The organism is Mesorhizobium sp. M7A.F.Ca.CA.001.08.2.1 (assembly GCF_003998455.1).
Classification (GTDB): Bacteria; Pseudomonadota; Alphaproteobacteria; order Rhizobiales; family Rhizobiaceae; genus Mesorhizobium; species Mesorhizobium ciceri.
Window position 1 is genome coordinate 1 of sequence record NZ_RZPW01000002.1, and the last position, 41,903, is coordinate 41,903.

30 protein-coding genes and 6 pseudogenes are annotated in these 41,903 nt (G+C 58.1%); 13 read left to right on the top strand and 23 right to left on the bottom strand.

Annotated features, from left to right (window positions below):
• The first annotated feature begins 61 nt into the window (after positions 1 to 61).
• From EN914_RS39810 to EN914_RS38225, 4 genes and pseudogenes are all read left to right on the top strand, one after another.
• The gene (locus EN914_RS39810; protein WP_081714461.1) at positions 62 to 3,211 is read left to right on the top strand and encodes an autotransporter domain-containing protein; all 3,150 of its coding nucleotides are present in this window, start codon (positions 62 to 64) and stop codon (positions 3,209 to 3,211) included.
• Entirely contained in the window at positions 3,208 to 3,594 is a 387-nt protein-coding gene (locus tag EN914_RS39815; protein ID WP_024505681.1) for an autotransporter outer membrane beta-barrel domain-containing protein, read from the top strand. The genes EN914_RS39810 and EN914_RS39815 overlap by 4 nt, the downstream gene beginning before the upstream one ends.
• Positions 3,595 to 3,738: 144 nt before the next feature.
• Positions 3,739 to 4,521, top strand: a pseudogene (locus EN914_RS38940) (integrase); the annotation flags it as partial.
• A gap of 115 nt (positions 4,522 to 4,636) precedes the next feature.
• A complete protein-coding gene (locus EN914_RS38225; protein ID WP_024505684.1) occupies positions 4,637 to 4,873 on the top strand; it encodes a hypothetical protein in 237 nt (78 codons plus the stop codon).
• Positions 4,874 to 5,034: 161 nt separating this feature from the next.
• Here the strand turns inward: EN914_RS38225 and EN914_RS00260 are convergent.
• Positions 5,035 to 5,235: pseudogene (locus tag EN914_RS00260) on the bottom strand (SMC-Scp complex subunit ScpB); the annotation flags it as partial.
• A gap of 33 nt (positions 5,236 to 5,268) precedes the next feature.
• Positions 5,269 to 5,745, bottom strand: a complete 477-nt coding sequence (locus EN914_RS40080) for a transcriptional regulator domain-containing protein (RefSeq protein WP_407067767.1) — start codon at positions 5,743 to 5,745, stop codon at positions 5,269 to 5,271.
• Positions 5,746 to 7,099: 1,354 nt separating this feature from the next.
• Here EN914_RS40080 and EN914_RS00270 point away from each other — a divergent pair.
• Entirely contained in the window at positions 7,100 to 9,259 is a 2,160-nt protein-coding gene (locus EN914_RS00270) for a prolyl oligopeptidase family protein (RefSeq protein ID WP_024505686.1), read from the top strand.
• Positions 9,260 to 9,297: 38 nt separating this feature from the next.
• Complete coding sequence (locus tag EN914_RS00275; protein WP_024505687.1) at positions 9,298 to 9,996, top strand: OmpW family protein; 699 nt, start codon at positions 9,298 to 9,300, stop codon at positions 9,994 to 9,996.
• Positions 9,997 to 10,734: 738 nt separating this feature from the next.
• Here EN914_RS00275 and EN914_RS00280 read toward each other — a convergent pair.
• Entirely contained in the window at positions 10,735 to 10,950 is a 216-nt protein-coding gene (locus EN914_RS00280; protein WP_024505688.1) for a helix-turn-helix transcriptional regulator, read from the bottom strand.
• Between the two features lie 102 nt (positions 10,951 to 11,052).
• On the opposite strand from EN914_RS00280, the pseudogene EN914_RS38945 reads away from it, so the two are divergent.
• A pseudogene (locus tag EN914_RS38945) lies at positions 11,053 to 11,324 on the top strand (hypothetical protein).
• 1,168 nt (positions 11,325 to 12,492) lie between these two features.
• On the opposite strand, the gene EN914_RS00290 reads toward EN914_RS38945, so the two are convergent.
• The gene (locus tag EN914_RS00290) at positions 12,493 to 12,726 is read right to left on the bottom strand and encodes a helix-turn-helix domain-containing protein (RefSeq protein ID WP_024505690.1); all 234 of its coding nucleotides are present in this window, start codon (positions 12,724 to 12,726) and stop codon (positions 12,493 to 12,495) included.
• A 116-nt stretch (positions 12,727 to 12,842) separates the two neighbouring features.
• On the opposite strand from EN914_RS00290, the gene EN914_RS00295 reads away from it, so the two are divergent.
• Positions 12,843 to 13,151 (top strand): DNA -binding domain-containing protein, encoded by a 309-nt coding sequence (locus EN914_RS00295; protein ID WP_024505691.1) that lies wholly within the window; start codon positions 12,843 to 12,845, stop codon positions 13,149 to 13,151.
• 615 nt (positions 13,152 to 13,766) lie between these two features.
• Complete coding sequence (gene proB / locus EN914_RS00300) at positions 13,767 to 14,735, top strand: glutamate 5-kinase (RefSeq protein WP_245265427.1); 969 nt, start codon at positions 13,767 to 13,769, stop codon at positions 14,733 to 14,735.
• A gap of 148 nt (positions 14,736 to 14,883) precedes the next feature.
• Here proB and EN914_RS00305 read toward each other — a convergent pair whose 3' ends face one another.
• Positions 14,884 to 15,618 (bottom strand): LuxR family transcriptional regulator, encoded by a 735-nt coding sequence (locus EN914_RS00305; protein ID WP_032899801.1) that lies wholly within the window; start codon positions 15,616 to 15,618, stop codon positions 14,884 to 14,886.
• 961 nt (positions 15,619 to 16,579) lie between these two features.
• On the opposite strand from EN914_RS00305, the gene EN914_RS00310 reads away from it, so the two are divergent.
• Positions 16,580 to 17,491, top strand: coding sequence for a LysR substrate-binding domain-containing protein (locus tag EN914_RS00310; RefSeq protein ID WP_024505695.1), 912 nt, complete (start codon positions 16,580 to 16,582; stop codon positions 17,489 to 17,491).
• Here EN914_RS00310 and EN914_RS00315 read toward each other — a convergent pair.
• The 4 genes and pseudogenes from EN914_RS00315 to EN914_RS00330 all read right to left on the bottom strand — a co-directional run bounded on the left by EN914_RS00315 (position 17,488) and on the right by EN914_RS00330 (position 21,252).
• Positions 17,488 to 17,937: an FAD-dependent oxidoreductase gene (locus tag EN914_RS00315; RefSeq protein ID WP_050580554.1), complete on the bottom strand. Its 450-nt coding sequence runs from the start codon at positions 17,935 to 17,937 to the stop codon at positions 17,488 to 17,490. The two genes, EN914_RS00310 and EN914_RS00315, sit on opposite strands and share 4 nt — an antisense overlap.
• 14 nt (positions 17,938 to 17,951) lie before the next feature.
• Entirely contained in the window at positions 17,952 to 18,800 is an 849-nt protein-coding gene (locus tag EN914_RS00320; RefSeq protein WP_050580555.1) for an FAD-binding oxidoreductase, read from the bottom strand.
• Positions 18,801 to 18,812: 12 nt separating this feature from the next.
• Positions 18,813 to 20,331, bottom strand: a pseudogene (locus tag EN914_RS00325) (aldehyde dehydrogenase).
• Positions 20,309 to 21,252, bottom strand: a pseudogene (locus EN914_RS00330) (dihydrodipicolinate synthase family protein). Before EN914_RS00330 ends, EN914_RS00325 begins: the two co-directional pseudogenes overlap by 23 nt.
• A 220-nt stretch (positions 21,253 to 21,472) precedes the next feature.
• On the opposite strand from EN914_RS00330, the gene EN914_RS00335 reads away from it, so the two are divergent.
• Positions 21,473 to 22,468, top strand: coding sequence for an isopenicillin N synthase family oxygenase (locus EN914_RS00335; protein ID WP_127218540.1), 996 nt, complete (start codon positions 21,473 to 21,475; stop codon positions 22,466 to 22,468).
• A gap of 869 nt (positions 22,469 to 23,337) precedes the next feature.
• Here EN914_RS00335 and EN914_RS00345 read toward each other — a convergent pair.
• The 5 genes and pseudogenes from EN914_RS00345 to EN914_RS00365 all read right to left on the bottom strand — a co-directional run.
• Positions 23,338 to 24,825, bottom strand: coding sequence for an aldehyde dehydrogenase family protein (locus EN914_RS00345; protein WP_024505868.1), 1,488 nt, complete (start codon positions 24,823 to 24,825; stop codon positions 23,338 to 23,340).
• Positions 24,818 to 26,194: an aminotransferase gene (locus EN914_RS00350; protein ID WP_024505867.1), complete on the bottom strand. Its 1,377-nt coding sequence runs from the start codon at positions 26,192 to 26,194 to the stop codon at positions 24,818 to 24,820. Before EN914_RS00350 ends, EN914_RS00345 begins: the two co-directional genes overlap by 8 nt.
• 64 nt (positions 26,195 to 26,258) lie before the next feature.
• A complete protein-coding gene (locus EN914_RS00355; RefSeq protein WP_024505866.1) occupies positions 26,259 to 27,926 on the bottom strand; it encodes a hydantoinase B/oxoprolinase family protein in 1,668 nt (555 codons plus the stop codon).
• A gap of 1,012 nt (positions 27,927 to 28,938) precedes the next feature.
• Positions 28,939 to 29,214 (bottom strand): ABC transporter permease subunit, encoded by a 276-nt coding sequence (locus EN914_RS40085; RefSeq protein ID WP_024505865.1) that lies wholly within the window; start codon positions 29,212 to 29,214, stop codon positions 28,939 to 28,941.
• A gap of 410 nt (positions 29,215 to 29,624) precedes the next feature.
• Positions 29,625 to 29,916: pseudogene (locus EN914_RS00365) on the bottom strand (hydroxymethylglutaryl-CoA lyase); the annotation flags it as partial.
• 376 nt (positions 29,917 to 30,292) lie between these two features.
• Between EN914_RS00365 and EN914_RS38675 the strand changes: the two are divergent.
• Together EN914_RS38675 and EN914_RS38680 are read left to right on the top strand one after the other, a co-directional pair.
• Positions 30,293 to 30,733 (top strand): 2-oxoglutarate and iron-dependent oxygenase domain-containing protein, encoded by a 441-nt coding sequence (locus EN914_RS38675; RefSeq protein ID WP_206521635.1) that lies wholly within the window; start codon positions 30,293 to 30,295, stop codon positions 30,731 to 30,733.
• Entirely contained in the window at positions 30,681 to 31,115 is a 435-nt protein-coding gene (locus tag EN914_RS38680) for an isopenicillin N synthase family oxygenase (RefSeq protein WP_164782112.1), read from the top strand. Before EN914_RS38675 ends, EN914_RS38680 begins: the two co-directional genes overlap by 53 nt.
• Positions 31,116 to 31,660: 545 nt before the next feature.
• Here the strand turns inward: EN914_RS38680 and EN914_RS00380 are convergent.
• The 9 genes from EN914_RS00380 to EN914_RS00420 all read right to left on the bottom strand — a co-directional run.
• Positions 31,661 to 32,590 (bottom strand): polysaccharide deacetylase, encoded by a 930-nt coding sequence (locus EN914_RS00380; RefSeq protein ID WP_024505804.1) that lies wholly within the window; start codon positions 32,588 to 32,590, stop codon positions 31,661 to 31,663.
• Positions 32,591 to 32,860: 270 nt separating this feature from the next.
• Positions 32,861 to 34,648, bottom strand: coding sequence for a CocE/NonD family hydrolase (locus EN914_RS00385; protein ID WP_032899849.1), 1,788 nt, complete (start codon positions 34,646 to 34,648; stop codon positions 32,861 to 32,863).
• A gap of 242 nt (positions 34,649 to 34,890) precedes the next feature.
• The gene (locus EN914_RS00390; protein WP_032899848.1) at positions 34,891 to 35,907 is read right to left on the bottom strand and encodes a serine hydrolase; all 1,017 of its coding nucleotides are present in this window, start codon (positions 35,905 to 35,907) and stop codon (positions 34,891 to 34,893) included.
• 115 nt (positions 35,908 to 36,022) lie between these two features.
• On the bottom strand, positions 36,023 to 37,006 hold the full coding sequence (locus EN914_RS00395; RefSeq protein ID WP_024505806.1) for an ABC transporter ATP-binding protein: 984 nt from the start codon (positions 37,004 to 37,006) through the stop codon (positions 36,023 to 36,025).
• A complete protein-coding gene (locus EN914_RS00400; RefSeq protein WP_024505807.1) occupies positions 37,003 to 37,992 on the bottom strand; it encodes an ABC transporter ATP-binding protein in 990 nt (329 codons plus the stop codon). Before EN914_RS00400 ends, EN914_RS00395 begins: the two co-directional genes overlap by 4 nt.
• A complete protein-coding gene (locus EN914_RS00405; RefSeq protein WP_245265432.1) occupies positions 37,989 to 38,870 on the bottom strand; it encodes an ABC transporter permease in 882 nt (293 codons plus the stop codon). The genes EN914_RS00400 and EN914_RS00405 overlap by 4 nt, the downstream gene beginning before the upstream one ends.
• Positions 38,870 to 39,886, bottom strand: coding sequence for an ABC transporter permease (locus EN914_RS00410; RefSeq protein WP_024505809.1), 1,017 nt, complete (start codon positions 39,884 to 39,886; stop codon positions 38,870 to 38,872). The genes EN914_RS00405 and EN914_RS00410 overlap by 1 nt, the downstream gene beginning before the upstream one ends.
• 42 nt (positions 39,887 to 39,928) lie before the next feature.
• Positions 39,929 to 41,482, bottom strand: a complete 1,554-nt coding sequence (locus EN914_RS00415; RefSeq protein WP_245265433.1) for an ABC transporter substrate-binding protein — start codon at positions 41,480 to 41,482, stop codon at positions 39,929 to 39,931.
• Between the two features lie 68 nt (positions 41,483 to 41,550).
• On the bottom strand, positions 41,551 to 41,903 hold a 353-nt coding region (locus EN914_RS00420; protein WP_164752741.1), incomplete at its 5' end, for a serine hydrolase.

The following is a 41,903-nucleotide window of genomic DNA, read 5'->3' on the forward strand; positions in this document are numbered from 1 at the left end:
CTGTTGTCAGCCAGGGCCGCCATAAAGGGTCTCGTTAAACAACATTCAGGAGGCCGTTCCAATGATCAATCAGTTTGCGAGACTTTTTCGAGGACCAGGTATGCAGGCTTGTTTCAGGACAAAGAACTTTCTGGCGGCAACCACCGCGATGACGACGGTATTCCTGCCGGCTGTGTCTCTCGGGGTGGGTCTGGTAGCATTTCCAACTGGAGAAGCGTTGGCCGACGACCCGATTTCGATCCCGCTGGAGTATGTCGGGGAAGGCCATGACCGCCTGGGCATCTGGGCCAAGATCAACAATGGCAACGCGCAGCGATACGTATTCGACACGGGCTCGGACCAGCTCAACACGCAGATCGGGTCAGAGGTGACCGGGGTCCGCCCGATTGCCGACACGCCTTACGTATATACGTACGGGGACGGAACGTATGGTAATAAGCTTCAGAACGTGGAAATTGATAAATTTACATATGTCGATCCAGATCAAAAGATAACAATCGACGGGCCGTCTGTAAGCGATAAGAAATACCGGGCTGCTCGCATTCTCGATTTTGTCTATACCCATGCGTATTGCAAGGACAACAATCTTAAGTGCACGCCGGGATCCGTGACGGATGGACTTAAAGATATGTATGGTCAGGATCTCCAAGAACCTTATCACGCCGATAAGGAGCAGCGGGCGAAAATGACCGCTGGCAAGATGGCAGACGAAGGCGGCGATTTCGCAGGTACATTCGGGGCCGGCGATTTTCTTGGCAAGACAAGTGTCTGGGGCATGATGGGCAGTGTCACCAGGTCTGGCTACGTGGTCTCCGCCAATGTGAATCCGGATTCCGAGAGCGACCAAACGCCTGGCTGTTCCCCCTGCACGATTGTCAACCTCAATCCAAGCCTCCGGGCCCAATATACTAATGCCATGCCATGGGGAGAACCCGAGGAAAAAGATCAGGATTCTTATCAGAATTTTCCTGGCTCTGGCGCCAATGCCTCGACCGAATACGAAGGCAGCTACAATCTGCAGTACACGGTTAAGGATGGAGCCCCACCAATCACCGACCCCAACAAGACCGCGGTATTGCTCGACACCGGCACACCGGGCGGTGGCAGTCTGGAGATCAGTGATGCGATGCTGAAGCAATTTCAGGATGCGGGCGTCGAACTTAAAAATGTTCGGAGAAATGAGCAACGCGAGATCGTAAGCGCATCGGGCAACATCCCGAGCGTTACAATCGCAGGAACGGATGGCGATCCGGTAAGGCTGGACAATATCGACTTCACCTACACCAGCGGCACGACGGAACAACCCAACGACCAGACCAGTTTTGTTGCCGGTCTTGACTTCTTCAAAAACAGATCGGTCATTTTCGATCTGGAGAAGAAGTATACCGCTTATACGTCACATTTCGTCACTGCCAGCAACTTCTCTACCGATTCATCCGCACCCGAAGGGACCGGTCTGAGCAGGATCACGACGAGCATGGGGAATGAGGGCGGGGTCGGCATAGCGGGTGTCGTCTCCGGCTCCGGATCGCTGACGCTTGATACAAAGACGGTGGTCCGGATGACGAATGTCAACACCTACACCGGCGAGACGAATATTGCTCAGGATGCCTATCTCTCGCTTGCGGGGCTCGGCAACATCCAACGGTCAGCGAAAGTCGTTGCAGACGGCACGCTCGATATCTCCGAACATGGAAATGGCAGCGACTATTGGGGAATCTCCGACGCCTACAACGATGCCCGTATTCGTAGCCTGAGTGGCAGCGGAACGGTCGAACTGGGCAAGCGTACCCTGGTGCTAACGGCTTCGAACGACACTTTCGCCGGCAGCATCAACGACCTCGACGTTGATAACAATAATATGGGCGGCAAACTATTCGTTGCCGGTGGCGTGCAAACGCTGAGCGGAAAGAACAATTTTTCCGGCATGACGACGGTCGGTTCCGGCGCGGGATTGCTGCTTGCCGATACAGGTGTGCTTTCCCATGATGCGACCACGTCCGGCTTTCTCGGGAATGACGGGCAGATCGGGGGCACGGCTATCGCAAACAGCGGCGGTGTCGTCGCAGGCGGCGGCACCTACGGTGCGGTCACCATTTCCGAGGGCGGCACGGTCGCTCCTGGCAGTGCGACCGATCCGAGCAGGATCGTCACCACAATGACTGTCACGGGCGATTTCGCGCAGCAGTCCGGATCGATCTATCAGGTCAACCTCGCAAGGTCGTCCGATCTCATCGATGTTGGCGGAGCAGCGGCGATCGACAGCGGCGCGCAGATCGAGCTCCTGCGGCAGGGAACGCTATTGGTCGATGCCCGATATACTCTGCTCTCCGCAGCAGGCGGCGTAAGCGGCACCTATGGCGGGCTGACGGGGGCTCTGGCGACAGACGCGACGCCCTTCGTCGATTTCCAGCTCGTCTACGATGCCAACAATGTCTATCTCGATATCAGCCGCACATCGACGGCGTTTGCCGATGTAGCCAGCACCTTCAATCAACGCTCGGTCGCCGCAGCGGCTCAGGCGCTTGGAAGCGGTAATCCGATCCAGGACAACATCCTGTTCCTGACGGCGCCGGAAGCCCGCAACGCTTTCGATATGCTATCAGGCGAGGTTCATGCTTCCATTCATAGCGGCCTCATCGAGGACAGTCATTCTGTACGCGATGCCGCGAGCGAACGGATCCGTGCGGCGTTCGACGGCGTCGGTGCCTCCAGCGTTCCGGTGATGACTTATGGGCTGGGTGGTCTGGAACTGGCCCCGGCAACGAGTGAGAATTTCGCCGTATGGGGCCGTGGCTTCGGCGCCTGGGGTCATCTCGACAGCGACGGCAATGCCGCCGGTCTCGAGCACTCGACCGGCGGCTTTCTGGCTGGCGGTGACGCGGCTGTCGGCGAAAGCTGGCGGCTCGGCCTCATCAGCGGCTACAGCCATACCTCCTTGGAGGCGGACGATCGCGCGTCGTCGGGCTCGAGCGAGAATTACCATCTCGGTCTTTTTGCCGGCACGCAGAACGGCAATCTCGGTTTTCGTTCCGGCCTTGCCTATGCCTGGCACAGCATCGAGACCGGCAGGTCCGTGGTCTTTCCAGGCTTCGCCGACAGCCTTTCGGCCGATTACGACGCCGGCACGTTCCAGGCCTTTGGCGAGCTCGGCTACCGTATCAATACGGCTTCGGCTTCTTCGAGCCCTACGCTAATCTCGCTTATGTGAATTTTGACGCCGATGGCTTCACCGAGAATGGCGGCGCAGCCGCCTTGTCGAGCGGGGATCGCTCGAGCGACACGGCGTTTACCACGCTAGGTCTGCGTGCGTCGACGGTACTGACCCTCGGCACCGTGACTGCTACCGCGCGCGGCGGTCTTGGCTGGCGCCACGCCTTCGGCGACGTCAGGCCGGATACCGCTCTTGCCTTTGCTGGCGGTTCGTCCTTCGCCATCAAGGGCGTGCCGATCGCAAAGAACGCAGCTCTGCTCGAAGCTGGGCTGGACGTAAACATCACCGAGAACGCGACGTTCGGCATCGCCTATCAGGGACAGATCGCCTCGGATGCCCAGACACACGTGTTCAGCGCCAAGCTCGGCGTCCGTTTCTAAATCACCCGCAAAAGAGATTGGTTATGAAGTCAGTGAGTGCATTTTCTTTTACCGTCGTTCTCGGCTCAGCGACGGTGATGTCTGTGTCCGCCGCGCGAACGGACGATGCCTGCTACAACAAGGCACAAAGCCTATGAGGACGCAATGTTCAATCGACGACCTGAAGCCAGTCGATGGCGAGCTCGACAAGCTCTACAAGGAGATGGAGACCCGGCTCAAAGAGTCCCGGCGCATGTCCAGGAACTGGTCGAGACCGCGAGGGACTACAACGCCACCTCGGAGAACACGCGCGACGCCTACCCCAAGGATTGGCGGCATTTTTCCTCCTGGTGCCGGCGCGCTGGCTTCGATCCCCTGGCTCCGGGCTCGAAGGTGATCGGGCTCAATATCAGCGCCTGTGCCTCGGGCACCGCCGCCGGCGATCCGAAGCGTGGCGCCCCTGCCCTTTTGGTTGCGACCATCGAGCGGCGGCTTTCCGGCCTCGCCTGGAACTTTACCCAGCGCGGCCGGCCGTTGGACCGCGCGGAGCGGCATATCTATACGGTTCTTGCCGGCATTCGCCGCAAGCACGCAAAGCCACCGCGGCAGAAAGAGGCGGTCCTGGCGACGATCTGCTGGCGATGATCGCCACGCTCGGCCACGACCTCAGGGCCTGCGCGACCGCGCTATTTTGCTCCTGGGCTGTGGCGGCGGCCTGCGGCGCTCCGAGATCGTCGGTCTCGACGTCATGCGCGACGACAACAGCGATGGCGCCGGCTGGATCGAGATTTTTGACGGCAAGGGCTGCTGGTCACCCTACGCGGCAAGACCGGCTGGCGCGAGGTCGAGGTCGGCCGCGGCTCCAGCGACCACACCTGCCCCGTAGTCGCGCTCGAGAGCTGGATCCGCTTTGGCCGCATCGCATGTGGACCCCTGTTCCGCCGCATCTTGTCGATCAGGTCGATATAATACGAAAAAGCCGCCGCCATTCGGACGGGCCTCGGCTATCATGTCCAGCCATTACGCGGCGAGCGGATAGCTTTCGCCGGACCAGGCAGAGAACTTGGCGGCAAAAGCCTTCATCTCGTCGACCGCGAATGTGGTGCGCGGTTGCGAACTCGACTTGCTGGGCGAGAGGGACCTCGCCGAGAAAGGCGCTGACATGAGCGGGATGCTGCTTGGCCAAATCGAGATCCGCAAAGCAATCGGCCAGCGCCGCGTCGTCCAGCTGTACGCTGCAGGGCGCGTTCACGGTCGTCAAGACGGATGCAAATGCTTGCTCATAATGGCCGCAAGGTAATCGTTTCGGGTCGGAGACACAAGTTGCCGCCTCCTTCGCCGTAGAGTGGCCCGATACAATCACGATCGATATTGCCACCTCTTATCGATAGTGATCGCATAGTTCCCTGATTCGACTCTCAACCGCTCATATCAAGCGATTACTTCCATGTATCTGCTGCGCTAGCCCGTCCTGGCCTTGGAGTGTCGCTCCTCACCTCCTCCACCACTCACCAGCCCGATGGGAGTATCGCCCGCCAGCAGCTTCTCCTTGCTGAGCAGCGCGGCAACCTCAATCGCCTCGAAATCGGGCAAATCCCGCAGTGTGTCGAGGCCGAAGTGCAACAGGAAGGTCTTGGTCGTGACGTAGGTGTAAGGCGTGCCAAATTCAGCGGGCAGGCAGACGTTGACCCACACTTAGAGCATTGAGGCACTCGAGCCGCCCTCAGGCGGTGCCTCAAAAGCTCGCGGGCCAGATCGCCTCGGTTCGGAGACAGACAGGCTCAAGATATCCACGCCAGAGACGGCGAGCTGGAGCGTATGCTCGGCATTGCGAAGAAGAACATGTTGGCCTTTGCCGGGCGCCAGGCAGGACCGTCGCACGACATGGCAATGCCAAGAGTTCGCACGGCGTTGTCTCCGACGATGCTGGCAGATGTTCTGCAATGACTGGCAACACATGGACGCACCAGAGCGGAACCAGAAACGATCGAAATTCGCCCATAAGACTCGGCGAAACAGAACACCCCAGCGTAACAGGTCGCCGGCCGACGCGACCAGGTCAAGCAAGGGTTGGTAAGACCAGCTATTGGCCTGCTGGCTTGCAGCGGTCACCTCACGCTGGAATGCTGGATTGCGGCGCAAAAACTCCCATGCCCTTTCGCGCGGCGTCATACCAGCGGTGCAGTCATATGATCGTTCATCCCGCCAATCAGCCTCGACCGCGCCAGTCACGAGAACTGCAGGCACGACTGTGCCCCCTTGCCCGCCCCCACGGACGTCCAAACATCATGCAATTTTGCAAAGCACCGGCGCCGAAGCCACCCGACCTCGATGACGCCATTTCGTCGAAGCATGTGTCGTCGGCACTGTGCAGGGCAGAAGCAGGCTGTCGGTCCCGCGCAGCGACAGCAAGCGCGGCCTGAGCATGCGAAGGGAGTCGCTTTGATAGGAGTGCCCGGCTGGGTTCCGTTCAGGACGTTCCCTGAAGACCTGGTGGCGTGGCGGTGGCTTCGACGCTGGTTGTGGGCAGGTTGTCGTAGCCCGGGTGCTATAAGCTTAGTCATCTAGGTCTCCTGGGGGAAATTTCCGCCATTGGAGGCTAAGTTTCACGCTATGCCAGCCCGTATTGTACAGGTGAAGCCGACTGGTCAGTGGACCGCAAAACGAACGGCGCGCCGCTTCTCTTTGGTGATGCTCGCGCCGCGCTTTCTTCGCGGACGGTATGGAGATGAAGCGCTGCATGCCCCTGTAGCAGCCGATTTCACGACCAGACTTGCGCCCGCACTGCCCCTGTTGCCGCGGCATACCAATGCGTGGCGTCAGGAAGACTTCGTCGACCATTGCCGTCTCGCTGAGATACTACCGAGCCCGAGCTCCCCTATCCTAGACCCTCGTATCGCATATCGGACGGCCCCACATCAGCCCAAGTTGCCATGGGGACCAGCGCCATGCGTTCGCCCGAATGCAGCTTCCTGGCTTGATCGACAGCAATCAAGGGGACGGTGCAGGCCAAGATTGCGGCAGGGCTTGGGCCCCCCACCCTTCTCCTCAGAACTCCGCTGCTTCCAGCTGGCGGCTGAAACTCACAGGCGCAGCCAGCTTGGTCTCTAACCGCATCGATCGCATCATGGTGTCTGCCATAAATCCGTGTGCGTGAAGCGCTCCAGAGCGAAGATGTTGGGCGTCAACCAGGTTCACTCCAATGAGCTTCACTTCTCGAGTTCTGCACAGTGTCCACGACTGGCGCCGGAGGTTGATCCGGTGATTAGGAGGAGCACTCGTTGTCGGATTCTCGACGATGTCGGACATGTGACACAACGCTTCCAGGGCGATCGCATTGTTCCGAAACGATTTTCCCAGTTGGCACGAAGGTTGCGGCCCTATGCGCAAAAGCACTGCGATGCCGCACCGACTGGAAGAACTCATCAATGATCACGCTTTTCGAACATGTGGGCGCCGCTACCGACACTGAGCGTTCCCGAGCCGACGGAAGCCTCTATCCCTTCTTTTTGAAGGCTGTCCGGACATGAACGCATTTGATGTCCGTCCAACGCTTGATGCTCCCGACGACGATCCCTATGTCTGGCTTGAAGTAGAGGGCGAGCGGGCACTTGCCTGGGCCGCCGGCCAATCGGCAAGGACTCTGAAGCACTTCGGTGGAACGCAGTTCGAGCGCGACCGCGCGGCTCTGACAGCCATTTTCGACAATCGCGACAATCTTCCCCTGATCGCGCGCCGTAGTCAGTACCTCTACAATTACTGGCGAGATGACGGTAATCCACGCGGACTGTGGCGCCGGACCACCCTTGCCTCCTACATGAAGGCGGATCCCCAATGGGAGCTACTGCTCGATCTGGATGCTCTCGCGGCTAGCGACGGAGAGGACTGGATCTGGGACGGCGCGTCCATCGAGCCGGAGAGACGGGAAAGAGCCGTTCTGCGCCTGTCGCGCGGCGGCAGCGACGCGGTCGCGCATCGCGAATTCGACCTGATCTCTCTGAGCTTTGTCGCCGACGGCTTCAACCTCCCCGAGGCCAAAGGCTACGTTAATTGGCTGGACCCTGACACGCTTCTGCTTTTCAGTGCGCTTGGTAATGGCATGGCCACCCGCTCCGGCTATGCGCGCACCGTTCGACTGTGGAAGCGTGACGCGGATCCCCTCACCACGCCGGCAATCTTCGAGGCCGGGTTCGAAAGCTTCCAAGTGTCTGGTCATTCGGACCGCACCGGCCGCAGCGAGCGCCTTTGGTTCATCGAGCAGCCGGCCTTCTTCGAGAAGATCAGCTGGATCGGCGATAGGAGCGGGCCGAGGAGGCAGATCGATCTTCCTCGCGACGCGTCGTGGCGGGTCTTCGGCGACTGGCTGGCGGTAAGGCCGCGCAAGCCCTGGACGGTGGGAGGCACCACCCATCCCGCCGACGCGCTGATCGTCATCTCGCTTTCCACTTTCCTCGCCGGCGGACGCCGTTTTGAGACCCTGTTTCAACCAGGGGAAAGGCGCTCCATGCAGTCATTCTTCTGGAATGACGGGAAGCTCATTATCTCTTACCTCGTCAATCTCGCACCGCGTTTCGAGATGTTCACTCCCGGCCACCAGGAATGGACGCGCCGAGTCCTGAACACCCTGCCCGCCGAAGGTACTGTCAACGTCTGGTCATTCGATGCGGCAGTTCACGAGACCAATGGAGAGGTCCTGATCTGTGCTCAGGATCCGATCACGCCGCCGCAGCTCTTGCTGTTCGATCTGAATGCCGCGCCGTCTCTCAGCGCTTCAGCAATCCTGAAGCGCAGCCCGGAGAATTTCGATGCATCCGGACTGGTGGTCACGCGCCACGAGGCAGTCTCTATCGATCATGAGCTGATCCCCTATACGCAGGTTGGTCCGGCGAACGGGAACGGAGATGCTCCGATTCACCTTTCCGCTTATGGCGGGTTCGGCGTATCACTCCTGCCCTACTACAACTCCCCGCTGGGCAAGCTGTGGCTCGAGCGCGGCGGCACGTGTGTCGAGGCGAACATCCGCGGCGGCGGCGAGTTCGGCACCCGCTGGCACGAAGCCGGGCGCAGGGAGGGCAAGCGTCTCGCCCATGACGATTTCGCCGCCGTTGCCGCCGACCTCGTGCGAAGGGGCATCACCCTGCCGAGGCGGATTGCCGCCGAGGGTGGCTCAAATGGCGGCCTGCTGATCGCAAACATGCTGACCCGCTATCCTGAGCATTTCGGGGCTCTGTTCTGCACAGCACCGCTTATCGACATGCGTCGCTACACCAAGCTCTTGGCGGGCGCGAGCTGGATCGACGAATATGGCGATCCGGACAAGGTTCACGATTGGGCTTTCCTGAAGGAAATCTCCGCCTATCACGCCGCAGCGCCGGGACAGCCCTATCCGCCTATCCTGATCGCCACCACGAAACGCGACGACCGCGTCCATCCGGGCCATGCGCGCAAGATGGCCGCAAAACTGCAGGCTCTTGGCTATCCCGCTTACTTCTACGAGGCCAGCGCAGGCGGGCACGGCTGCGGCGAGGACAATCGGGAGCAAGCCGCATTCATCAGTCTAGGCACCAATTTTCTCCGCAGCGCAATCGGCTTCAACGATCACCTTCCGGAGACGGCGGAACGCGTTGCAACGCAAGAGGGGCATTTGAGGTCCATCAACAATTCATTCGAGCAGGAGACGAAATAGTGCAGTGCATCCTTTCTGAACATCAAGGAGTGAATCTCATGGCGAGAACGCGAATGGGCGTAGCGCGGGCAACAGCAGCGGCGGTGGCCCTGATCATGGTGGGACAGCAGGCCGTCGCCGCGGAGCCTGCGCAAGCAGAGACCGTCCTGGCGGAGACGGGAGCCTCGGTCACCGAAGCGCCAATCCCTTGGCAGGTCCGCCTGCGGGCGTTGGGCGTCGTTACGAAAGATCTGGGCTACGTTGATACGCTTCCCGGCTCCGGTCTTTCGTATTCGGACACGGTGACGCCGGAACTCGATATCTCGTATTTCTTCACCGACAACATCGCCGCCGAACTCATACTCGGTACCACCTATGCCAACATCGCGGGCCAAGGGACGATCGGAGGGTTGGGCAACATCGGCAAAGTTTGGCTGCTGCCGCCGACGCTCACGTTGCAGTACCATTTTACCGATCTCGGCGCGTTCAAGCCTTATGTCGGCGCCGGCGTGAACTACACGATATTCTACAACCAGGACACTGGCAGCGCTGATGCTCTCAAGGTGAAGAACACGTTCGGCACGGCGCTGCAGGTCGGATTCGATTACATGGTGGACCAGCACTGGGGCCTCAACTTCGACGTGAAGAAGCTTTTCCTGAAGCCGGACTTCGACGTCACGGTGGCCGGCGCGAAGCTGACGGGGAAGGCGGAGCTCGATCCCTGGCTGATAGGCGCAGGTGTCACCTACCGCTTTTGAATATCAGAGTGAAGCCTGCTTCCCGACTGCCGGTTTAAAATGAAGGGCGCCTCGCGCGCCCTTTTTTACGGTCGACACTGCAGCGCAAGACCTCATGAAGCTATTGTCGGGCGGGATTCTCTTCCGGCGGACCCAGAAGGTGCACTGGCCAGCCAGCCTCGCGCCTGAGATGGAGTGCTTAGAAGCGCTTTGGATCGGGACGGGCTTTGGTATTGTGGGTGGAATGCTTCAGCCAGACCATTTGCCAGCATCGTCTCCCGGACGTCATGTCTGAGCTTCGTGTCAGCGCAAGGCGAACACGCGGCTCCTAGATGCCGACAAGATGGCTGGTTCAGCCATGCTGCGACAGTTGCCTGTTTTTCAGTTCTTTGCTGTTCGTGCGCTAACCGCAACGCTCGATACTCGTCTCGCGTGCCTGTCCCAGTGGGGTGGGCGGCAGAAAGCGATTAGGCCCGCTGAAAGAGGCGGACCGCATCCGGAGACCGTGACCAAGAGATTAGGACCTGAAGCGAGAGCGAAGGTTGCGGGAGGCCGCGGCGGGCCTAAAAGGGGATGCCGACCAACCCACGCCCCAGGAAAGGCGGTCAAAAACCGCAGCGGCCGACTGTCCAATAGGGTGCGCCCGCGCCAGGCGAGCCAAATGGCAGGGGCTGCCGGGGGACCCTAAGAAAAGCGGGTTGGGTTCACGAGCCCCCGGCGCGCGCCATCAGGCCGCTAGCTACTTGGAGGGCGGGGGCATCAGGTCTGTTTGTCGGGCTGAACCAGATCCATGTGGCTGACGCCGAGGGCCGCCAGTTCATAGATCGTGATAATTGTCGGATTTCTTCGGCCTTTCTCCAAGCCGCTGATGTACTGCTGACTGAACCCGGAACTCTCCGCAAGCTGCTCCTGCGTCAGATGCTTCCTTTGCCTGATCCTCTGTACATTCCGGCCGACCAACTTGCGCATATCCATGCACGCAAGCCAGCGGATCAGGCGGCTTGAGTTTATCAACTATAATATGTAATCCACATTTAGCAGGCAGAGGGCTTCGCGGGTCCATTGTCCGGAGATCGAATTGGCGATGTACAGCCCAAATCGAACACGCCGTTTGCCGACGAGGTCCCCTGGTCGGACCGCATTACAGCCTACGACAAGGACCACTTTACAACCTATATGAGGCTCCTGGACGCCTCAGCCGACAACGCCACTGAAGAGGAAATGGCCCATGTGATCCTCGGCATTGATCCGGCACGCGAACCGGAGCGCGCACGGAACGTTCTTCGCAGTCATCTCGACCGTGCAAACTGGTGGTGACGAGCGGCTACAAGGATTTGTTCGCCAGTTGACGAAATGGGCGGTGCGGTCGCTTGGCTTCAAGCAACGAAGTCGCGTAACCACCATGCATCGACGCATCACCACAGCGCGAATGCGCTCGAAGATGATCGCGAGGACTTCCAGTCGGCGCGGATATCCCAGTGCTTCGGCATCCGCAAGCCAAGCGTCGAAGCGCCTGCAGGACGAAGCGGAGGCGACGGCAGCGCGCTTTGAGCGAAACAGGATTTTTTGCAGTCGCCCTTACGCCGCAACTGTTGACACTTTCAAGAGAGTCCGGAGGCGGCTTTCAACCGCCGATCGGGCCAGATCGCGTCCATAATGAGTCGGACGGGCAGCAAAACGGGAATGCGGGCTCGCACCGCAGGGGTATATGCTCGCGGCGCCCCCCAGAAATGCCGTTGCGCAGCATGCCAGCCTCGCCACCTCGAACAGCGATCTCGCCGGACGGGTGTGACGATAACCGCCGCAATCCTTGTGGTCCCGGGCAACTTGCCTTCCCCGCGCGTGGATTCGCAGGCAGACAAGCGTGATGACGCAGGCGGTCGGCATAATTATGCGCAGCATGCCGAAGCGTGGCTCAACGGGCAGCTTGCGGCAGCAAGGGTGACCTTGCGGGACACTAGTTAAGTGTAGCCCAGCCGCGGAGTCCCCGGACTGGTCGTGACTACGACCGATAGCATTGCGCCACCTATGGGCGCGCCCGCTTGGGCGGCGGTTTGGGACCATTCCCGCGCAACTGGCCTCAACAAGACGGAGACAGGAACGATTCCGACGTTTCGCTAGCCGCAGAGCGGATTTGAGGACATGGCGCCCGCCCTCGCCTGCTCTTCGCTGGCGTACGCTTCTGTCTCATCGTTTTGTCCTCCGCTCGCCAATCGCCGCTCCCAGGAAGCGGTGCGGCGGCGAGTCATGACAGGAACGGACCCGCGGTCTGAGCCGCCGCATCCGAAGGACCGGAACGAGGAGAATGACCCGAAGCACAGCTAGCTAGGGTTGCGGGACGCCGCGGCGGGCCTAGAAGGATGCGGCGCCACCTGCTGGAAGGCGCCACAGAGAGAATTGCGAGAGTCTTACGACGCGCGCTAGGGAGCGCAGCGGAAATGGTCGAGACGCTCTGAGCCAAGAAAAGCGGGGAGCGACCCACTGGCACCCGGCACGCGTGATGGGCGCGGGCGCCCCCTACGTCCGCAGGCTCAACAGAATCTCACACGGATCAGCGTCGAGGGCCGCAGTTACGTCGAGAAACTCAATGATATCGAGACGCCGCTCTCCACCCTCATATTTCGCCACGAAGGATTGCGGACGACCAAGCTTCTCAGCCACCTGCGCCTGCGTCAGTCCTTTGACCTTGCGCAGTGAGATCAACTGGGTCAGAAACCGCTGGTGGCGGGGAGATCGAAGAGATTTGGGCATTAAGGTGAACCGGTCAGGTGAAGACCGGCTCAGCGACTAATCCCCGTTTCGGATTATCCCATTTTGGGATATTCTGCCTTGGATCCAGCGATCAAGATGCGAGGTTCGCGGCAGACATGAATCGAACAACGGGAACAGATTGGACTGAAAGCTCAACACTGCTCGACGAGGTCCCTTGGTCAGACAGCCTCACGAGCTATGACAGGCAGCATTTCAAAATCTATCTGAGGATCCTCGACGCCTGCGCCGACAATGCTACCGTAGAAGAGATGGCCGATCTCATTCTCGGTATTGACCCGGCACTTGAACCGGGGCGCGCCCGCAAAGCTATTCACAGCCATATCGACCGGGCGAACTGGATGATTACGACCGGCTACAAGGAACTGTTCCGGGCTGACGAAAAGGGCAAGGCGTTAGCTTCTTGAGCAACGAACTGGCTACCGCCATTCATCGGCACATGGCCACGGCGCAGCGAACGCGGTCGCACAGATGATCGGGAGGACCTTTCCAGTCGGCGCCGACCCGCGGTTGGCCGACGCAATTTTCCGGTGGGAATTGCCCGCAGGCGAACCGTTGAGCGCCCGCAGGACGAAGCCGAGGCGGCGAGAGCGCTCTTCCAGCGAAACAGGGTTTGGCAGTTGCCTGTGCGTCCTTAGCGATCTCGCTGGATGATGCGACGACAACCCCGCAGTTCCTCGTAGCCTCGCTCCCCGCAGTAGTATGGTTGGGTATGGACAGAGCGCCGAACAGATTCGGGCCGCTGAATATCCGAATTGCAATCAACGGCGAGGCGCTATTCGACTTAGGCTGGGCACGCAACGTGCAGACCCCGAGTTTCGCTGCTCGATCGCCGCAGCAGTCTGATTTGACCAAATGAACTCATAGATTGGCAAGGCAACTGGCAGCTGACGCGGCAGCAAGGACACCATGCGCGCCTTTAATCATCGTGAACCCCCGGTTACAACGAATTTAAAGACTCTTCACGACCGAAATCACTGACAAGTGGTACGTTCCGCAGCAAGTCCTCGGCGGCTCCGAAAATGTTAGGTCATACAAAGAAGTTGAAATCTGATCATCCTGCAAGGCCGCACAGCCGCCTGTTTGGATACCAAGAGATTGAAAAAATGTCTTCCCTGCCATGGCAGCAACACCCAATCCAAAAGACTACAAGCGCGGGCCAATTGCGTTCAGCTCGCCGGATCATCGTGAAGATTGGCTCTGCACTGCTTGTCGATCCACAAACGAGAAAGCTGCGCGGCGCTTGGCTTGATTCGCTAATAGCCGATGTCGCCCGATTTTTCTCACGCGGGCAGCAAGTGATTCTCGTTACATCCGGCGCTGTCGCGCTTGGATCTTGTCAATTCGATGGGTTAGACAGACCTCTCAGAATTGAGGAGAAGCAATCGGCGGCGGCAATTGGTCAGGTTCGACTTATGCTTGCTTACGAACAGAGATTAAAGCGCCATGGTTTTGCGTCGGGGCAAATGTTGTTGACCAGCCAAGACATAGAGAACCAGAATCGCCGGCACAATGCATGGTCGACCCTTCAACAACTTCTCAAAATCGGGGCCGTACCCATCATCAACGAGAACGACACGACCGCAACGGCCGAGATCTGCTTTGGCGACAATGACCGGCTGGCGGCACGGGTCGCGCAGATGGTAAAAGCCGACCTTTTAATTTTGCTTTCTAACCTAGATGGCCTATTCACGGAAGACCCGCACGACAATCCGTTGGCTCGTCTCGTGACAGAAGTGCGGTGCATTACCCCCGAGATAGAGGCCATGGCGGGTCATTCTCTCACCCGCTATAGTTCGGGTGGCATGGTAACAAAGTTAATGGCAGCAAAGATAGCCATGGGCGCGGGATGCGGCATGGTCATTGCGAGAGGAACCGAACCTTACCCGCTCGCCGCCATCGAGAACGGTTCGCCATCGACGTCGTTTGTTCCGATCGCCAAAGATAAGCTATTCGCGGGGACCTTTGATGAACTCTGGCCGCCTGAATAACTCCAGCGACCGTCAATTCGCGGACGGGCTTGCAATGCTATCTGGCACAATGTTGCGCAAGGAATGAGCCTGCCATCGGAGGCTAGTGCACCTACTGAAGCGGCCTGTGCAAAGCATAGAGGAACCATGGTCGAAGCAGTTTACTAATCTAGAGAATTGAAGATCGTGAGGAGGCTAACAGCGCTACGGCCTGGTTTTTGGTGCGCACGCCGAGCTTATTCCTGGCATTATCCAGATGAAAAGCGACCGTGCGCGCCGTGATGCCCAAGATGCAGGCCGTATCCAAGGCGGACGTGCCGCGCGCCGCCCACCGCAGGCAATCATATTCACGTGGTGTCAGCAAAATGCCGTCAACCGTTCGATTGACAGAGAGTTTGCGGCGAATATGAATGTGAAAGCACATTGCCATGAGTTGGAGCGCCTGCTCATACCGCTCGGCGACGCGCAGTAAAGCGGACGGCTCACGCGCTGCAAAGGTCATCACAGCAACACGGCCTCTGCGATCGACAATCGGGATCGTCAATCCAGAGCAGATGCCGAACTCTGCCGCTTCAGCGAACAGCCTTTGCTGAACCTTCGATGTCTCAACGCCACGAAGGTCGCATTCCCATTGGAATGGACGTTCGGCAAGTCGCGCACGCATGATGACGGGATCGACTCTCTGATACTGGTTTCGCAGATAGTGCGCTGTCCAGGGACGCGGATAATTTGAGATCAACTTGGGCTCGCCGGAAGGTTGTGAGGGCAGGGATAGATACGCAAACGTGAGTAGATCAAATCTTGAGGCCGCGCTGGCCAAGGCATCCCGAAAATCTGTTTCGTCGACGCTCTCCGAGAGCCTTTCCAGAAATGTCTCGAATACAAGCGGCATATCCTTTGTCATTGTCCTGACTCAATTTCTCCACCTGTCTGTTGCGCGCCACGCCTACTGGAGGCCCGGTAAAGCGACCCGCTTAACCGCTGCCCGCATCTCTGCATGGGCCGCCTGACAGTCTTGCAGAATGGCGCAACGTCTGGATCTTCGCTCCGATGATCCCAATGGCTGGACCTTGGGACGGCTATCTCCGCGACGCTTGAGCATCTCTCAAAACGCAATTGTGCAATGAGAGAGCCCTCTCGGAGTGAAACGACACAGCGCCCCTGCATCAGTGGTGAGAAGTCATCCTGCGCCATTATGGTCAGCGGCATCTAAAGGAATCATCAGTCCAGAGGTTGCTGCGTCAACGTCGCTCCGCACAAAGAAGAGAATGACAGGCGCTCATCGCCTGGACGGAGTACTCGATCAAATCCTCGCAATGGTCCTTGCTCCTGAGGTCACCAGCTTTGGTCCAGACATTCTGTCCGGATAGATTTAGTTCTGCCTCAAGCCTGTCGAGTCCGGCCTGGTCGAGGTCGCTCGCAACCACACGAAAGCCCTTTCAACGAACTGCCTGGAGATAGCTCGCTCTATGCATCCCGCAGCGCCTGTTATCACCGCAGTTTTCTTATCAATGCCAGTCACGGCTCAAGTCAACCTTTGAGAAAAGTTCCCATCATAATCTCTGAAAGGCCGCCGAAGACTAGTGGGGCAGTCCTGCAAAAGTTTCACCTCCTTGTTGAGTTGTCAGTCAGCGGCATCGCCACGGATTGTGCTACGCTACAGCGGTGTCGGACTTTGATCGGGCAGCGTCGCAGATCGCGAAGCATGGTTCGAGCAGTTTTACTAAGCTGCGGCGCAGCTGGGTTGGAATTGCGGCCATAATCGGCCGTAACGCAGATTATCAGCTGCAACCCGATTTCCAAAAGTACCGAGTGGTTGATATATTTGTCGCCCGGCGCGATTGTCGAAGTATTTGGAGCTTGAGATGGTTCGCCGCTATTACGACCTGCCGTCCCTGACTGCTTTGGCTGTTTTTGAAGCGTCTGCCCGGCACCTGTCATTCAAATTGGCTGCTGCCGAACTGAACGTCACTCCCGGGGCTGTCAGCCGGCAGATCAAAGCGATCGAGGATGAGCTCGGTGTTCCGCTCTTCGCTCGGCTGGCAACCGGCGTGGCGCTGACAGGCGCCGGCGAAGACCTTTATGGCGCGTTGGCCAGCGGTTTTTCGCGGGCCGCAGATATCGTCCGAAATGTGAAGCACGGCGACCGGGCGAAGAACGTCACTCTCGCCTGCTCTGATGCGTTCGCGTCGATGTGGTTGATCCCACGGATGCCGGACTTCTGGACGCGAAATCAGGACATTGCCGTTGACCACCTGATTTCGGACAATCCTCGAGAATACCGGCGCGCCGAAGTCGAACTGCGTATCCGCTACGGGTTTGGATCGTGGTCGAATGAAGATGCTGAACTCCTTTTCGATGAAACAATCTACCCGGTATGCGGCCCTGGATTTGCAAGCAAGCATCGCGACGCAACAGCGGAGTCGTTGGCCGACCTTCCTTTGCTGCACGTTGACTGGGTGGATCCCGACTGGGCTGGCTGGGACGAGGTCTTGCGGCGCGCGGGAGTCTCGCATGGGCCGACCCGTGGTCGGCGCTTCGGCAAGTTCTTCGTGGCTCTCCAGGCCGCTCAAGCCGATCAAGGGGTGGCTGTTGGCTGGCACCGCCTTGTCAAGGCGCAGATCGAAGAAGGGAGACTCGTCAGACTGACGGATCTCGAGTTGCCCGCCCCTGGTAGCTATTATCTCACCTGGTTTGAAAATCGCACACTGTCCCCTACCGCGCAGAGCCTCCGTAGCTGGATCCGGGAAACGGCGGCGCAAGAACGAGAAAGCTAGAGCTCTCTGCCGGCCCGCTTCTGCATCGCCCACAGCTTCAACGGCACTCCGATCGACATCAGCGGTTCTGGATACAGCCGAACTGGGGTTGGCTCGCTCAGGGCGTCTGCAACCATCGGCTCGTTGCTACCGGCGGCAAGATCGGCAGCCAGCATCCCATAGAGGGTAGCTTGCACCGTTCCAAGGCCATTGCAGCATCCGGCTACGAAGACCCTATCCTCAATTTCGCCGAATGCGGGCGCTGAATTGAGGGAGAGACACAAGTGGCCTCCCCAGCGAAATTCCATCGGTATTTCACCCAGCATAGGGAAGCGCGCCTGGAACGATCGGTCGTGCGCAGCGCCGATCCGACGGATCTGCTTCTCACTGGTGGACATATCCGGATTATAGGTAAAGGTGTTGCGGACGAGGATCCGGTTGCCGATCCTCCGGATAGTTGATCCCATCGGATCAGCCGGGATCAGGTCGGTTGACCGCCCAGAAGCGCCTGTTCGGTCCTGGAGAGCGGCCTTGTCATGCTGGCGTAGGTGAACACATGGAGCAGGCGTTTCCTGAAGAAGCCAAAGCTTTCAAGATGACCGTTGACCGTCAGTATCAGCCGCGGCGCGGTGATCTCGCCCCCGGCCGTCCTCACGTTATGCATTTTGCCGGTCTGCAGAGATATGACCGGCGAATTCTCGAATATATGGAGACCGCGGGTTAACCCTTGGGCGAGGCCGCGGATGAAGCCGGCCGGCTGTGCCATTACTGTTCCCGGCGTAAAGGTACCTCCGGCGAAGAAGTCGGTTCCGGTGATTTCCTTCAGCTGCAGCGCGTCGAGCCGCTCGAATGGCTCGCCTAATCCCGTCAGGTGCTCCTCGAACCCGCGTAGGGCAGAGAGACCGTGGCCGGTTGCCGCCCCATGAAATTTGCCGGCCCGAACAAAGAACTTCTGCAGACCGTACTCGTCTGCGGATGAAGCAGAGAATTCGATCGCGGCCCGGTTCAGGCGGATGCGCCGGCGGTCGCGGTCCTGGCTTCCGCCGTAGTGCTCACTGCCGAGTTCGTGCGGAAGATCGATCATGAAGCCGGAGTTGCGCCCGGCAGCACCCCAACCGATGCGTTGGGCGTCGACGACCGCAATGCGCTCGTCCGGCACCAGTTGGGACAGACGCCGCGCGGCCGCCAGACCAGCAAAGCCGGCTCCGACAATGAGCCAGTCTGCCTTGTGACGGTCGCGCAGCACCTCCGGTGCCTTGGGAGGCGGCAGAATACCGTACCAGCCGGACAGGGACGTGTCCGCAGGCGTGCGGGCAGCCGCGTGGTCCATCTTTGCGATCGGCTAGTCTACCGAACGCGAGACCTCAGGATCGGAAATATCCGTCCAGATGGTCTTGAGTTCGGTATACTGGTCGTGGGCATGCAACGACTTGTCCCGTCCCCCGAAGCCCGAAAGCTTGAAGCCGCCGAAGGGCGTCGAGATGTCTCCTTCCCCATAGCAGTTGATGGTCACCGTTCCGGCGCGGATGTCTCGCGCGATACGATGTGCCTTGCCAAGATTGGCTGTGAAGATCGAGGCTGCAAGTCCATATTGCGTGTCATTTGCTACCCGGACTGCTTCATCAGCGTTGGTAACCTTAATGACGGAAAGCACCGGTCCAAAAATTTCTTCCCGTGCAATTGTCATTTTGGGGGTAACATCGTCGAACACGGTGGGCTCGATGAAAAAGCCTTTCCCGTACCTGTGGGCGTTCCCGCCCGTGACCATCCTGGCGCCTTCCGCCCGCCCCTTCGTGATGTAGGCCATAATTCGGTCGAACTGCTCCTTCGAGACAATGGCACCGAGCCGGTTGGCTGGGTTCAGCGGTTCCCCCAGAGGCCATTCCCTGAGCTTGTGCAGGACCGTTTCCACCAAGCGGTCTTTGATCTTCTCGTGAACGATGAGGCGCGAATTGGACGAGCAGTTCTCGCCCATGTTCGAGAAGACCGCCTGGGTGACATGCTGTGCTACGACATCGAGGTTCTCGGCATCATCCAGAACGATGCAGGGGTTCTTCCCGCCGCATTCGAGCACGATGCGCTTGAGATTGGACCTGGCGGAATATTCCAGGAACTTCCGGCCGACATCGGTCGAACCAGTGAAGGCGACCATGTCGACGTCGGGATGCAGGCCGAGTGCCTTGCCGGTGATCTCGCCGGGACCGGTTACAATCTGGAGGACGCCCGCGGGGATCCCCGCCTCATGCGCCAGTTCGGCAATGCGCAAAGTTGACATGTTGGTCTGCTCGGCCGGCTTGACGATTACGGAGTTGCCGCTCGCAAGAGCTGGCCCGATCTTCCATGCCAGTATCAGGATAGGGAAATTCCAGGGCAGAACGCAAGCGACCACGCCGAGCGGCTGGCGTACGATCATCGATACGACATCATCACCGGAAGGCGACGTCTGGCCGTAGAGCTTGTCGGTGGCTTCGGCGTGCCATTCCAGGCAGTGCAGGGCTGTCTATGGTTTCGACGTCATAGATCGGCTTGCCGCTTTCAAGCGTCTCAAGCACTGCAAGCTCATGGGCGTCTCGCTCCATCAGTTTTACTAGCCGCCGCAGAACGCGCTTGCGCTCGCTCGGATGCGCACGCGACCAGACGCCCGATTCAAACGCCAGTGGTGCTTTTTCGACAGCGAGATCGACGTCGGGCTGGCCGCAGGAAGCGATCCTGGCGATGACCTGCCCCGTGGCGGGATTGATGGTTTCGAATGTATCCCCAGATTGTGCTGCCCGCGCCGTGCCGTCGATCGCTGCGTTAGTAGGCAGTGGCAAGCTGTCCGCCAAGTTCTGGTACTCATCACGCGTTAATAGCGATGACATTCTCGGAAGCCCTCTTTTGGGATTTTGTAGTGATCGACGCGATGACTGCTTTAAGGGTGCGGATCGTCGACTCGAGTTCCCGCTTTTGTTGGTCGTCGAGTGCCCGCATAGGTCGGCGCACCGGCCCAGCCGGCAATCCAGCCAATTCGCACGCGAACTTGATGCTTTGGACGAACTTGCCGCCCTGTTCGAGAAGCCTCATCAGAGGTAGAAGGGCCGACATGATCTGCCGGCCCTTGGTGAAATCCTTCTCAATAACGCACGCTTCGTACAACGCGAGGTGCTCAGCCGGCAGGCAGTTGCCCGCTCCGCAGACCCAACCCTTGGCGCCCCAGGCGAAGAATTCGAGCGCCTGATCGTCCATCCCGCAGAACAGGTCGATATGCGGATAGTCACGAGCCAGGGCGTGCAGCTGATTCATGCTGCCGCTCGACTCCTTGATTGCACAGAAATTGGAGCTGCGACCGACGCGGTCCAGGAACTCGAAATCCATCATCGTGCCGGTCCGTCCGGGATAGTTGTAGAGCATCACCGGCAGATCGGCGGCCTTGTCAATTGCAAGGGCATGATTGGCAAGTTCGAGCTGCGTGGGGACAGCGTAGTAGGGCGAACCTATCAGGATGCCGTCGTACTTCAGGTCCTTTGCAACCAGCCATATTCGATGCAGTCTTCCGTGCGGATCGCGCCGACGCCAGCAATCAGGGGCAATTCCCCCTTCACCATGCTCCTTGCAAGTTTTAGCAGGACGACACGCTCATCGCGTGACTGGGCGTAGTACTCGCCTGTCGTGCCACCGACAAGGATCCCGTGGACGCCAGTCGCGACGAGATGCTCGACCATTACGCAGAAGCCGTCACGGTCGATAGATCCGTCCGCATTAAAGGGCGTTGTGACGGGCGGAATAACGCCTTTGAACGACATGAGCCTAGCTCCAGTTCGGCTATGGGCTCATCTTATATGCAAAGCCAAATGGTCTAGCAGCCGAAATAAAGTCATTTGGCAAGTTACTTTTTTGCGCGACCCCCGCTCTGGAAAGTCATGCTACCGCTGACTTCAGCTGGCTCACCGCGTTTGCCGTATTTGCCAGAAAACGGCGCGCTCTTCCCCTGCATTGGAATTCACAAACAGATGAGGTATGTTCATGTCCGTAGATCTCGTTGCCAGACTGGACGACAAGCTGCGTGCGAAGCGCGAAAGCTTTGACAAGATTCCGGTGGTCGATATCGCGCCCCTTCTCGATGGCAGCAATAAGCAGGCAGTGGCCAAGCAGATACGTTGGGCGCTGTCGAACACTGGTTTCATGTACGTCAAGAACCATGGCATTCCTCACGAGTTCGTCGATTCGGTGTTCGACGTGAGTCGCCGGTTTTTTGATTTGCCTATGCCGCAGAAGATGGAACTGCACGTAAGCAAATCGGATGTTGCGCTGCGCGGATACATCGAGCCATTCGGGGAAAACACCGATCCAGGCAAGACGAAAGACCTCAAAGAATGCTTTGACATCGGCCCTGAGCGTCCGAGCCTGGAAGGTCCGTTTTTTGGTCCCAACCAGTGGCCCTCAACCCTGCCCGAGTTTTCCGAGCTGACATACGCATACCATCAGAAAATGGTCATCCTCGCGAAAACACTGTTGAAGGGCATCGCTCTCAGTCTGGACTTGCAGGAAAATCATTTCGAGAAACTGATGCGCAACCCGATCAGTATCCAGCGCCTTCTCCACTACCCTCCGCAGGGTGGCTATGTCGGGGAAAACATCATCGGTATCGGTGCGCACACGGACTATGGCAATCTGACCATCCTGGCACAGGACGACGTGGGCGGTCTTCAGGTCATGAATCGGGAAGGCGACTGGGTGGAGGGCACGCCTATCCACGGCACCTTCGTCATCAACATTGGCGACCTGATCCAGCGGCTCACCAATGACCTCTATCTGGCCAACATGCACCGCGTGGTTAACACCTCTGGGCGCGAGCGGTACTCGATCCCATTCTTTATTGATGCTGATTTCAATTCAGTCATCGAGCCGCTGGCGTCTTGCGTCACGGACAGCAACCCGCGTCGCTATAAGCTGGTGACGTGTGGGGAGCACAAATTCGGCCGTTTTGCAGCAAGTTACGCTCATTTGGCCAAGGCATGACGAGGGGGCACGTGAGACTGCCAGGAGGAAGTCGACGAGCATGAAAGCAGCCACTCTGCCTCCCTCGCCGCGAAGCCAGGCGAGCGTTGGTGTCAGGATAGATAAAAGGGCAATGAAATCCGGTCAGTCTGACCACTTCGCAAAGGTTCGGCGTGCTCCTGAGGAGGCGGTCGACGCTGGCGGGTAGGCTCGGCACCGACATCCAGCGCTCGCGTGGGGAGTTCCTCCTGCAGCGGCAGCGAAGAAGCCATGGTAAGGCCTGGCGGCGTGCCGCCGCTGGATGGATACCGGTCACGCGCTTCAGCATCTTCGGCTGGCTGAGATGGCGCTTATCGCTTCGGCTCCCCGATCGATACCGCTCGACAATTGCTTCCACCAATTCCGACCGTGTCGCCATGCTGATCCGCCTTGCCATCCATCCTCCGAATCGGGATGACAACACCTGACCATCCCATTCGGAACAGCGACACTATTGGTAACATTTTGCTTGAGGCAATGCGGGGTCAGTTTCTCAACTCGCCCGACACTAGAGGGGCGGCGTGCGGCGCGATCGGTCGGCCACAACGCTGCCGCCAAACGTTGGGCAAAGATTCGTCGACGGCATAACGACGCATTGGGACAACCCGCTGAGCGACGAGCAGACCGAACCTTCAGCCCAGCACGGGGAATATCCGATACTCGTCGAAGATGGCGGCTGTGGATCCGGCGCGACGCCCCGGTGGCAAAGAGGAGAAAGACCCGCGCCCGCGCCCTGCTCTCGGCGTTGGCCTCGACGGTCAATCCCGCCGGTCAAGAACGGCAACGCAACTTGCTGGACCATGGAGCTGATCCCCTCTGAAAAGAGCCAGATCCAAATCATTAGAACTGAGTCAGATCGCAGTATTGACGAGCTTATAGTGAAGGAACGTATCAAGCCCTCTGCGCCCACCCTCGTATCCGTAGCCGCTTTCTTTCACTCCGCAAAACGGCGTTAGTTCCGTCACTGTGGCGGTCGTGTTGATGAACACGCCACCCACTTCCAAACTAATAGTCAGACGTTCGATGCGTTCGCGTGATTGCGTATAGATGTAGGCGGCTAGCCCATACGGCAAGGCGTTCGCCATACGCACCGCTTCCATCTCATTCTTGAACCCATTAATCGGCGCGAGTGGCGCGAAATATTCATTGCGCATAATAACGCTTTCAGCCATCGCTTCGCACAGTACTGTCGGTTCAAAGAAATAACCCGCCCCCTTGACCCTGTTGCCACCGGTAACGATCTGAGCTCCACGGGCTATTGCGTCTTCGACCACCCCGACTGTCGCATCAATTCTACGAGAATGCGCGAGTGGACCGATATCCGTATTGGGATCCAGCCCCTTTCCAACCTTTAAGCTCTTAACTTTGCACAAGAATGCATCCACGAAACTGTTATAAGCTGGCATTTCGATGAAGAAACGGCTGGGCGCGGTGCAGACCTGGCCGGCGTTCGCAAATTTGGCTGCGGCAAGTTCAGTTGCTGCTGCCTCTATATCGGCATCTGCGAAGACAAGTGCGGCTGAGTGCCCGCCCAATTCCATGCTTGCGGGTTTCATTCCCTCCGCCGCCAGTCGCGCAAGAGCTTTACCAACAGGGATCGAGCCAGTGAGCGAGATTTTTCGAACGACCGGCGATGCGATCAATTGTTTCGAAATCTCAGCGGGATTGCCAAAGACCAGATTCAGATACCCCTCGGGCAACCCGGCTTCCTGAAGGGCCCGTACGAGCTCTATTGCTGCCGCAGGCGTTTCCTCTGCCGCCTTCAAGATAACGGGACAGCCAGCAGCTATAGCCATCGCCAGCTTACGCCCCGGCAGCACCAGAGGAAAATTCCAAGCGGTAAAGGCTGCAACCACACCGATCGGCACCGGTTTCGACGAACGTCTGATTGCGTGTCGGTTATCCCCGAGATCAGCATCGCACAATTCCAGCGCCAAATGAGCATAATATCGAAACAGCTCGACGACCCGGCCGACCTCGGCCCGGGCCTGACCCAACGGCTTGCCCTGCTCTAGAACTATACGCAAGGAAATCGTGGCTTCCCTTTCCGCAAGGATATCGGCCGCTCGGGCCAATACTTCCTGCCGGTTCTCAGGCAAGAATCGGCGCGAGGACCCAAACGCGCGCTCAGCCGAATGCAGCGCCCTTTCCAGCAATTGGGGAGTGGCCGAAGGCAGAAGACCTAACACTGTCTCGTCAGCTGGGTTTATCACTTCCTTGGGCGCCGCCGAGCTGGACTCGATAAATTCACCATCGATGAATATCCCGAGCGTCGGGTAGTCTGAATTTGCTCCCGCAATCATCGAGTTATGCTGGCCTGTCACCTCGGTGCTACGCATTGGCTTTTGCCATTTGCCAAGTTTCGGCTAAGGCCAACTCAAACCGTCGGAACATCTCGTCTATTTCCGGTTCCGAGATGATCAGCGGAGGGCAAAAAGCGATGATGTCGCCCATATTCCTGATGATCAGTCCATGGTTCTGGCACTTCTGGCTACAGAATGAGCCCACTTTCAGTAACTTATCGAACTGCGCCTTAGTGGCTGGGTCAGACGAAAATTCAATCCCGCCGAGCAGACCGACCCGTCGAATATCCCCAACCATGGGATGGCCGGCGAAGGAATCAATGCGCTGCGCAAAATGTTTTCCGACAGACTGCACGTGCTGGAAAATCGAGCGTTCTTCATAAATTTCCAGTGTCCGGAGCGCAACTGCCGCGGATACCGGATGACCCGAATAGGTAAAGCCGTGGGCGAATGCGTCATATTTCTCACTTCCGCTTATAAGCGGTTCCCAGATAGTCGGCGCCACAATTGCAGCCGAGATCGGCAGATAGGCGGAGGACAGGGCCTTGGCGACTGTGATAACATCTGGCTGCAGATGGTAGGTATCGGAGGCAAATGCGCGCCCGGTGCGCCCGAAGCCGCAAATAACCTCGTCCGCCACGAATAGAATCTGATTTTCCTTCAGGATTTTCTGAACTCTATCGAAATAGCCTGCTGGCGGCGGCACCACACCGCCGCCAGCTATTACCGGATCGGCGTAGAATGCTGCAATTGTGCCCGCGCCCTCGTGCTCGATCAACTTTCTAAGATCGTCCGCGCAGCGCTCGGAAAACTGCTCTTCGCTTTCGCCAGGCAGGCCCTCGCGATAGTAATCTGGGCACATGCATTTAAAAAACCGGTCCAACGGCAGGTCAAAGCCGTCGTGACAAGTTCCCAAACCGGTCATGGAAGCGGTCGCAAGCGTGACGCCGTGATAGCTGCGCATACGCGTAATGATTTTCTTCTTCTCGGGACGACCCAGAATATTGTTGGTGTACCAGATCAGCTTGATTACCGTGTCGTTGATTTCAGAGCCGGAATTGGCAAAAAAAACACGCCCGTCAGATATGGGAACCATATCCTTCAAGCGATTGGCGAGTTCGATCATTGGTCGAGTGGCCATGCCGTTGAAGCTGTGATAGGTCGGTAACGCATCGAACTGCTTGGCAGCCGCGGCCGCAAGTTCGGGTTCGCTGAAGCCAAGCGCAGTGCTCCAAAGACCAGCCAGCCCTTCAATATAGCTCTTGCCATTCTCGTCGATGACGTGGATGCCGTCACCACGCTCAATTACCAACGGGCCAGTGCGCTGATGGTTGGCAAGATTTGTGTATGGATGGATCAGCGCGTGCTTGTCCAGATCCACAAGCGACCTGTTTTTATCGTGCATCTTTTCTCCTAAATTCCCGGCTGAGCGAGAGTTTCCCGACTACAAATACGAACGAACTCTTCGATCAGCGGTTCAGTTCGTAGCCGTAATCTTGAATTGCGCCTTCCACGGTAATAAAACCGTCCGCGATGTCGTCTTCGACTGCTTTTCTATCGCGTTGCGAAGCGTAACCGTACCCGCCGCCCCCGCCGGATCGGCAAATAATCAAATCGCCTGACTTCAGCTTGATGCCATTGGCTTTCAGGCGGCTGATCTCTCCTGCTTCGGAAGATTTCACGATTACTGATGGCGGACGTCCATGCATCCCGCCGAGGAGGCCCCAAGCAGGGGTAACAGACCTTTCCCACCAGAAGCCGGCAGAGCAATTGTCGGACAGCATCTCATACGTCTTGTTTATGCCGCAGCCGCCACGCCATTGTCCGGCGCCGCCGGAATCTGGGCGGAGGCAATACTCCCTTATCCTGAGCGGATAGCGCGTTTCGCAAACTTCTATGGGAATGTCCCTCAGGCCGCCATTCACTTTGTTGATCAGCCCCGAGATCCCATCATGGCCACGGAACGCCCCCCAGCCTCCGACATGGCACTCGAAATCGATAAAAATCCCTCCGCTACGGGGATCCATGCCCGACATGATCACCGGATTTGAATCGCCATAATCAGCAGCTGTAACGTGGTCTGGCATCCCATCGGCCAGTGCCTTGGCGAGGAGGTCGATTTGCAACCCCAGGGAACTAAAGTACCAGTTTGCGGGTGCGGGACAGGTACAGGCGAGAAACGATCCTTCGCGCAGTCTTACTGACAGCGATCGAAACGAGCCACCGTTAACCGGCTTGTCGGATGCGAACAGATATTTGAATCCGACTCGACATGCTGAGATTGTCTGGGAAGCCCCGCTGTTGATCGGGCCAGGCGCCTGATCACTCGCCTCGGTTACATCGATTTCGATATCGCTACCCTTTACAGTAACTCGCATTTTCACCTGAAGCGGGCCGTTCCCCAATCCGTCATCGTCGACAAAGCCTTCCGCCGAGTATTCTCCATCCGGAATCGCTGCGATGGCTGCCCGTTCAAAGCTTTCGGTTTGATCGAAGATGACTTTCTTTGCCTCGTTAACAACTTCAACTTCATATTTGTCGAGGAGTTCGATGACGCGGCGAGACCCGACGTTCGCAGCCGCGATCTGCGCCTTGAGATCGCCGATTACTCCCTTGGGTAATCGGGTGTTGGCCTCGATCACGTCGACCACGTCGTGATTGATTTCACCTCCTATTGCCACTCGGGTGGGCGGAAGGCGTAGGCCCTCTTGGAATATCTCCGTTGAATCGAACGACTGTCCCGGATCCTTGCCGCCAATGTCCAGCCAATGGGCTCGGGATACGGCGAAGCCAAAGAGCTCGCCCCTGAAAAAGATCGGTGCATATACAGAGACGTCATTGAGATGGGTTCCAACCACGTAAGTGTCGTTCAGTGCCCAGATGTCGCCTTCGCGCCAAATGTGCCTGCCGAATTTGCGCTCCGTATATTCCGAACAGATTTCCAAATTGCCGAGAAATATCGGCAGGCCCGACGATTGGCCGAGAACCTTGTGGTCGCGGTCCAGGATCGCAACAGCGCAATCCTTCATCTCATAGATGATCGGCGTGAATGCGGAGCGGATCAGCATCGCGTTCATTTCTTCCGCGGCGGATATCAATCCATTCCTGACGATCTCAACGGTGATGGGGTTCAACATTTTTCATCCCTTTGCCCAACTCTGATGCTCATGACCCATCGCCCTTCGAGTTCCACAAATCAGCTTCAATCCGCTGCGCGCTTCGGACGCTCGAGGCTCGCCGGCGCCGAGAGCGAGGTCTACCCGAGCTATAGGTCGGCAGCGTATCCAGTTTTGGCCTAAGCAAAGATCCCCATAACTTCCAGATCCACGCCAACATAGCCGTCACCGAAAGGCTCGCTAATATCAAAATTTTGGTAGCCACGGTGAAATTGATATGAGCCACGCCGCACCAGCTCTGGTCTTGTAACGTTACCTTGAACCTGTGGCGCTTCTCGATGAGGGCGCCCGGCTATTATCTCAACTACTGACAGGCGTGGAGCACCAAAAACTTTTGTTGACGAACGGTGATCACAATATCGCCGGTCCCCTGTCGGTGGTCTATCATTCGAAGAAGTACCCTTCGAAAATCCTGCTTCCCATCACACCGGGGGCAGTACCCCAAGCGCCCGCGCCTGACCCCCTCGCGTTGCGAGGCCAGCCTTCTCGGAAGCAAACTGAGTTGTGCCCGGAGGACTACCGGTTCGGTAAGCTTTAGCCCATACTGGCCAGGGCCGGTGGCTGAGCTTCGCGAGATAATGAGACCCGTGCGCGGGTGTCTAGACGAGCGTGTTGATCTGTAGTTCTGTCAATCGATACAATGGATTGAGGGATGGGATGTCACGCGATGTCACGTCGGCGCATTGGCCAAGAAAAGTTTGGCCGTTGCTCGCGGCCAGCATTCGCCTTCGGATGGGCTTATCACGCCGAGTCCAGCTTTGCCGCTTGGATTCAAGTTCCTTCATATGCGCGGGTATAGGTCCGCATAGATGTTTCCCGGCTTCCGGCACGCACTGCCATCAGGGTTCTGGAGGATAACCACGACTCCGTCCCAAATCAGGTTCCCCAACTCGGGTTCGCGCGGCTGAATGCCCATGCTCAAAAAGCTGAGGCTTCCTTCGTCTCTTTGCTCCCGCAATGGTCAAGCTGCTCATCACGATGATCGGTCCGAGGACATTCGGAAGGATGTGCGACGCATGGTGCGTGCGTCGGTCGCGCCAAACGACCTACTCGCAGTCACGAAATCGCGGTTGCTGACCACCATGACGGCGCTGCGCGTCAATCGGCCAAAGACCGGCACATACGAAATGCCGATCATAAAGACCAGCGTTAACATCCCCGGACCAACGAGTGTTACCAACATCAGGGCGAGCAGCAGAGACAGAAAAGAAAGCATGATGTCGATTAGCCGGCAGTTGGATAGAGCCAATTGACATGGTCATTGTGCCTGAACTTGCCTTGGCGTCTCTGCGTTACATGCCGAAACACAGTTGTCGACCATCGATAAGCAAAGGTACATGACCCCAGCCTCACGCCTGCCAGCATGGCCCACGGCCTTCGCAGAAAGCCGCGATTCCTTCGGCGGCGTCGGTCAATTCCCACGCATTGGCCAGCAGAGCGGCCGTTTCGCCGATTATCGCGTCATCGATTGCCGACCTAAGTCGGCGCGCAAGCGCCCTGGCGGCGGCGACGGCTTGCGGAGAGGCGGAGCGATAGGGCCGCCGGATCTCGGCTCGACCGCTGCGTCAAGGTCGGCCGGCGGCCAGCGCAGGAAAGCATTCCAAGTTCACAGGCTTCATTGGCGTCAAATATCTTGGCTGACATGCGAGCACGGGCGGAACGCTCGAAGCTCTCGGCAATCGAACAGTTGATGTTCCTGCGGTTAAAGGTTTCCGAGGCCGATGCGAACACGGCGATCTCGTCAGCGTTGGCCGACCGCGCCACCTCGTAGCCCTTTGGGGACCAGCACCGCATAGACGACGTCCGGCGCGCGGCGAATACCGGCCATGACCTCGGCCGCATCGGCCATTTGCGGTACCCACTTCGGTGACACGAATGAAGTGGCCTCAAGCTTTCGAAAGCCGCAGTTCGACAGCATGTCAATAAGTCGAATCTTTTCAGCAGCCGACACGAGGCGGGGGTTTGGAGCCCCGGCATCTCGAAAATGGGAACGATTCACCCATCTGCTAGGCCTTTGGCTGGATTGAGCGATTTAATCATCGGCAACAAAGGATCGCCTGCGTGGATGGCGATTTTCCGACCAACGACCGGATAGATACCGCTTTGGTTGGCGATAATGGTTTGATGTCGAGCTCCGCAAGATTTTGCATTCTCAAGACAGCATAGACAGGGATGCCGGAATCCATCAGGATCGGATTGTCCGTGCCGTCCGCACCGGTGACGCCAGGTTATTAGAAGTAATCCGACAACAATATTATTGCAGTTGAGGAGATCGGAACGAATGGGCCAAGGTCGGCCGGTTTCCCTCCGTCAAACCAAAGTGTCCGATGTCCGTAGATCTCGTTGCCAGACTGGACGACAAGCTGCGTGCGAAGCGCGAAAGCTTCGACAAAATTCCGGTGGTCGATATCGCGCCCCTTCTCGATGGCAGCAATAAGCAGGCAGTGGCCAAGCAGATACGTTGGGCGCTGTCGAACAATGATTTCATGTACGTCAAGAACCATGGCATTCCTCAGGAGTTCGTCGATTCGGTGTTCGACGTGAGTCGCCGGTTTTTTGATTTGCCTATGCCGCAGAAGATGGAACTGCACGTAAGCAAATCGGATGTGGCGCTGCGCGGATACATCGAGCCATTCGGGGAAAACACCGATCCAGGCAAGACGAAAGACCTCAAAGAATGCTTTGACATCGGCCCTGAACGCTCGACCCTGGAGGGTGTGGCATCGCTCTCAGTCTGGACTTGCAGGAAAATCATTTCGAGAAACTGATGCGCCACCCGATCAGTATCCAGCGCCTTCTCCACTACCCTCCGCCGGGTGGCTATGTCGGGGAAACATCATCGGTATCGGTGCGCACACGGACTATGGCAATCTGACCATCCTGGCACAGGACGACGTCGGTAGTCTGCAGGTCATGAATCGCGACGGCGACTGGGTAGAGGGCACAGCTATCCACGGCACCTTCGTCATCAACATTGGCGATCTGATCCAGCGGCTCACCAATGATGTCTATCATGCGAACATGCATCGCGTAGTCAACACCACTGGGCGGGAGCCCTATTCGATCCCCGTCTTTATCGATGCTGATTTCGATGTGCAATCATCGAACCGCTGGCGCCTGCGTCACCGATGGCAACCCGCGTCGCTATAAACCGGTGACTTGTGGCGACCACAAATTCGGGCGTTTCACAGCAAGCTACGCCCTCTTGGCCAAGGCATAGCGAGCGCGGTGATGTGAAGCCGCCCGAAGAGAACAGCGAGCAAGAGAGCAGCTGCTCAAGAGCTTTTGGCGAGCCAGCTCGCAAAAAGCCGCGCTTTCGAACCTGCCCTGGGATGGATTTTCAGGTAAAATGCTCGGATTGCCCGCCTTCGAAATGCCTTGCTCGCGGTCGATCGAGCCGCCCGGAGAGGAGCAAGACCCCGCGAAAGAGCGCAACGTCGGCGAAGCTGAAGGCTCGAAAAGCGCTTGACTTCAACACGCCGAATAGAGAAGCAACCCTCGTCTGTTAATCGCACGAAAGGGCGGGCCCACCCGATCTCAGACCCTCGGAACATGACGTCTAGTCCAATTGGCCCCACGCACCAATCGGTTCGAAGTGATGGCCGGGCGCGGTCTGCCTCAGCCGCTGTCCGCGTGATGGCTCCTCGCCGGGAGGCACCTCGACATTGTCGATCAACCGCGTCTCTAGCGTGCAATCACACCTGTCGTCCAGGCCAACTATAATCAGCGGGCATTGGCTCAACGCCGCGGGCGTCGGGTAGCGCCATCAGGCGGCGGTCGTCAGCGTCGTCCTCCCAGCACCCGGCGATTTCCTCACAGGTCGCGAACCAAACGCCCTCGTGAGATTTGATATGTTTGATCAGACGCTCCAACAGGACCATGTGATGGGCTTGACCAATGATTTGTGGGTGCAGTGCCAACGTATAAACACCGTCGGGCTGGTTCTTATAGGCGTAGTCAAAGATGTCCTTCCAGCGACGAAGAACAATATCCGTATCGCCCATACCTACGTGAGTGCCAGTATAGGCGAATGGCGGCCAATCGTCCAGATACCAGCTGACGGGAAGCTCTAGCACCTTGCTTGCTGGACCGGCGACATTGCCCTCTTCCCAACGTATCTGCCAGCGCTGGGGTCGGTAAGGGACCAGGTCCCGCGCCATCAAGCTACTGTCATAACTAAAGCCCGCTTCCTCGATCAAATCGAGTGTATTGTCACTAAAGTCCCAATAGGGAGACCGGTACCCGACCGGCCGAAGGTCGAGCACCTTCTTATATGTCCTGAACGCAAGATCCATTAGCCGTTTCTCAGTGTCACTGGACAGCAGTGTCGGGTTTTCATGATAGTAGCCATGGTGGCCGATCTCGTGGCCTTCGTCGCGGATGCGCTTGCTGACTTCGGGGAAGGTGTCGACGGTGTGGGCAGGTGTGAAAAATGTGGATCTGATGCCTTCGCGCTTGAATAGATCAAGTAACCGCGGCACGCCAACGGCCGCGCCAAATTCACCTCTGGACATGGCCGAGGGGGTGGGGCGGTTGAAACCGCCAAGCCACAATGCTTGAGCGTCGAAGTCGGCGCCTAGATTAACCGCTATTTTCTTGCCTGCCGGTAATTTGAGTTTACCCATTTGGAGCACCTTCCTCAGACGTTTTGTGAAATACGATAGCAGTTGATAAGGAGTTTCCGCCCCAAAAACTTTCGGATCGGCAACTAAAACACTCGGACCTACTGCTCGCGTCACACTATTATGTGAGTGACGTCTGCTTCAGCGTCGATGTGCGGAGTGTATCTCATTGTCCTCTACTTTCCACATAGAAGTGGCGCGAAGCTATAGTTCCTCATTCGGTACGCCCTCGCGTGCGCCGAGATGCTGAAGGAAGTAGCGTCTGAGCTGAAGTTACAAAATGGGTAGCCCTCCAGGCACAAACTCAGTTTGCTTTCGAAAAGGCTGGCCTCGCAACGCGAGGGGGTCAGGCGGGGACGCCTGGGCTACTGCACCCGGTATGATGGGAAGCAGGATTTTCGAAGGGTACTTCTTCGAGTGATAGACCCTATTGACTGACGGGCCACCGACGGGGATGCTGCTTTGAAAGTTGTGCGGATATCGGTGGGGAGCAGTTTGCTGGTCGAGAATAGAGCACGGTGCGCCGATAGTTAGCTCGAGACAGTGCCCTTGCCGGACGACATGAGCAATCGGGTTCAGCAATGACATCCGTATCTCGTAGATTTCACTTGGTACGAGCTTTGCGCTTCTACGAAACGAATGAATCACCTCTTCACATGTCTGCTCTTTATCGATCGCTCGTAGCGAAGCTCGCAGCAAGCCTCCTTGCAGAAAGAGAACATTGCCTTCTTCATCGATATCTTTCAGCGATAATCCCAAGTCAGTATCATTGCCATAATCAATACTGAGGTATAGCGTGACCTCGGGGTTCCCAAGCATGACCATGTCTGAATCAGACGGCTCCGTTCTGTAATTTAATACGCCTGGCGAATATGGCTGGAGCGCAAACTGCTCACTGCTTCCAACGAGCTCTGCTGCCGTTGGGTAGAGATAGGCCCGGGCGCCATCGGTTGAGTTGCCACTTGGCTCGTCAGAGGATAGCGCGGCATCGGCTGTAAGATAGAAGGGACGACGCTCAATGGTCGGTTCTGGCCACGTCTCGTGCGTCGTCATCCACCCGGCAACCGCCTTCTTAGCGTTTCCAGCAACCTCTCGAACGTCCCAAAACACAGTGACAGGAGCTTCGTTTTCTACACCATTCTTTATGCCCTTCACCCAACGGTCCAGGAACCTCATCTGCTCCGTATCCACAAAGCCATAGCTTCGAACTCCCATAGTTGGGTGGGGACCGGCGACATTGTGATCACCGTTCATCAGCAGAAGTTTCTTGTGCTTCACACTTCTGAGTAGGTGAGTAAATAGCCGGGCGCTTTGACTGGCGCAGCGGCAGGATTCATCCTGCCATGAGGCAACAATCATAGTCGGGACATCGACCTTGCCGGCAACCTCCGGGCGGGCCAATGTGACTGCATCCCACCATTCATCCTTGAGTGGGCGGCTCCTAACCTCATCGAGAAATCCGCGTTTGACGACTTGCTTACCCCGGCGAATCGCGGCGCATTGGCTATCTCCCGCGTTTATGCGCCACTCTGCACCGGCTGCCTGCGTCGCCTTGGTCGTGACTTCCCACGCCGCGGCACCAAGCTGGAATATCCCGCCAACGTAGACGAAATTCTCGTAGCCATCCCCTATCCCGCTCGCCACGATGGCTCTTAGGTGAGGAGGTCGCTCTGCTGCGACCCAGAATTGAATTACACCGGGAGTTGAATTACCGATCATTCCAACGTTGCCGTCGCTCCAAGGCTGTCGGGCAATCCATTCCACCACCTCGGCTCCATAAACGCCTTCCTTGTTGTCATACCAATATTCAACAATTCCTTCTGAGCAACCCGTTGCAGGAAAGTTGGCGCCGACGAAAGCGTAGCCGGCTTCGAGAAATTGCTTTGCCATTTCGAAAGGTGCGGCACTAGCTTTGTAATGGGAATACCAGAAGACTGTCGGATAGTGGCCAGATTTCGGGCGCCAGGTAATGTGAGCTATGCGCGTTCCGTCCGCCATAGAAACGTAGCCTATATCGCGTACGACGTCATCTTCAGTAAGGTTGGTGTTAATTGGGTTCATCTTTCCCTCCACATCCTTTGGCTTTATGAGCGATTTGCCGTTTGACCCCGACACCGCGATGGCAAAGCACGGCAAGTAAATTGCAACCGCCAGGCAACCCTGCAACGCCAAGGCTTAGTACTGAGTCAACGTTGCGCAGCGAGTTTGGCCGTCATCTTCACCAGATGACCTTGAAGGCGGGATCGGGGTGGGGGTCACCCGTGTTCTCGAGCACGTTGAAGCAGACGACGACGATGCCGGTGTCAGGATTTGCGAGCATGTACTGACCGCCGTAGCCGCCGTCGCCTAGCCAGATGCCGTCGGTTCGTTAGCTGGCCGCTATAGCGCATCCAGTCGCGCGGTTTCGGCATTGGAGGGCCGGGGTTTCGGCGTGAATCTTCAATGAGGGCGGCATCGCCGACGCGGCGCCCGTCGATACCCTCGCCGTTGCGCGCCAAGAGAAGGCCGTAGCGCGCGTGATCGCGGGCGGAGAGGCAGGCGCCGCCACTAATCAGTGGAACGCCCTCGCGGTCGCAGGTGATGTGGAAGCATCCCTCGAGGCCGGCCGCTTCGACGACCTCGATCAGCCAATAGCGCAACGCCCGGCCGCTGGCGCGCTCGATAATCCAGCCAACGACATCGCTGTTCGTCATCTTGTAAAGGGCGTGGCCGGTCGCCAGATCGCCACCGGTGATGCCGCAGATGAAGGAGCGAGTCGTCTCTTCCTTGTGACCCTCCACCGGCAGGCGCCACCCGTTGGAGGCATCCAAGTCGGACCACGTGTAGGATTCGGTGTAGTCCTCTGCGTAGCCGTTGGCGACGTTCATGTCGGCGGCCGCCTTGACGGTCGCCTCGGAGTAGCCCGTGCCGATCTCCGGCAGATAAGTACCTACTCGCTCGTTGAGATTGACGAGGCCGTAGGCCACCGCGCGGCCGAGCATCAGGTTGAGTGTCGTCTGGGTGATAGACATGATGGGATGTGGCCTGTCGGGCCCGAAGTCCGGGGCATAACGCTCGTAGGGGATGCGCTCGCCGCGCACCACAATGAAGGCCGAGAAATGCGGCATGGCGAGGAAGCGTGCGACGTCGGGCCGGTCCCCGATGGTCCAGTCGATCTGTTTCCTGAGCGGCAGGACGCGGGGGGCGCGTAGCGACATCGTATAGCGCACTGTGGTGTGGATGTTGTGGAAGCCGCGGCGGCGGTAGTTCGGCAGATTCCAGCGTGGCTGGTTGTCAAACAAGATGTCGAGATCAGGATTGGCGATCGAGAGGAGCGTCATGTGGTGGGCCTTTCAAAGATGGGGTTCGTTAGTAGTGAGGCTCACGCTTCGGCAATCGTAATGCTGGCGCCTTCTACGGCCGCCTGCATATTCACGCAGCTTCATGCAGGTCTCTTTATGGGGGACGTTTTTCGGGCGCTAATGGACGGAAACAAGCATAAGCCCGTCGTCTAGGCTCTTCTTCACAAAGCGCGGGCTCCGATGAGCGACACTCGTTCATCGCCCAACGGCAACGTGGTGCGAAGGCGCAGCCGGGAAGGCGGTTGAGAGGGCTCGGGACCTCGCCGTCGAGCGGTGGGGACTGGCGCCGTCGCCGAGGATCGATGACCGGGACGGCGTCGAGCAATGCCCGCGTGTATGGGTGGCGCGGACCGGCGAAGACCTCATCAACGGACCCGCTCTCAACGATCCGGCCAAGATACATGACGGCGACGCGGTGGGCGATGTAGTCTACGACACCAAGATCGTGCGTGATGAATAGGTAGCTGACGTTTGATCTGGCCTGGAGAGCCTTAAGAAGCTTCAAAATCTGGGCTTGCACGGAGACATCGAGCGCCGCGGTAGGCTCATCGAGCACAAGCAGCCGTGGTTCAAGCGCCAACGCACGTGCGATGGCGACGCGCTGCATTTGCCCGCCCGAGAGCTGATGGGGATAACGGTTGAGGTAATCCACGCCGAGTCCAACTTGGCTCAGCAGTTCGCCGGCGCGCCGGGTGACGGCTTCGCCCCGTATGCCTAGAATACCGCTCAGCGGTTCGCCGACGAGCGAGCGCACCTTCATCCTCGGATCGAGGGAGGAATGCGGGTTCTGGAACACCACGCCGACGTCGCGGCGTGGGGGCATTGTGGTTCCGTATCGGTGGGCGGTGACTGCATTGCCGCCGATCTCGATTGTGCCTGCATCGAATTTCATAAGCCCCAGGAGTGCGGAGGCGAGCGTACTCTTGCCGCAGCCCGACTCGCCGACGAGTGCTAGCGTCTCGCCCGGCGCGATCTGAAAGCTGATATCGTCCAAGGCCTTTATGGCACCCTGGCGCGTGGGATACACTTTGCACAGACCCTCCACGGAGACCAGGCGAACGGGCGGTGCGGCGTTCATGGTGCCTCCGTGACCTGCTGATGGCGAACGGCATGATGGCATAGTGCCAGGTGGCCCTCGCCAAAGGTCCGGGCCGGCGGATCCGCCTCTGCGCAGATGCCAGTCGCCCGGTCGCACCGGTCGTGAAACGCGCAGCCCGTCGGTATTACGCCAGGATCGGGTACATGGCCGGGTATCGAGACGAGATCGCCGGTACCGCGGCCAACTACGGGAACAGTACCCAGCAGCTTTGCCGTGTAGGGATGGCGAGGCTGGTCAATCACCCCCTCCACGCTGCCCATCTCAACGATCCGGCCCGCATACATGACGGCCACGCGGTCGCAAAGTTGCGAAACGATGCCGAGATCGTGTGTGATGAACACGACGGCAAGGCCCTTCTCATCGGCGAGGCGCCGCAGGAGCCAGACGATTTGTGCCTGGATGGTCACGTCGAGCGCCGTTGTGGGCTCATCGGCGATCAAAAGGCGCGGCTGGCAGGCGAGCGCGAGCGCAATCAGGGCACGCTGGATCTGCCCGCCTGAAAGCTGGTGCGGGTACTTCTGAAGTGCCAGCTCCGGGTCAGGGATGCGCACGGCCTTGAGCTCGCTCAGAGCCACGGTACGCGCTTCTCGCCGGCCGACCGGTCGGTGGCAACAAATGACATCGATCATCTGCCGCCCAAGCGTGAAGAACGGGTTCATGGAACGCATAGGATTTTGGAAGATCATCGCAACGCGGCTGCCGCGCATCGCGCGCAGTTCGGACTCGGGCCGCCCAATGACCTCCTGCCCGTCGATCCTGATGCTGCCGGTGATGCAACCGGGCGGCGGCACCATGCCAAGACAGGCGCTCGCGGTCATGGACTTCCCGCAGCCCGACTCACCCACCAAGCCGAGCACTTCGCCTGCGGCAACTTCGAAATCAACGCCGCGCAGGATCGAAGTCGATCGGAAAAGACCGGGAAAAGTCACTCCGAGGCCGCTCACCTGAAGAACCGGGTCGCTCATTCCGGTCGACCCTGCTTTGGGTCCAGAATATCGCGGAGACCGTCGCCAACGAGATTGAGCGCAAGCACTGTCACGAAGATGGCCAGACCCGGAAACAGCGCAGTCCACCAATGATCGAGGAAGTCGACGCGGGAATCCGCCGCCATTAGACCCCACTCGACCGCCGGAGCCCTTGCGCCCAAGCCGATAAAGCTCAGCGATGCCCCTGCCAAGATCGCGTAGCCAAAATCCGCCGAGGCCGCAACGATGACCGGCGTCAACGAGTTTGGCAGCACGTGGCGAACCAGAATGCTCGGATGCCCCAAACCGATCGTTCGCGCGGCGCCGATGTAAAGTTCCTCGCGCACTCGCAGAACCGCGCCGCGCATAATGCGCGCCGTTCCTGGGAACCATGAAACACCGAGCGCGATCACAGCGCTCCAAATGCCAGGACCAAGTGCAGCAATGATGGCGATCGGCAGAAGCAGCGGCGGAAAGGCCAAGAAGACATCTGCTATACGCATCAAAAGAAGGTCGGTCCTGCCACCAAAATACCCTGCCACAAGTCCGATGGGGACGCCGATGACTAAGGATAGAAGGACAACACAAAGGCCGACGAGCAGCGATATCCTTCCTCCATGAAGCACCCGGGCGAAGATATCCCTGCCGAAGCGATCCGTGCCCATCAGATGCTCGGCGCCGGGGGCTAAAAGCCGCTCCGACATGATGATTTTGGTCGGCTCATAGGGTGCAATCCAGGTGGCCAGCACCGCACATGAAACCACCACCAAGAGGATGGCCGCGCCAAAAACGAACAGCCGGTGTTGCCTAAAGAATGCTCTTGCCCGGATCAGGCGGCTGGGCCACTCGATGACATCGGTTTGCATCATCATCTCCATCACGCTGTTCTGAGCCGGGGATCGACGACCGCATACAGAAGGTCGACGATCAGATTGACCAGGAGGTATGTGCCGGCAAGAAAGAGTGTGGCGCCGAGCGAGGCGGGGTAGTCGTTCTGCGCGATCGACGAGACCACAAAGGCACCCAGTCCTGGCCAGTCGAAGACTGACTCAACCACAACGGCTCCGCCCAGAAGGAATCCATAGGTCAACCCAACGACCGTCAGGATTGGTATGAGGGTGGCCTTCAACGCATACCGATAGTAAATCACGGACTTCGGCAGGCCATAGGCAAACGCAGTCCGAATATACTCCTCCTTCAGAACCTCGATCATCATGTTGCGCGTGATGCGTGTCACGGTAGCAAGTAGCAGGATGGTCAAGGTGAGGAGTGGCAGCGCTATGTGTGCAAGAGCGCTCATGAAACCCTCCCAATTGCCGGTAAGAGGGGCATCGATAAGGAACAGACCGGTGATCGGCCTGATCGGGCTGCCCAAAAGGATCGAAGTATCCACGCGACCCTGGAGCGGCAGCCATCCGAGAGCGCCGTAAAAGAGGAGCTGCAGTGACATCGCCAGGATGAAAGAGGGGACCGCGACGCCAGCAACCGAGGCCGTCCGGACGACATTGTCGACGATCGAGTTCTGCTTTACAGCGGAAAGAACTCCGATCGGAATGCCAATGAGCAGAACGATCACCATCGCCAAGGTGGTGAGTTCGAACGTCGCGCCAAACCGCTCGCCTACCTCCGACAGCACAGGCCGCTTGGTAAGCAGGCTGTTGCCCAACTCTCCACGCAGCACATTGCCAATGAAACCCAAATATTGAACCGCGAGCGGTCTATTGAGTCCGAGCTCGTCGTTCATCTTGTCGGTCATCTCAGCGGAAGGCCTCTGCCCCAGCATCAACTCCGCGGGCGAGGGGGCAAGCACTCGGCTCAGGACGAACATTATGGTGACGACGCCAAGTACGACGCCAACGATCATCAACAGCCGTTGAACCAAGTGCACTGCCATAGCCGTGATATCCTCCCGTTACTTTCAGCTAAGCAAAGCCGCCTATCTGCTCAGGCTGTAGAGGGAGATCCATTCGTAGGCGGGATTGTTGGCTTGTTCCATTCCTTTGATATCGGAGGAATAGGCGACGACCCGGTCAACATCGGCATAGAAGATGGCGACGGCATTCTGCATCACCCTGTCTTGGGCGGCAATATAGGCCTTAGCCGCAGCGTCCTTGTCGACACCTTCCAATTGGAAGCCCTCGCCTACCAGGCGGTCGTACTCTTCGTCGTGGTAATAGGAAAAGTTCCAGACGGGTTTCTCTTCGCTCTTAAAGATTCCCAAAAAATCCTGCGGAGAGGGATAACCTGGCCAATTTACCATCGCGTTCAGGTGACCGGTCGTTTCAGGAGACCGAGCCTTCGTGTTGTAGGTGGTGGCGACCGCCTCAAGCTCGAGCTCGACATCGAGGCCGACAGCCTCGGCGTTGGCCCGGAACAGCTCTATTGCATCGATCTGCTCTTGATTACCGGCGTAGTACAGTGCCTTTATCTTCCAATCTTTCTTAGGAATGCCCGATTCTTCAAGGAGTATTAGCGCCTTTTGTGGATCATATTTGCCCACGTCGTATGTTCCATGACCCCACAAGGTCGATACGACGGGACCTACCGGCTTTTTGGCGATGCCATGAAAGATGTCCTTCAGTACTGACTCGTGATCCCAAAGAGATAACAGAGCTTGTCGGAATTTCAGATTGTCTGTGGGATATTTTTGGGTGTTAATCATATAAAATTGTGTGCGCCAGCTCGGAATATCCGCGACGGAAACATTGGGCAAAGCCTTGAGGCTCTCGATCTGCGTAGCGGGAATACGAGGGCAAAGGTTTGCTTCGCCGGAGCGGATCATCTGAATGCGCGTCGACACTTCGGCCACATAGGGATGAAGAACACGGTCGATTTGGCCACTTTTCCATCCGCCCCAGTAATCTTCGAATTTGTCGAGGACGATTAGCTTTCCCTGCCGGAACTCTGTCAACTTGTAGGGCCCTGTGCCGATCGCATTGCCCTGGTTCAGCCATTCGTCGCCCTTGTCGATGCCTGCCGGACCGATCACGTAACCACCAGATTGTGCACCCGCCACGAGATCGAAGGCGATGGCGTCTTTGAAACGGAAGATGAGGGTATGTTCGTCCGGCGTCTCTACATGTTCCAAGCCCGCATACAGGTAGCTCGCCCCTTTCCCAAGATCACGCGTATATTCGAACGACTTCTTGACAGCCGCCGAATTCAGCGGCGATCCGTCGTGGAACTTTACCCCTTCGCGCAGTTTGACAGTCCAAGTCTTGCCACCCTCCGCACCCTCCCAAGCGCTTGCCAGTTTCGGCAGGACCTTCCCGTCCTTGTAGGCAAAGAGGGTCTCGTAGACGCTGCCTAGCACATAGAGTTCGGCCGCATTAGCAATGGCTGGGTTCATGTTCTGGTACGCTATGTCCCAAATCCAGGTCAGCGTGTTCTTTTTGTTTGTCTGCGCGATCGCATGAAGGCTGGACCAACTCAGTCCACCGATGGCTACGGACGACCCTGCGGCCCCCTTGAGAATATCGCGTCGATTCATTGTCATTGTGTTTCCCCTTTGCTTGGTTGCTCGTTCTTGGTAAATGCTCCAGCACGTCTACCACTCGCTCAAACTTCCGCGGCGAGTTTTGCCATCATCTTCACCAGAGGACCTTGGAAGTTTGGATCGGGGTCAGGGTCGCCTGTGTTTTCGAGCACGCCGAAGTAGACGACGACAATGCCGGTGTCAGGGTTTGCGAGCATATATTGGCCTGCGTAGCCGCCGTGGCCAAGCCAGGTACCATCGGTCGTCATCTGGCGGCTATAGCGCATCCAGTCGCGTGGTTTCGGCATTGGAAGGCCGGGGTTGTAGCGCGTTTGTTCGATGAAGGCGGCATCGCCGACGCGGCGGCCATCGATGCCCTCGCCCTTGCGCGCGAAGAGCAGGCCGTAGCGTGCGAGGTCGCGGGCAGAGAGGCAGG

Coding starts and splice junctions, on each gene's coding strand:
- EN914_RS00315 (WP_050580554.1), bottom strand. CDS start 17,937: ATGGGATCAACTATCCGGAGGATCGGCAACCGGATCCTCGTCCGCAAC.
- EN914_RS00390 (WP_032899848.1), bottom strand. CDS start 35,907: ATGACGCTCCTCTCGATCGCCAATCCTGATCTCGACATCTTGTTTGAC.
- EN914_RS00400 (WP_024505807.1), bottom strand. CDS start 37,992: ATGAGCGACCCGGTTCTTCAGGTGAGCGGCCTCGGAGTGACTTTTCCC.
- EN914_RS00355 (WP_024505866.1), bottom strand. CDS start 27,926: ATGTTGAACCCCATCACCGTTGAGATCGTCAGGAATGGATTGATATCC.
- EN914_RS00295 (WP_024505691.1), top strand. CDS start 12,843: ATGAATCGAACAACGGGAACAGATTGGACTGAAAGCTCAACACTGCTC.
- EN914_RS00275 (WP_024505687.1), top strand. CDS start 9,298: ATGGCGAGAACGCGAATGGGCGTAGCGCGGGCAACAGCAGCGGCGGTG.
- EN914_RS00385 (WP_032899849.1), bottom strand. CDS start 34,648: ATGAACCCAATTAACACCAACCTTACTGAAGATGACGTCGTACGCGAT.
- EN914_RS00320 (WP_050580555.1), bottom strand. CDS start 18,800: ATGGACCACGCGGCTGCCCGCACGCCTGCGGACACGTCCCTGTCCGGC.
- EN914_RS00415 (WP_245265433.1), bottom strand. CDS start 41,482: ATGAATCGACGCGATATTCTCAAGGGGGCCGCAGGGTCGTCCGTAGCC.
- EN914_RS00335 (WP_127218540.1), top strand. CDS start 21,473: ATGTCCGTAGATCTCGTTGCCAGACTGGACGACAAGCTGCGTGCGAAG.
- EN914_RS00345 (WP_024505868.1), bottom strand. CDS start 24,825: ATGCGTAGCACCGAGGTGACAGGCCAGCATAACTCGATGATTGCGGGA.
- EN914_RS39810 (WP_081714461.1), top strand. CDS start 62: ATGATCAATCAGTTTGCGAGACTTTTTCGAGGACCAGGTATGCAGGCT.
- EN914_RS00405 (WP_245265432.1), bottom strand. CDS start 38,870: ATGGAGATGATGATGCAAACCGATGTCATCGAGTGGCCCAGCCGCCTG.
- EN914_RS00395 (WP_024505806.1), bottom strand. CDS start 37,006: ATGAACGCCGCACCGCCCGTTCGCCTGGTCTCCGTGGAGGGTCTGTGC.
- EN914_RS40080 (WP_407067767.1), bottom strand. CDS start 5,745: ATGACGCCGCGCGAAAGGGCATGGGAGTTTTTGCGCCGCAATCCAGCA.
- EN914_RS00310 (WP_024505695.1), top strand. CDS start 16,580: ATGGTTCGCCGCTATTACGACCTGCCGTCCCTGACTGCTTTGGCTGTT.
- EN914_RS00280 (WP_024505688.1), bottom strand. CDS start 10,950: ATGGATATGCGCAAGTTGGTCGGCCGGAATGTACAGAGGATCAGGCAA.
- EN914_RS00305 (WP_032899801.1), bottom strand. CDS start 15,618: ATGACAAAGGATATGCCGCTTGTATTCGAGACATTTCTGGAAAGGCTC.
- EN914_RS00410 (WP_024505809.1), bottom strand. CDS start 39,886: ATGGCAGTGCACTTGGTTCAACGGCTGTTGATGATCGTTGGCGTCGTA.
- EN914_RS00270 (WP_024505686.1), top strand. CDS start 7,100: ATGAACGCATTTGATGTCCGTCCAACGCTTGATGCTCCCGACGACGAT.
- EN914_RS00290 (WP_024505690.1), bottom strand. CDS start 12,726: ATGCCCAAATCTCTTCGATCTCCCCGCCACCAGCGGTTTCTGACCCAG.
- EN914_RS38675 (WP_206521635.1), top strand. CDS start 30,293: ATGTCCGTAGATCTCGTTGCCAGACTGGACGACAAGCTGCGTGCGAAG.
- EN914_RS00350 (WP_024505867.1), bottom strand. CDS start 26,194: ATGCACGATAAAAACAGGTCGCTTGTGGATCTGGACAAGCACGCGCTG.
- proB (WP_245265427.1), top strand. CDS start 13,767: ATGTTAGGTCATACAAAGAAGTTGAAATCTGATCATCCTGCAAGGCCG.
- EN914_RS00380 (WP_024505804.1), bottom strand. CDS start 32,590: ATGGGTAAACTCAAATTACCGGCAGGCAAGAAAATAGCGGTTAATCTA.